General features: G+C 73.7%; 54 protein-coding genes (1 of these 54 only partly in view). 24 read left to right on the top strand and 30 right to left on the bottom strand.

What is annotated here, in order from left to right:
- From VGL20_21240 to VGL20_21230, 3 genes are all read right to left on the bottom strand, one after another.
- Positions 1 to 236: the beginning of a crotonase/enoyl-CoA hydratase family protein gene (locus VGL20_21240; GenBank protein HEY2706216.1), read on the bottom strand. It extends 547 nt beyond the left edge of the window; only the first 236 of its 783 coding nucleotides appear in the window; it begins with the start codon at positions 234 to 236; its stop codon lies off the left edge, out of view.
- A gap of 42 nt (positions 237 to 278) precedes the next feature.
- Positions 279 to 2,528 carry a hypothetical protein gene (locus tag VGL20_21235; GenBank protein HEY2706215.1) on the bottom strand — a complete coding sequence of 750 codons (2,250 nt, stop codon included), beginning with the start codon at positions 2,526 to 2,528 and terminating at the stop codon, positions 279 to 281.
- A 76-nt stretch (positions 2,529 to 2,604) separates the two neighbouring features.
- The gene (locus VGL20_21230; protein ID HEY2706214.1) at positions 2,605 to 4,089 is read right to left on the bottom strand and encodes an MFS transporter; all 1,485 of its coding nucleotides are present in this window, start codon (positions 4,087 to 4,089) and stop codon (positions 2,605 to 2,607) included.
- A 106-nt stretch (positions 4,090 to 4,195) separates the two neighbouring features.
- Here VGL20_21230 and VGL20_21225 point away from each other — a divergent pair, with 106 nt between their 5' ends.
- Positions 4,196 to 5,059 carry a helix-turn-helix transcriptional regulator gene (locus VGL20_21225; protein HEY2706213.1) on the top strand — a complete coding sequence of 288 codons (864 nt, stop codon included), beginning with the start codon at positions 4,196 to 4,198 and terminating at the stop codon, positions 5,057 to 5,059.
- A 15-nt stretch (positions 5,060 to 5,074) separates the two neighbouring features.
- Here VGL20_21225 and VGL20_21220 read toward each other — a convergent pair whose 3' ends face one another.
- Complete coding sequence (locus tag VGL20_21220; protein HEY2706212.1) at positions 5,075 to 5,554, bottom strand: 2,4'-dihydroxyacetophenone dioxygenase family protein; 480 nt, start codon at positions 5,552 to 5,554, stop codon at positions 5,075 to 5,077.
- Between the two features lie 198 nt (positions 5,555 to 5,752).
- Here VGL20_21220 and VGL20_21215 point away from each other — a divergent pair, with 198 nt between their 5' ends.
- The 3 genes from VGL20_21215 to VGL20_21205 all read left to right on the top strand — a co-directional run bounded on the left by VGL20_21215 (position 5,753) and on the right by VGL20_21205 (position 8,596).
- Positions 5,753 to 6,193, top strand: coding sequence for a hypothetical protein (locus VGL20_21215; GenBank protein HEY2706211.1), 441 nt, complete (start codon positions 5,753 to 5,755; stop codon positions 6,191 to 6,193).
- Positions 6,194 to 6,294: 101 nt separating this feature from the next.
- Complete coding sequence (locus VGL20_21210) at positions 6,295 to 7,167, top strand: hypothetical protein (GenBank protein HEY2706210.1); 873 nt, start codon at positions 6,295 to 6,297, stop codon at positions 7,165 to 7,167.
- A gap of 79 nt (positions 7,168 to 7,246) precedes the next feature.
- Positions 7,247 to 8,596, top strand: a complete 1,350-nt coding sequence (locus VGL20_21205; protein ID HEY2706209.1) for a cytochrome P450 — start codon at positions 7,247 to 7,249, stop codon at positions 8,594 to 8,596.
- Between the two features lie 6 nt (positions 8,597 to 8,602).
- Here the strand turns inward: VGL20_21205 and VGL20_21200 are convergent, their stop codons facing one another.
- Complete coding sequence (locus VGL20_21200; protein ID HEY2706208.1) at positions 8,603 to 9,061, bottom strand: YdeI/OmpD-associated family protein; 459 nt, start codon at positions 9,059 to 9,061, stop codon at positions 8,603 to 8,605.
- A 117-nt stretch (positions 9,062 to 9,178) separates the two neighbouring features.
- On the opposite strand from VGL20_21200, the gene VGL20_21195 reads away from it, so the two are divergent.
- From VGL20_21195 to VGL20_21185, 3 genes are read left to right on the top strand one after another with little or no spacing between them, the layout of a single operon-like run.
- Complete coding sequence (locus tag VGL20_21195) at positions 9,179 to 9,304, top strand: hypothetical protein (protein ID HEY2706207.1); 126 nt, start codon at positions 9,179 to 9,181, stop codon at positions 9,302 to 9,304.
- Positions 9,282 to 9,794 carry a winged helix-turn-helix domain-containing protein gene (locus tag VGL20_21190; protein HEY2706206.1) on the top strand — a complete coding sequence of 171 codons (513 nt, stop codon included), beginning with the start codon at positions 9,282 to 9,284 and terminating at the stop codon, positions 9,792 to 9,794. The genes VGL20_21195 and VGL20_21190 overlap by 23 nt, the downstream gene beginning before the upstream one ends.
- Before the next feature lie 41 nt (positions 9,795 to 9,835).
- A complete protein-coding gene (locus VGL20_21185) occupies positions 9,836 to 10,456 on the top strand; it encodes a TetR/AcrR family transcriptional regulator (protein HEY2706205.1) in 621 nt (206 codons plus the stop codon).
- On the opposite strand, the gene VGL20_21180 is transcribed toward VGL20_21185, so the two are convergent.
- The 5 genes from VGL20_21180 to VGL20_21160 all read right to left on the bottom strand — a co-directional run bounded on the left by VGL20_21180 (position 10,391) and on the right by VGL20_21160 (position 15,340).
- A complete protein-coding gene (locus tag VGL20_21180) occupies positions 10,391 to 11,746 on the bottom strand; it encodes an FAD-dependent oxidoreductase (GenBank protein HEY2706204.1) in 1,356 nt (451 codons plus the stop codon). The two genes, VGL20_21185 and VGL20_21180, sit on opposite strands and share 66 nt — an antisense overlap.
- 267 nt (positions 11,747 to 12,013) lie before the next feature.
- Entirely contained in the window at positions 12,014 to 13,027 is a 1,014-nt protein-coding gene (locus tag VGL20_21175; protein HEY2706203.1) for an aldo/keto reductase, read from the bottom strand.
- 2 nt (positions 13,028 to 13,029) lie between these two features.
- Positions 13,030 to 13,395 carry a MerR family transcriptional regulator gene (locus tag VGL20_21170; protein ID HEY2706202.1) on the bottom strand — a complete coding sequence of 122 codons (366 nt, stop codon included), beginning with the start codon at positions 13,393 to 13,395 and terminating at the stop codon, positions 13,030 to 13,032.
- A gap of 50 nt (positions 13,396 to 13,445) precedes the next feature.
- Positions 13,446 to 14,120, bottom strand: a complete 675-nt coding sequence (locus VGL20_21165) for an RNA polymerase sigma factor (GenBank protein ID HEY2706201.1) — start codon at positions 14,118 to 14,120, stop codon at positions 13,446 to 13,448.
- Between the two features lie 179 nt (positions 14,121 to 14,299).
- The gene (locus tag VGL20_21160) at positions 14,300 to 15,340 is read right to left on the bottom strand and encodes a hypothetical protein (protein HEY2706200.1); all 1,041 of its coding nucleotides are present in this window, start codon (positions 15,338 to 15,340) and stop codon (positions 14,300 to 14,302) included.
- A 229-nt stretch (positions 15,341 to 15,569) separates the two neighbouring features.
- On the opposite strand from VGL20_21160, the gene VGL20_21155 reads away from it, so the two are divergent.
- The gene (locus VGL20_21155; protein HEY2706199.1) at positions 15,570 to 16,358 is read left to right on the top strand and encodes a rhomboid family intramembrane serine protease; all 789 of its coding nucleotides are present in this window, start codon (positions 15,570 to 15,572) and stop codon (positions 16,356 to 16,358) included.
- 13 nt (positions 16,359 to 16,371) lie between these two features.
- Here the strand turns inward: VGL20_21155 and VGL20_21150 are convergent, their stop codons facing one another.
- Together VGL20_21150 and VGL20_21145 are read right to left on the bottom strand one after the other, a co-directional pair.
- Complete coding sequence (locus VGL20_21150) at positions 16,372 to 17,982, bottom strand: ABC-F family ATP-binding cassette domain-containing protein (protein HEY2706198.1); 1,611 nt, start codon at positions 17,980 to 17,982, stop codon at positions 16,372 to 16,374.
- A gap of 155 nt (positions 17,983 to 18,137) precedes the next feature.
- Complete coding sequence (locus VGL20_21145) at positions 18,138 to 18,551, bottom strand: peptide chain release factor-like protein (protein ID HEY2706197.1); 414 nt, start codon at positions 18,549 to 18,551, stop codon at positions 18,138 to 18,140.
- Between the two features lie 173 nt (positions 18,552 to 18,724).
- Here VGL20_21145 and fusA point away from each other — a divergent pair, with 173 nt between their 5' ends.
- Complete coding sequence (gene fusA, locus VGL20_21140) at positions 18,725 to 20,821, top strand: elongation factor G (GenBank protein ID HEY2706196.1); 2,097 nt, start codon at positions 18,725 to 18,727, stop codon at positions 20,819 to 20,821.
- A gap of 29 nt (positions 20,822 to 20,850) precedes the next feature.
- Here the strand turns inward: fusA and VGL20_21135 are convergent, their stop codons facing one another.
- Both VGL20_21135 and VGL20_21130 read right to left on the bottom strand, forming a co-directional pair.
- Positions 20,851 to 21,657 carry a hypothetical protein gene (locus VGL20_21135; protein HEY2706195.1) on the bottom strand — a complete coding sequence of 269 codons (807 nt, stop codon included), beginning with the start codon at positions 21,655 to 21,657 and terminating at the stop codon, positions 20,851 to 20,853.
- A gap of 46 nt (positions 21,658 to 21,703) precedes the next feature.
- A complete protein-coding gene (locus tag VGL20_21130; protein ID HEY2706194.1) occupies positions 21,704 to 22,924 on the bottom strand; it encodes a lipase family protein in 1,221 nt (406 codons plus the stop codon).
- An 85-nt stretch (positions 22,925 to 23,009) separates the two neighbouring features.
- Here VGL20_21130 and VGL20_21125 point away from each other — a divergent pair, with 85 nt between their 5' ends.
- Positions 23,010 to 23,672, top strand: coding sequence for a TetR/AcrR family transcriptional regulator (locus tag VGL20_21125; GenBank protein ID HEY2706193.1), 663 nt, complete (start codon positions 23,010 to 23,012; stop codon positions 23,670 to 23,672).
- A 63-nt stretch (positions 23,673 to 23,735) separates the two neighbouring features.
- Here the strand turns inward: VGL20_21125 and VGL20_21120 are convergent, their stop codons facing one another.
- The 7 genes from VGL20_21120 to VGL20_21090 all read right to left on the bottom strand — a co-directional run bounded on the left by VGL20_21120 (position 23,736) and on the right by VGL20_21090 (position 32,914).
- Positions 23,736 to 25,073, bottom strand: a complete 1,338-nt coding sequence (locus VGL20_21120) for a DUF4214 domain-containing protein (GenBank protein HEY2706192.1) — start codon at positions 25,071 to 25,073, stop codon at positions 23,736 to 23,738.
- A 235-nt stretch (positions 25,074 to 25,308) separates the two neighbouring features.
- A complete protein-coding gene (locus VGL20_21115; protein ID HEY2706191.1) occupies positions 25,309 to 26,688 on the bottom strand; it encodes an FAD-linked oxidase C-terminal domain-containing protein in 1,380 nt (459 codons plus the stop codon).
- 20 nt (positions 26,689 to 26,708) lie between these two features.
- Entirely contained in the window at positions 26,709 to 28,094 is a 1,386-nt protein-coding gene (gene lpdA, locus VGL20_21110) for a dihydrolipoyl dehydrogenase (protein ID HEY2706190.1), read from the bottom strand.
- An 8-nt stretch (positions 28,095 to 28,102) separates the two neighbouring features.
- Positions 28,103 to 29,350, bottom strand: coding sequence for a dihydrolipoamide acetyltransferase family protein (locus VGL20_21105; GenBank protein ID HEY2706189.1), 1,248 nt, complete (start codon positions 29,348 to 29,350; stop codon positions 28,103 to 28,105).
- Positions 29,347 to 30,333 carry an alpha-ketoacid dehydrogenase subunit beta gene (locus VGL20_21100; protein ID HEY2706188.1) on the bottom strand — a complete coding sequence of 329 codons (987 nt, stop codon included), beginning with the start codon at positions 30,331 to 30,333 and terminating at the stop codon, positions 29,347 to 29,349. Before VGL20_21100 ends, VGL20_21105 begins: the two co-directional genes overlap by 4 nt.
- The gene (locus VGL20_21095; GenBank protein HEY2706187.1) at positions 30,333 to 31,373 is read right to left on the bottom strand and encodes a thiamine pyrophosphate-dependent enzyme; all 1,041 of its coding nucleotides are present in this window, start codon (positions 31,371 to 31,373) and stop codon (positions 30,333 to 30,335) included. The genes VGL20_21100 and VGL20_21095 overlap by 1 nt, the downstream gene beginning before the upstream one ends.
- Positions 31,374 to 31,387: 14 nt before the next feature.
- Positions 31,388 to 32,914 (bottom strand): monooxygenase, encoded by a 1,527-nt coding sequence (locus VGL20_21090; GenBank protein ID HEY2706186.1) that lies wholly within the window; start codon positions 32,912 to 32,914, stop codon positions 31,388 to 31,390.
- Positions 32,915 to 33,099: 185 nt separating this feature from the next.
- Here VGL20_21090 and VGL20_21085 point away from each other — a divergent pair, with 185 nt between their 5' ends.
- The 5 genes from VGL20_21085 (at position 33,100) to VGL20_21065 (ending at position 39,984) form a co-directional block, all read left to right on the top strand.
- Entirely contained in the window at positions 33,100 to 35,889 is a 2,790-nt protein-coding gene (locus VGL20_21085) for an AAA family ATPase (protein HEY2706185.1), read from the top strand.
- A gap of 113 nt (positions 35,890 to 36,002) precedes the next feature.
- The gene (locus tag VGL20_21080) at positions 36,003 to 36,215 is read left to right on the top strand and encodes a hypothetical protein (GenBank protein HEY2706184.1); all 213 of its coding nucleotides are present in this window, start codon (positions 36,003 to 36,005) and stop codon (positions 36,213 to 36,215) included.
- A 3-nt stretch (positions 36,216 to 36,218) separates the two neighbouring features.
- Entirely contained in the window at positions 36,219 to 37,427 is a 1,209-nt protein-coding gene (locus VGL20_21075) for a histidine kinase (GenBank protein HEY2706183.1), read from the top strand.
- A 6-nt stretch (positions 37,428 to 37,433) separates the two neighbouring features.
- The gene (locus VGL20_21070) at positions 37,434 to 38,339 is read left to right on the top strand and encodes an alpha/beta hydrolase (protein HEY2706182.1); all 906 of its coding nucleotides are present in this window, start codon (positions 37,434 to 37,436) and stop codon (positions 38,337 to 38,339) included.
- A gap of 37 nt (positions 38,340 to 38,376) precedes the next feature.
- Positions 38,377 to 39,984: a GMC family oxidoreductase N-terminal domain-containing protein gene (locus VGL20_21065; protein HEY2706181.1), complete on the top strand. Its 1,608-nt coding sequence runs from the start codon at positions 38,377 to 38,379 to the stop codon at positions 39,982 to 39,984.
- Positions 39,985 to 39,994: 10 nt separating this feature from the next.
- Here VGL20_21065 and VGL20_21060 read toward each other — a convergent pair whose 3' ends face one another.
- A complete protein-coding gene (locus VGL20_21060) occupies positions 39,995 to 41,326 on the bottom strand; it encodes an acyl-CoA desaturase (protein HEY2706180.1) in 1,332 nt (443 codons plus the stop codon).
- 76 nt (positions 41,327 to 41,402) lie between these two features.
- Positions 41,403 to 41,681 carry a hypothetical protein gene (locus VGL20_21055; protein ID HEY2706179.1) on the bottom strand — a complete coding sequence of 93 codons (279 nt, stop codon included), beginning with the start codon at positions 41,679 to 41,681 and terminating at the stop codon, positions 41,403 to 41,405.
- A 165-nt stretch (positions 41,682 to 41,846) separates the two neighbouring features.
- Here VGL20_21055 and VGL20_21050 point away from each other — a divergent pair, with 165 nt between their 5' ends.
- From VGL20_21050 to VGL20_21020, 7 genes are all read left to right on the top strand, one after another.
- On the top strand, positions 41,847 to 42,134 hold the full coding sequence (locus VGL20_21050; GenBank protein ID HEY2706178.1) for a stage V sporulation protein S: 288 nt from the start codon (positions 41,847 to 41,849) through the stop codon (positions 42,132 to 42,134).
- A gap of 1 nt (position 42,135) precedes the next feature.
- Complete coding sequence (locus VGL20_21045) at positions 42,136 to 42,387, top strand: hypothetical protein (protein HEY2706177.1); 252 nt, start codon at positions 42,136 to 42,138, stop codon at positions 42,385 to 42,387.
- Between the two features lie 323 nt (positions 42,388 to 42,710).
- Positions 42,711 to 43,088, top strand: a complete 378-nt coding sequence (locus tag VGL20_21040; GenBank protein HEY2706176.1) for a zinc-ribbon domain containing protein — start codon at positions 42,711 to 42,713, stop codon at positions 43,086 to 43,088.
- 91 nt (positions 43,089 to 43,179) lie between these two features.
- Positions 43,180 to 44,295, top strand: coding sequence for an RNA polymerase sigma factor RpoD (gene rpoD / locus VGL20_21035; protein HEY2706175.1), 1,116 nt, complete (start codon positions 43,180 to 43,182; stop codon positions 44,293 to 44,295).
- Positions 44,296 to 44,338: 43 nt separating this feature from the next.
- Entirely contained in the window at positions 44,339 to 44,629 is a 291-nt protein-coding gene (locus VGL20_21030) for a hypothetical protein (GenBank protein HEY2706174.1), read from the top strand.
- A 105-nt stretch (positions 44,630 to 44,734) separates the two neighbouring features.
- Entirely contained in the window at positions 44,735 to 47,152 is a 2,418-nt protein-coding gene (locus VGL20_21025) for a glycosyltransferase (GenBank protein HEY2706173.1), read from the top strand.
- Entirely contained in the window at positions 47,146 to 48,201 is a 1,056-nt protein-coding gene (locus VGL20_21020) for a hypothetical protein (protein HEY2706172.1), read from the top strand. Before VGL20_21025 ends, VGL20_21020 begins: the two co-directional genes overlap by 7 nt.
- Here the strand turns inward: VGL20_21020 and VGL20_21015 are convergent.
- Together VGL20_21015 and VGL20_21010 are read right to left on the bottom strand one after the other, a co-directional pair.
- Complete coding sequence (locus VGL20_21015) at positions 48,167 to 48,406, bottom strand: hypothetical protein (GenBank protein HEY2706171.1); 240 nt, start codon at positions 48,404 to 48,406, stop codon at positions 48,167 to 48,169. The genes VGL20_21020 and VGL20_21015 overlap by 35 nt on opposite strands.
- A gap of 94 nt (positions 48,407 to 48,500) precedes the next feature.
- Positions 48,501 to 49,358, bottom strand: a complete 858-nt coding sequence (locus VGL20_21010; protein ID HEY2706170.1) for a 5'-3' exonuclease — start codon at positions 49,356 to 49,358, stop codon at positions 48,501 to 48,503.
- A 242-nt stretch (positions 49,359 to 49,600) separates the two neighbouring features.
- On the opposite strand from VGL20_21010, the gene VGL20_21005 reads away from it, so the two are divergent.
- A complete protein-coding gene (locus VGL20_21005; GenBank protein HEY2706169.1) occupies positions 49,601 to 49,981 on the top strand; it encodes a hypothetical protein in 381 nt (126 codons plus the stop codon).
- On the opposite strand, the gene VGL20_21000 is transcribed toward VGL20_21005, so the two are convergent.
- The 5 genes from VGL20_21000 to VGL20_20980 all read right to left on the bottom strand — a co-directional run bounded on the left by VGL20_21000 (position 49,978) and on the right by VGL20_20980 (position 54,359).
- Positions 49,978 to 51,969, bottom strand: a complete 1,992-nt coding sequence (locus VGL20_21000; protein ID HEY2706168.1) for a heavy metal translocating P-type ATPase — start codon at positions 51,967 to 51,969, stop codon at positions 49,978 to 49,980. The genes VGL20_21005 and VGL20_21000 overlap by 4 nt on opposite strands.
- 92 nt (positions 51,970 to 52,061) lie before the next feature.
- Positions 52,062 to 52,601 (bottom strand): hypothetical protein, encoded by a 540-nt coding sequence (locus tag VGL20_20995; GenBank protein HEY2706167.1) that lies wholly within the window; start codon positions 52,599 to 52,601, stop codon positions 52,062 to 52,064.
- Between the two features lie 4 nt (positions 52,602 to 52,605).
- Positions 52,606 to 52,911, bottom strand: a complete 306-nt coding sequence (locus VGL20_20990) for a hypothetical protein (protein HEY2706166.1) — start codon at positions 52,909 to 52,911, stop codon at positions 52,606 to 52,608.
- Between the two features lie 38 nt (positions 52,912 to 52,949).
- Entirely contained in the window at positions 52,950 to 53,144 is a 195-nt protein-coding gene (locus tag VGL20_20985; GenBank protein HEY2706165.1) for a hypothetical protein, read from the bottom strand.
- A 141-nt stretch (positions 53,145 to 53,285) separates the two neighbouring features.
- The gene (locus VGL20_20980) at positions 53,286 to 54,359 is read right to left on the bottom strand and encodes a hypothetical protein (protein HEY2706164.1); all 1,074 of its coding nucleotides are present in this window, start codon (positions 54,357 to 54,359) and stop codon (positions 53,286 to 53,288) included.
- 499 nt (positions 54,360 to 54,858) lie between these two features.
- On the opposite strand from VGL20_20980, the gene VGL20_20975 reads away from it, so the two are divergent.
- Positions 54,859 to 55,878: hypothetical protein (locus VGL20_20975; GenBank protein ID HEY2706163.1), on the top strand; the 1,020-nt coding region annotated here is incomplete at its 3' end.

Genomic DNA, 55,878 nt, shown 5'->3' with positions numbered 1-55,878 from the left:
TCGCCGCGGACGAAGGCCTTGAGGTCCATGCCCGCGCAGAAGTATCCGCCGGCGCCGGTGATGATCCCCGCATGGAGGGTGCTGTCGGCGTCGAGCTCGTCGAGCGCCGCGGCGACGCCGGCGGCGACCGCGGCGTCGACGGAGTTGCGCGCCCCGGGGCGGTTCAGGGTGATCACGAGCACGCCGTCACGCCGCTCGGCGATGACGGGCGCTGCGCTGGTGTCGGCGGTCGTCATGGTCTCCTCCGTTCCGTGCGCTGAACCCGCCCAGAACTATAGTCAGACCCCCGCCGGCGGCAGCCTCCGCGGCTGGGTCGCGTTGCCCCGGATGGCCACAGGGCGCTCGTCGGAGCGGCGCCGCGCCAGGATGTGGATGTCCACCTCGCTGAGCATCCACACCAGCTTGTGCACCGTCCCCTTCGACCAGTGCCCGTGCTCGTCCCGGCCGCGGCCGAGCAGGATCTCGGTGGCGAGGATCTGCTTCGCATAGCCGGCGAGCGCACGCGCCGCCTCGGAGTCGTGGAGGGTGACGAACTCGCCGCCGAGCTCGGCGGTGAGCGCGGCGTAGGCGTCGAGCTGCGCCTGCTCCGCCTCGGAGCGCTGCCGGGTGTGCACCGTCACCACGCGGAGCTCGCCGTCGAGGCTGCCCGCCAGGCTGGCGGCGCGGCGGATCAGCTTGTCCAGGTTGGGGCGGGGCGGGATGCAGACCATCACCCGGGCGCGCGCCTCCCAGGGCCGCTCGATGCTGCGCTCGCGCATGTACGCGACCAGCCGGCGGTCGGTGTGCTGGGCGATGAGCCGGAAGCTCATGGTCCGCAGCCTCATCAGCAGCTCGGGCCGGAACTCCCCGCGCTGCGCACCCTCGACCTCGGCCGCGGGGACGATGTCGCCGCGGCGCAGCCGGTCGTCGAGCACCGAGGGCACGACGTCGACGAGCTCCACCTCGTCGGCGAGGTCGAGCACCGAGTCGTCGACCAGCGGGCGCTCACCGTTGCCCGGCCCCCCCAGCGCCCGGACGGTGCTGCGCACGTCGCCGAGGTGCAGGGTGGCGAGCACGGTGATGCCCGCGTCGAGGAGCTGGGTGACCACCTCGGCACGGGTGTGGCCGTCGACGTCCGGGCCGGCGAGGTCGTCGATGCAGACGACGTCGGGGCTGCGCCGGAGCACCGACGGCACGTCGAGGCGGTCGGGCGGCGACGCCTCCCCGTCGGCGCCGAGCACCTCGAGCCCCGCCAGCGCGCCCTCGCACTCGCTGCGTCCCGAGGTGGTGGCGGCGGCGACGACGACGTCGGTGCCCCGCTCCCGGCGGCGGCGGCCCTCCTCGAGCATCGCGGAGGTGGTGCCGCAGCCCCGGGCGTACCCGAGGTAGACGCGCAGCCCCCCGCGCCGCGGCGCGAGGTCGCGGAGCAGCTGCTCGGGAAGGCGGCGCTGTGCGACCCGCGGGGCGGCGGCCGGCTGGCGCCGCCGGGCGCCCTCGAAGCGGGCGATGACGTGGACGTCGACGCCGGGGAGCTCGTCGACGACGCGGTCGAGCAGCGCGGGCCGCACCCGCCGCCACAGCGAGCGCTCGTTCGGCGACTCGCCGACCACCAGGTGGCGGCTGTCCAGCTCCTGCGCGACCCTGATCACCTCCCGGGGCACGTCGGCCGACTCGCGGACGATCAGCGAGACCTGGAGCAGGTCGGCGAGGGCCCGGGCCCGGCCCACCGCCTCGTGTGACGCCTCCGCCGAGCGCACCACCGTGACCACCGTGCAGAGGCCGCCGAAGCGGCGGGCGATGCGCACCCCGCGACGGATCAGCGCCTCCGAGCTGTCGCTGACCGAGATGGCGACGAGCACGTCCTGGGGAGGCGGGCGCACCTCGCCGCGGCCGTCCCCCGAGCGCTGCGCCACCAGCCGCAGCGCGATCTCGCGCAGCGCGGCGAGGTTGCCGGGGCGGAAGAAGTTGCCGAGCGCGGTCTCGACCTTCTCGGCCGCGTAGATGTTGCCGTGGCGCATCCGCTTGCGCAGCGCCTCGGGCGCGATGTCGATGTAGTGGATCTCGTCGGCTCCGTCGATGACCCGGTCGGGCACGGTCTCGCGCACGGCGATGCCGGTGATGTGCTCGACCAGGTCCTTCACGCTCTCGATGTGCTGCACGTTCAGCGTGGTCACGACGTCGATGCCCGCCTCGCGCAGCGTCTCCACGTCCTCCCAGCGCTTGGGATGGAGCAGCCCCGGCGCGTTGGTGTGGGCGAGCTCGTCGACGAGCACGGCCTGGGGGCGGCGTCGCAGCACCGCGTCGAGGTCCATCTCCGGGAGCACGGTCCCGCGGTACGGCACCTGGAGCAGCGGCACCGCCTCCAGCCGGCCGGTGGCCTGCACCGTCCGGGGGCGGCCGTAGGTCTCGACGAAGCCGATCACCACGTCCTCGCCGGCGGACACCCGCTCGCGGCCCTCGCGCAGCATGGCGAAGGTCTTCCCCGACCCCGGCGCGGCGCCGAGGTAGACGCGAAGCCGGCCGCGTCCGGCCGGAGCCCCGGTGCTCATGCCGTCAGAGTAAGCCGCCCGGCGGATCCGCCGCCGGTCGAGATCCGCGGCGATCGTGCCGCGGATCCCGCCCGGGTCAGACCAGCCGGCGGCAGACCACCGCGCCACCGAGGGCGAGCAGGGCCTCCAGGGCGTACACCGCCCCGCTGGCGGTCGAGAACTGCACGTCACCGGCGGCGCCCGCGGGTCCGAGCAGGCCGAGGAAGACGAGGCCGAGGACGCCGACGCCGACGGCGAGGCCGGCCTGGAAGGCGGTCATCAGCACGCCGCTGGCGGTTCCCGCCCGGGCGGCCGGCACCCCGGCGAGGACGATGCCGAAGAGCTGGGGCACGACCAGCCCCTGGCCGAGGCCGGCCACGGCCATCGGCAGGGCGAGGATCCAGAAGCTCTCGCCCGCGAAGTCACGCCAGGCGATGACCCCCAGCGCCAGGTACCCGCCGGCGACCAGCAGCGCCCCGCCGGCGATGACCCGGCGGACCTGGGCGCCGGCGATTCGGCTGCCGCCGACGGAGGCGAGGAGGAACGCGACCGCGAAGGGGACCATCACCATCCCCGCGGCGAGCGGGCCGAGGTGGCGGCCGCGCTGGAGGGAGAGCGCGGTGGTGAAGAAGAAGCCGCCGAAGGCGGGGCTGAACAGCGCCGCCGCGCAGAGCCCGGTGCGCAGGGCGCCGTGCCCGAGCAGGCTCGGGGGAAGCAGCGGCTCGCCGCCGGCGCGCTCCAGCCACCGCTCCCAGAGGAGGAAGGCGGCGACGAGCTCGGGCACCGACGAGAGCAGCAGCCACGACCACAGCGGCCAGCCCAGCTCCCGCCCGGTGGTGAGGGGGACGAGCAGGGCGACGACGGCGAGGGCGAGGAGCCCCGCGCCGGCGGTGTCGAGCCGCTGCGGGGTGGCGCTCCGGGTGTCGGGCAGCACCCGCCAGGCGGCGACCAGGCCGATCAGCCCGACCGGCACGTTGACGAGGAACGCGGGCCGCCAGGCGAGGCCGGCGAGGTTCGCGGCGACGATCACCCCGCCGAGCAGCTGCCCGGCCACGGTGGCGGCGCCGAGGGTGGCGCCGTAGACACCGAGCGCCCGCTGCCGGGCCGCGCCCGAGAAGCTCGCCTGGATGGTGGCGAGCACCTGCGGCACCATCGCCGCCGCCGCGACGCCCTGGAGCATGCGGGCGATCACGAGGGTGGCGATGCTCGGCGCCAGCCCGCATGCCGCCGAGGTCAGGGTGAAGCCGGCGATGCCGAGGAGGAAGAGACGGCGGCGGCCGAGGCTGTCACCCAGCCTGCCGCCGGTGACCAGCCCGGTGGCGTAGGCGACCCCGTAGCCCGCCACCACCAGCTCGAGACCGGCGGGGCCGGCGCCCAGGGTGGAGGCGATGCTGGGGAGGGCGACGTTGACGATGAAGAAGTCGCCGACGGCCATGAGGAGGCCGATGAGCACGACGGCGAGGGCCGCCCACGGAGGGGAGGCGGGAGCGGACGCCGGGGGCGTCGGCCGAGCGAGGAGCAGCTCGGTGACACCCACGGCGGTGACGGCGGGATGGGGTCGGGATTCCAGCTCGGTGACCATGCGGGCCACTCTGAGGCCGCCGCCAGAGTGGTACAAGAAGTCTGGTTATCCTAGTAGCAATTCTTCCTGGCACCGGTAGCTTACCTGGCGTATCATAGTGGCAGTCATGGGTGCCACCCCCCGGAGCCGCTGCGTCGCCATCGCCCGCCGAAAGGAGCTGGCCGCGTTCCTGCGGTCGAGACGGGCCCGCCTCGGCCCCGAGGACGTGGGCCTGCCCAACGGCCTGCGGCGGCGCACCCCGGGGTTGCGGCGGGAGGAGGTCGCCCAGCTCGCCGGGGTCGGGGTCACCTGGTACACCTGGCTCGAGCAGGGCCGCGAGATCAGCGTCAGCCGCCAGGTCCTCGAGTCGATCGCCCGCGCGCTCCGCCTCGACGCCGCCGAGCGGATCCACCTCAACACCCTGGCCGGGGTCGACGCCGAGCCGGTGGCGGCGGCCTTCGACACCGTGCCGCCGGCGGTGCAGGCGATGCTCGACGAGCTCGATCCGTGCCCCGCGTACGTGATCAACGCCCGCTACGACGTCGTCGCCTGGAACCGCGCCGAGGCCGCCCTGGTCTGCGATTTCGCCCGGCTGCCCTCCGCCGACCGGAACATCCTCTGGCTCATGTTCACCGACCCGGCCTGGCGCGGCCTGCTGCTCGACTGGCCGCGCGACGCCGCCTGGGTGGCTGCCCAGTTCCGCGCCGCCCTCGCCCGCCACGTCGGCGAGCCCCACTGGATGGAGCTGGTCGAGCGGTTGCGGACGGCGTCGGCCGACTTCCACGAGATGTGGGAGCGGCACGACGTCGCCAGCCCCGTCTCCAAGACCAAGCGCTACCTGCACCCCCGCGAGGGCCTGGTCACCCTGGATGCGGTCAGCCTGCGCCTCTCCGAGGCCCCCGACTGCCGGGTCATGGCCTGCATCCCGGCGGACGCCGCCTCCCGCGCCGCGATGGAGCGGCTGGTGTCGGAAACTCCGGTCGCTGTCTGAGTCAGGTCACCCGGATCAGACCGGCTGCAGCGAACCGCGCATCGCCGCCTCCAGGTCGAGCAGGCCCTTCCAGTCCAGGACGAAGACGGTGTTGTCCTCCTCGTCGATGAACTGGATGGGACCGTAGTTGGTGAAGTAGAACACCGTCTCCTTGGGGAACTCGGTGGAGTCGTGGATGATCCCGTTCGGCTCGTACCCGTAGTCGCCGGCGACCGCGGTGATGCCACCGGCCCGGGCGCCGCCGCGCACGTCCATCTCGCCGTAGACCATCAGGTACTCGCCGGCGCCGAGGTGGCGATGACGCGCGAAGGATGACTGGGGCGCACACTTGAAGAGGAGGGTCACCGTGCCCGTCTCCTGGCTGACACGGAGCAGCTTGAACTCGATCCCGGCGGTGTCGCCGAAGGGCAGCCACTGCTCGCCGTCGGTGTGGATGTAGGTGTCCTTCAGCTCTGCGTTCCGTGTCGCGTCGCGTGCCGCCGTCGCCTCGCTCATGCTCGGTACTCCCGGAAGTGGCTGGACCTGACCAGCCATTATCCGCTGACCCCGGCGGCAATCAAGGGCCGGTGTGGGCGCGGGGTGGGGAACGGGGGGAGGCTCAACCCCCCGCGGGGAGGATGGACTCCGCTGACGGTTCGGTCAGCATTGGGCCCAGGGTTGGAGGTGGAATCTCATGCTGGCGGGGATCCGGGCATGGCACTGACGTCCTCGGCGAGGACGGTGACGCCGCGCGTCCTCTGGGCCGAGGCGCGCCACCACGAGAGCAGCCTCCGGGTGTTCGCCGAGTCCGCCGACTGGGCCGCGGTCCGGCGCCCCGCGATCGTCCTCGACCCGGAGTGGCTCTACCACGAGTCGGCGCGGGACGCGTGCGCGACCGTGTCCGCGCAGCTCTTCTCCGACGCGCTGGGGCTCACCCACGCGGGGGCTCAGGACCGAGGGCTCGACCTCATCGGGTCGCCGGCGGTGACCCCGCGGGTGGTCAGTGTCGTCGCCTATCTCGAGGCCGTGTCCGGCAGCCGGTGCGAGGGCGAGCGCGAGCTGATCGGCCGCCCTGAGAGGAGGCGCGGCACCGTCCGCGGGATGCTCGCGGTGGTCCGCCGCGGCGGCCGCCTCCACGCCACCGGGGGCGACTGAGGGGAGCGGGGCGCGCAAGATCCGGGCGGAGCGGGGCGTTGAACCGGGGCACGCATCGGATCGACGGCGCGCGTTCCACATCACAGGAAGGCGGTGTTGACATGTCCCGACGCCATGCCCTGCTGATCGCCGTCCTCGGTGCCGCGGCGGTGTCCTGCGGCAGTTCCTCACCCGGCGGCAGCGCGAACGCCGGGTCCCGCGCCGACCAGGGCGGCGCCTCGATCACCGCCACCGGGTCCCCGGACGCGCCCGGGGCCGGCGGCGGTGGCGCCGCCATCCCCGGCTCCGGCGCGCAGAGCCCGGCGACAGCGCAGCCCGGCGCCGTCGGACAGCACGCCGCGACCACCCCGGCGGGCGGCCACGCTCCCGTCGCGGTGGCGTCCGCGCCCGCGGCGCCCGCCGCGGCCGGCGGGCCGGCGCCCGCGGGCTGGAGGCTGACCGTCTACTACACGGCGGTGGAGTCGTTCCACACCGGGACGCCGGTGGCGGTCACCGGCTGCGACCTCAACGCCGACGAGTGCAGCAACGGCACCACCCAGCTGGGCAACTACCCCGCCGACTTCGTCGCCAGGGTGAAGGACGAGGGCACCGGCCGGATCACCCAGAAGGGCAGCTACAGGGGCAGGTACCTCGCCTGGGACGCCCAGGGCGGCTTCTCGATCGACACCTCCGCCAGCGACGCCAACGGCAACCCGCTGCGGCCGTTCGTCTCCGCGGCCGCCGACGAGGGCGTGCCCCTCGGCACCCACCTCAGGGTGCTCGACTGCGGCCTCGACAGCACCACCGGGCGGCCCCCCGCCGCGGCCGACTGCGGCCGGCTGTCGGGGCCGGACTGGGTGGTCGACGACCGCAGCGGGAAGGCCGCCGGCAGCCGTGAGATCGATCTCTACGCCGGCGAGGAGGACCGGCCGAACTTCGAGAACACGGTCTCGTACGTGATCGCCACCGTCAACGCCCGGACGTCGCTTCCGTAGACGGTGGCGTCCCTGTTGGTCGCTCGATCGTCTCGCGCGGGCGGGTCGCGTCCGCGGCGGTGCTAGGATCCGGCGCCCCATGCCGCTGCCGCCCGGACCCCGGCTGCCCGCCGCCGCCCAGGCGTACCTGCTCGCCTTTCACAACATCGCCTTCCTCGACGCCTGCCGGCGCCGTCACGGTGAGAGCTTCACCCTCCACCTCGCCGGAGGCCACACCCTGGTCTGCTTCAGCAGCCCGGAGGCGGCGCGGGACATCTTCGCCGCGGCTCCCGACCAGGCCACCGCCGGCGACGTCAACGCCCACGACCTCGGGCCGGTGCTCGGCGCCAACTCGCTGCTGCTGCTCGATGGCGACCGCCACCTCGAGGAGCGGCGGCTGATGCTGCCGCCGTTCCACGGCGAGCGGCTCCGTGAGCACGCCGAGCTGATCGCCGAGGTGACCCGGACAGCGGTCCAGTCCTGGCCGGTCGGCGTCCCTCTGTCGATGTGGGACCGGCTGCGGGAGATCACCCTCGAGGTCATCCTCCGCGCCGTCGTCGGGGTCGAGGGCGGACGGCTGGCGGAGCTGCGCGCGGCGGTCTCCAGCCTGCTGGGCTACGCCGCCCGCCGGCTGCTGATCCTGCCCGCGTTCCGCCGCGACCTCGGCCGGCTCACCCCCTGGGCGGGGTTCGTCGCCGCCCGGGCGCGGGTCGGCGAGGCGGTGCTCGCCACCATCCGCGAGCGCCGCGCCGCCGCCGGGGCCGAGCGGCGTGGGGACGTCCTCTCCCTGCTCCTGCAGGCGCGCCGGCCCGACGGCTCGGGGCTCGGCGACGTCGAGGTCCACGACGAGCTGGTCACCGTGCTCGTCGCCGGGCACGAGACCACCGCGGCGGCGCTGGCGTGGACCGTCGACCTCCTCCTCCACCACCCCGCGGTGCTGGAGCGGCTCACCGCCGAGCTCGCCGGCGGCGACGAGACGCTGCTCGATGCGGTGATCCGCGAGGCGCTGCGGCTGCGCCCGGTGGTGCCGGAGATCGGCCGTCACCTCCGCGCGCCGGCGACCGTCGACGGCGTCGAGCTTCCCGGCGGAGTCGTCGCCGTGCTCAGCATCCACCTGCTCCAGCGCCGCCCGGAGCTCCACCCGGAGCCGCTCGCCTTCCGGCCCGAGCGCTTCCTGGAACGCCGGCCCGACACCTACGCCTGGCTGCCCTTCGGCGGCGGCACCCGGCGCTGCCTGGGGGCGGCTTTCGCCACCATGCAGATGCGGGTGGTGCTGCGCACCGTGCTCACCTCGGTGCGGCTGCGCGCCGCCAGCCCCACTCTCGAGCCGGCGCGGCGGCAGGTGGTCACCCTGGTCCCGCCGCGCCACGGCGTCCGGGTGCGGCTCGATCGAGCACCGGCGAGCGCGGCGGCGGCGCCGCCACTCCGAGGCGATCGCGCCGCCGGCTGATCCCGGCTACTCCAGTCCCGCGCGCAGCTGCTCGACGATCCTCGCCACCCGGCGGTCGCGGGTCTCGTCCCGCCTGGCCTCGGCCACCGAGCCCGCCAGCTCGCGCCGCCGGCTCGGCGCCAGCCGGTCGTAGGCGGCCTGGAGCGCCGGCTCCGCCGCCAGCGCGCGGGCGAGCGGGGGCGGCACCTCGACCTCCCGCGGCGCCTCGTCGACCTCGATCTCCACCATCACGGTGTCGCCGAGGCCGGCGCCGGCGGCCTCGCGGGTGGCCCTGTGGACCCCGAGGCACGCGGCGCCCCCACCCACCGGCATCGTCGAGCTGCGGAAGGCGACGCCGTTGAGGGTGCCGCGCACCCGCAGCCGGGTGCCGCCGCCCAGCCCGGCGAGCGCCGCCGGGGGGAGGTTCACGAACGCGCCCCCGCCAGGCCCCGGCTGGAGCGTCCCCTCGAACCGCGATGCCGTCATCGTCGTGCCTCCATTCCGGCTGAACCGGCGGCCCATCCCACACCTTGTACGTCGGGTATAGTGGTACATGCTGTAGCAGATTTCATGTGAACTGCGTTCTCATGTGAGGAGCATCCGATGCTCGAGCCGCTTGCCCTGGTCGGAAAGATCGTCGGCCTCATCTTCGGAGCCGGGGTGGTCGTCGCCCTGCTCATCGTGATCCTGGTGATGATGGCGGTGCGTGGCGCCCAGAGCCGTCGCTGAGGCGCGCGGCCCGGGCGCTCTCGCCACCGCCACCGAGGTCGCCCGGATGACCCGGGCGCTGCTCGGCGACCTGGAGCTGCTGCGCGCCGAGAACGAGGCCCTCACCCGCCAGCGTGACGAGGCGCAGGCGATGCTCGCCGCGGCCTCCGCCACCCTGGGCAGGCGTCCCGGGTCGCCACCGCTCGACTTCCGGCTCGAGCGTGACACCCGGCGGGCGATCGTGGGCGGCGAGCCGGTGCCGCTCTCGCGCCGCGAGTGTGACCTCCTCGCCCATCTCCTCGACCAGGCCGGGCGGACCCTCAGCGCCGCCGACCTGCTCGCCGCGGTGTGGCCCGAGCCCGGCAGCGCCGACGGCCGCGCGGTGCGGGTGCACGTGAGCCTGCTCCGGTCGAAGCTGGAGCGGCGCGGCCGCCTGCCCTTCCGCATCACCACGCTCTACGGCGAGGGGTACCGTCTCGAGCGCAACGGGGCGGGCCCGTCCGCGGTCTGATCCGGCGGGATTCCCTACTGGCGCGCAAGTACAATCTCCCCATGCCGGACACCGTCACGCCCCCGCAGGGCCGCGCCGAGGAGATCCTGCAGGCGGCCGCGCGCGTCTTTCGCGAACGCGGCTATCACGGCGGCACCCTCGAGGAGGTCGGCGCCCGGCTCGGCATCACCCGCGCCGCTCTCTACTACTACTTCCGCAACAAGCAGGCGGTGCTGGCCGAGCTGCTCACCCGCGCGATGCACGTCGGCGTCGCCGACCTCGAGGCGGCGATCGCCTCCAGCGACGACCCCGAGGAGCAGCTCACCACCGCGATCGCGTCGCTGATCGACCTCATCGCCCGCGAGCGCGACATCTTCACCATCTACTTCCAGGAGAACGAGGCGGTGATGAGCGCCGCGGGCGAGGAGTCGAGGCGCCTCGAGGAGCAGTACGCCCAGCGCTTCACCGGCCTGGTCCGCGAGGTGCTCGACGCCCGCGGGGTGGAGGGCGCCGATGCCGGGGTGATCGCGCGCGGGCTGCTCGGCATGTGCAACTGGACCTATCGCTGGCTGCGGCCCGGCGGCCCGCTGAGCCCCCGCGACGTCGCCACCCAGTGGTCAGCGGTGTTCAGCCTGCACCAGCGACGGTCGCTGCCCGCGCGCCGGAGCAGCGCCCGGCGCTGACAGGGCGTCGACCACCAGCCGCGCGCCCTCGGCGCACGCCTGGATGCCACCGCTGGCGTACTCGCGCACCCCGTCACCCACGTTCCAGAGGTTGGCGAGGGTGGTCTCACGAGGGAGGTCGAGTCCGGCGACGCTCCGCTGCGCCGGCCAGGTGCCGCGCATCACCCGCACCGAGAGGATCCGCGCGCTGCGCTCGAAGCCCCGAACCTGGTCGCGCAGGTCATCGAGGGTGAGCGCCACCTCGCGCTCCTCGTCGAAGTCTCCGACCGCGGGCACCGGCACGCCGTAGGCGACGTACAGGTTCCACCCCGGGGGCGCGAGCTCGGGGCAGGTCGCGGTGAGGTTGGCCATGTTGCAGAGCCGCCGGGTGATCCCGAAGGTGACGATCCCGGGCGCCGTGATCAACGGCTCGCGGCTGGCGAGGTTGACGACGATGTTCGCCGTGGAGCGCAGGTCGCGGTCCATGCGCGCGAGGTAGCCGGCGTCGAAGTGCTCGCGGCCGCAGAGGGCGACCGTCGCCTCCGGCCCGGCGTTGCTGATCACCACCTCGGCCTCCACCTCGACCGCGGCGCCGCCGCGCATCACGGTGGCGCCGCGCACCCGGCCGTTCTCGACGTGGAGCGCGCGCACCTCGCTGTCCAGCCACACCTCGCCGCCGTGACGCTCGACCGCGTCCGCGAGGCCGCGCATCAGCCCGAGCGTGCCCGCCGGCGAGAAGCCGAAGTTGCGGAACGCGCCCTTCTGGACGAAGTAGGTGAGGAACGCGCGGGCCGGCATCTCCTCGCTGTTGACCGCGAAGATCGCGGCGCACAGGTTGCGGAAGATCGCGTGCAGGGTGCGGCTGGAGGTGTAGCCGTCGAGCCATGCCCGCACCGACAGCCCCGGGTCCGGCATGTCGCCGCCGCGGGCGCGGCCGAGGTCACCGAGCAGCCCCGCGCCCTTCCGGGTGAGGCCGTTGACCAGCCTCCCCCACCCGCCGCTGGCGATGTCGACGTCGCGTCCCCGCAACCGGAACAGGGTGGCGGGATCGGGGACGCGGATGTCGAAGGGCGCGCCGACGGTGCGGAAGACCTCCTCCAGGGCGCCGCCGTACTCGATGGCGATGGCGCCGGTGTTCACCGTGAAGCCGTCCTCGTCGACGCTCGAGGCCCGGCCGCCGACCCGGTCGCGGCCCTCCACGAGCAGGGTGCGGTGGCCCCGATGGGCGAGCAGCGCGGCGGCGGCGAGCCCCCCGGCGCCGGCGCCGATGACGAGCGTGTCCCAGCCCGCCGGTGCCGTGCTCATGCGCATCTCCGTGGATTCTACCTGCGCGCCAGTAAGGTACCAGCGCGCCCCGGCCGCGTCAACACGCCTGCGCCAGGCCGGGCTCCGGGGCCTGGCCGGGTCGCCGCCCGAGCCCCGGCGCGGTGATCGCCGTGGGAACGCCGAAACCCCGCCGCGCCCTCTCGGTGGCGACGGCGGGGCTCCGCGGAGGTCCAGGGGTAGATGGACCTCCCTATGACGAACCGCGCTGCCGGGTTCCTGCGCGAGTTGACGTCAACCCGGCGCAACCGGCGGTCAGACCGCCGCCCGTTCCGGTGTGATGCCGCCGACGAAGCGCATGTCCTCGTAGCGGTCGCCGGCGAAGGCGCTGCCCGGGGCCACGTCTTCGATGCGGGCGAGGTCGGCGGCGGTGAGGGTGACCTCGAGGGCGCCGGCGTTCTCCTCGAGCCGGCCTGGGCTCTTCGTGCCGGGGATGGGGACCACGTCCTCACCCCGCGAGAGCACCCAGGCGAGGGCGAGCTGGGCGGCGGTGCACCCCCTCTCGGCGGCGAGCTCGCGAACCCGGGCGACCACGTCGAGGTTGCGGCGGAGGTTGTCGCCGGTGAAGCGCGGCATGGTGCGGCGGAAGTCGCCGGCGGCGAGCTCGTCGGGCGAGGAGATCGCACCGGTGAGGAACCCGCGACCGAGCGGGCTGTAGGGGACGATGCCGATGCCGAGCTCGCGCGCCGTGGGGAGCACCTCGTCCTCGAGGTCACGGCTCCACAGCGACCACTCGCTCTGCAGCGCGGTGATGGGATGCACCGCGGCGGCCCGGCGAAGGGTGGGGGCGGCCGCCTCGCTCAGCCCGAGGTGGCGGACCTTGCCCGCCGCGACCAGCTCCGCCATCGCCCCGACGGTCTCCTCGATGGGGACGGCGGGGTCGACGCGATGGAGGTAGTAGAGGTCGACGTGGTCGACGCCGAGCCGGCGCAGCGAGGCGTCGCACGCCCCGTGGACGTACGCCGGATCGCCGCGGAAGCCGCGCTCGCCGGTGGCCGGGTCGCGGGTGATGCCGAACTTGGTCGCCAGCTGCACCTCGTCGCGGCGGCCGCGGATGGCACGTCCCACCAGCTCCTCGTTGGTGTGCGGACCGTAGACGTCCGAGGTGTCGAGGAAGCTGACGCCGAGGTCGAGAGCACGGTGGATGGTGGCGATCGAGGTGGCGTCGTCGCGGCTCTCGCCGGTGCCGTAGAAGGCGCTCATGCCCATGCAGCCCAGCCCCTCGGCGCTGACGGTGAGCCCGGTGGTGCCGAGCTGTCGGGTGGCGATGCTCATGCGGTCTCCCTGCGGTAGAGCGAGATCTTGTGGTCGATGGCGCTGAGCGCGTCCTGCAGCTCCTCGAGCTGGAGCAGGACGTCGGCGCGGTGGTCCTCCAGCATCTCCAGCCGGCGGGCGGTGGTGGCGTCGCCCAGCCGCACCAGCTCGATGTACTCGCGGAGCAGCCGGATGGGCATCCCGGTGCGGCGCATCCGCTGGAGGAAGTGGACGCGGTCGAGGTCGGCCCCGGTGTAGCGGCGCCGTCCGCCGCCGTCGCGGGGCACCGCGTCCAGCAGCCCTGCGCGCTCGTAGTAGCGCAGCGTGTGGGGGGAGAGGCGGCGGTCGCGGGCCGCCTCGGCGATGGAGAGGGTGGCGATCATGGGAACCACCCTAGGACTTCGAGCGCGCTCGAAGTCAAGCGCGCCCCGAGTCAGGCGACCCGGGGCTCGAGGAGCGAGACCGGGCGGGCGCCGCCGATCGCGTCGAGGCGCAGGTACTCCCGCTTGAACCGCCGCCGGGCGCGGAACAGGAGCGACTCCACCGCTCCGCGGCTGATCCCCAGCCGCGCGGCGATGTCCCCGTAGGAGAGGCCCTCGATCTCGCGCAGGAGCAGCACGGCGCGCTGCTGGGCGGGCAGGTTGCCGGCCACCCGGACGATCCGGTCGCGGGCCTGGCCCATCTCGAAGGCCTGGTCGGGCTGGCGCTCCCGGTGCGGGTCGCGGGCGGCGAGGAGCCACTCCTCGTCGCCGGCCACGAGCTGCACCCGTCCCCGCCGCCGCAGCGCGGTGAGGCAGAGGTTGGCGGCCACCCGGTGCAGCCACGCCATCACCTTGAAGCCCTCGCCGACCTGGTCGGCGACGCGCAGCAGGCGGATGAAGGTCTCCTGGACGACGTCCTCCGCCTCGCCGGCATCGGCCAGGTAGCGCAGGCTCAGGGCGCGCAGGCGACCGTGATGACGCTCGAAGAGGATCTCGAAGGCGCGCACGTCGCCCTCCCGGTAGGCGGCGAGGAGGGCGACGTCGCCCGCCGGCCTGCCGAACGGAAGTGGGACGACCGCTCCGGTCGCCCACACGGTCGCCGCGTCACGAGTGTCCTGGGTGCTCATTCGATCGTCCGCCCTCGATCCCATCCCGTGCACCCATTGTCGAACCCACCGGGAGGCCACCGGAAGACCCCTCAGCGGGACGGTGTGACCTCCGGGCGGGGGAGGCCGCCCTCCCCTGGCCGGGGAGGGCGAGAGGGCCGCCGCCGTCTCCGGCGGCGGCCCCGGGTCACGCGGAGGAGTCAGTTGTTGGAGGCGGGGAGGAAGGCCTCACCGTGGGGGCCGCGCATCCCCGTGATCAGCGGGGTGTTCGCCCCGGTGGTCGGGTTGACGAGCCCGACGTACCCGGAGACCCCGGAGTCCTGGGGAGCCGCCGAGTAGTAGAGGGTGGTGTCGAAGTGCTTGGAGCTGATCGAGTACACGGCGCCGCCGCCGGTGTCGGAGACGAGCAGGCGGCCTGACGCGCTGGTCGGGAGGATGGTGTCGTCCATCGCGTTGCCGATCCCCAGCCGGGTCACGGTCTGACCGGGGCCCGGGTTGTGGATGAAGATCAGCTCGCCGCCCGCCTGGTTGTCGAGCTGGAGGTCGCCCGACGGGGTGACGTAGAGCGAGTCCGGGTCGATCAGGTTGAGGGTGACGCTGGTGTGGGTCACCAGGTCGGTGGCGGTGGCGTTGCCCATCAGCACCGGGATCACCACCACGGTGGTGCCGGACAGGGTCGCGCTGACCAGGGCCGGGAAGGTGTTCGGGTCGGGCGGGTTGGAGGCGGTGAGGTAGACCTTGCCACCGAGGAACGCCAGGTCGTCGTACCCGCCGCCGTGCGGGGGGGTGGCGAAGGTGTAGCCGGTGGTGCTGCCCGTGCTCGGATCGATGATCGTCAGCCGCGGGTTGGCGTCCTCGTTCGAGAGCGCCCAGAGCAGCCCCGTGGAGGGATCCTGGCGCAGCCCGTCGACGTGGCCGGGCACCGAGAACGTGCGCCGCAGCCTGCCGCTGAGCGTGTACTCGACGACGGTGCTCGACCTGCCGTCGGTGCCGTCCTTGGCGGTCACGTTCTGGTACCCGACGTAGACCCTGCTCCCGGTGGCGACGAGCGAGTCGGGATTGCTGAACGCCGTGGTGGCGCGCGCGAAGACCGAGACCCTGTAGCCCTTGGGGGCGGTCGGCAGCGGCGCGTGGCTGCTGCTCTTCGCGCTCACCGAGATCGCGGGTGCGGCGACGGCGCCGGTCCCGACGATGCCGGCGAGTGCCGCCGCGACAGCGCAGCGGACGAGTCGTGTTCGCATGTCCGATTCCTTCCCTGAATCCCAGTTGCTGGTGCACGTATTCCTGGGGCACCGTGATGGGTGCCCTTGAGTTCGAACGGGTCTGCGGCCACGGTCTTGTGCTGTCGCAGGTTAGGAAACGATTAATCGTCGGGGTGGAATCGGCGGGGTATCGCACCGTTCGATTCAATCCGCAACCATCGCGCGGGTCTGCGGCCGCCGGCACCGCCCGCATATCCTTTCGCCCGACGTGCTGCCGATTCGCGACATCAACCCGACCAGCCGCTTCGCCTGGGTCACCCTCGCGCTCATCGTGGCCAACGTCGCCGTGTTCCTGCTCTGGCAGCCGACCCTGCACGGCACCCCGGGCCAGCAGCAGGCCTTCTTCTTCTGCCACGCCGAGATCCCCTACGAGGTGAGCCACCACACCGACCTCGCCGACGACCCCGGGGCCGTCCAGGCGATCGAGAGCCAGTTCGGCGCCACCTCGTCGGAGGCGGCCGACGTGCAGCAGGCGCTCCGCGATCTGTGCCCCCACAAGAGCTGGCTGCTCTCGCTGCTCACCTCGATGTTCCTCCACGGGGGATGGCTGCACCTCGGCGGCAACATGCTCTACCTGTGGATCTTCGGCAACAACGTCGAGGACCGGCTCGGCCGGCTCCGGTTCCTGGTCTTCTACCTGCTCGGCGGCCTCGCCGCGTCCGCGCTCGAGCTCGCCTTCGCGCCCGACTCGGTGGTGCCGACGCTCGGCGCCTCGGGGGCGATCGCCGCCGTCCTCGGCTCCTACCTCGTGATGTTCCCGCGGGCCCGGGTGATCACCCTGATCTTCTTCATCATCCCGGTCAGCCTCCCCGCCGTGATCGTGCTCGGAGGCTGGTTCGTCCTCCAGCTCTTCCACGGCGTCGGCGGGCTGGGCACCCAGGTGAACGGCGGCGTCGCCTACTGGGCCCACATCGGCGGCTTCGTCTTCGGGATGCTCGCGACCCGGCTGTTCGTCCGGCCCGGGGCCGCCGGAAGGGACGTGTCCGCGCTGCGCTGACCGGGGGATGCGCTCAGGCGCGCTGCGGGATCATCTCCAGGATGCGCTCGTCGAAGTGGGTGATCCGGCTCTCCGGCAGCAGCAGAACCCGCTCCGGCGCGAGCTGGGACACGAACTCGGCGTCATGGCTCACCAGGATGAGGGTGCCCTCGTAGTGCTGCAGCGCGGCCAGCAGCGCCTCGACCGACTGGGGATCGAGGTTGTTGGTCGGCTCGTCGAGGAGGAGCAGGTTCGCCCGCGCCACCATCAGACGGGCGAGCGCCAGCTTGGTCTTCTCGCCGCCGGAGAGCGTCCCCGCGTCCTGCCCGGCGACGTCGCCGACGAGCCCGAAGTGCCCGAGCACGGAGCGCAGCTCGGACTCGGACGCGGTCTGCACGCCGGTGCGGAGGTTCTCCAGCACCGACCGGCCGGGGACGATGTCCTCGTGCTCCTGGGCGTAGAAGCCGATCTCGACGTTGGCGCCGGGGCGCACCTGGCCGGAGTCGGGGGTCTCGCGCCCGGCGAGGCAGCGCAGCAGGGTGGTCTTGCCGGCGCCGTTGACACCGACCAGGAGCAGCACGTCGCCGCGCTGCACCAGGAACTCGACGCCGTCGAACACCCGGTGATCGCCGAAGCTCTTGCTGAGCCCGGTCACCTCGAGCACCTGGTCGCCGGCCCGCGGCGGCTCCGGGAAGCGCACCCTCAGCTGCCGGCGCCGCACCGGCGGCGCGTGCTCCCTGAGCCGCTGGTTGAGCGAGTCGATGCGGCGCTGCAGCGCCCGCCGCTTGGTGGCGTGGGTGGCGTTGCCCTTGGAGAAGATCTTCTTGGTCTCCTCGAGGCGGGAGGCCTCGCGGCCCAGCGACCGCGCCGCGTGGGCACGATTCGCCTCGGCCTCGGCGCGCTGCCGGAGGAAGTCCGAGTAGGTGCCCCGGTAGGCATCGATCTGCGCGTTCTCCAGCGCCAGCACCCGGTCGAACGCGGTGTCCATCAGCTGCAGATCGTGGCTCACCACCAGCACGGTGGCGTCGGTCTCGCGGAGGAAGTTCATCACCCACCGCTTCGCGGTCATGTCGAGGTGGTTGGTGGGCTCGTCGAGGATCAGCAGGTCGCCGCCGACGAGCAGCAGCCGGGCCAGGTCGAGGCGCCGGCGCTGGCCGCCGGAGAGCGACTTCAGCGGGGTCAGCAGCGCCTCCTCGTCGAGCCCGACCCCCGCGGCGATGCGCTCGGCGGTGGACTCCAGCTCGTACCCGCCCTCGCGGACGAACCGCTCCTGGAGGTCGCTGAAGTGGGTGATGGCGTCGTCGAGCTCGGCGCCCTCGGTCTCGCCCATCCGCGCCGTCAGGGCGTCCATCTCGCGGCTCACCGCGGTGAGCGGGCTGGCCTCGACCAGGTACTCCACCGCCAGCTGCTCGTGGTCGCCCTCCAGCCGGGAGGTCTCCTGGCGCAGGTACGCGCTCTGATGGGGGATCCTCACGCTGCCGGAGGTGAGCACGCCGTCGCCCGCGATGGCACGCAGCAGCGTGGTCTTGCCCATGCCGTTGGCGCCGACGAGGGCCACCTTCTCGCCCTGACCGATGACGAGGGTGGCGTCCTCGAGCAGGACGCGGTCTCCCAGCTCGATGCGAGCCTCCGAAAGAGCGAGCACGTGCGTGAACTTCCCATGAGAGCCGGCCGGGACCGGCGGTTGTGAGGTGAGCGATCTGGCGTCGCGGGGTCCGTCGCGGCGCCACCGACCGCTCGTCGACGGTTGCCGGACACGTGCCGGCCACCGTGGACCTCCCCGAGGATAGCAGTCACCGGCTACTCGACATCCTCGCCGGTGCCACGTCGATCGGACTTGCGTTGCGACTGTTGCCTCTTCGAGTCCAGGCGCGCCCTCACCGACGCCCGGGTGGGCCGGGTCGGGGTGCGCGGCCGCTCCGGCACGGCGGCGGCGTCGAGGCGTTCGACGAGGCGGCGCACCGCCTCCTCGCGATTGCGCAGCTGCGAGCGTTCGGTGGTCACCACGATGCGCAGGCGATCGCCGAGCACGCCGCGAACCCGGTCGATCACACCGGGACCGGCCTCCAGCCCGGTGACGTCGACCCACATCTCGACCCGGCTGTCGGTGGTGTTCACCCCCTGGCCCCCGGGCCCGGTGCCGTGGGAGAAGCGCCAGGTCAGCGCCGAGGCCGGGATCGAGATCCCGCCGGGGGTGACGACATCGCTGTCCATGGTCCGGATTGAAGCACCCCGTCACTGGGAACGATGGGGTCACGGGTCACCGCAGGCGGGTCACGGACGACCGCAGGTTCGCCGGAACCTGTAGCGTTCCCCCTGGTGCCGGCGACTCGGGCGCGTCCCTGCCGGGCTGCCTTCTCTCACCCACCGACCCCTGGAGCACGCACATGTCCACCGGCCCGTCCGACCTTCGCCTGGCCCGCAACATCGGGATCATGGCGCACATCGACGCCGGCAAGACCACTGTGACCGAGCGCGTCCTCTTCTACACCGGCCGCATCCACAGGATCGGCGAGGTGCACGACGGCGCCGCGACCATGGACCACATGGTGCAGGAGCAGGAGAGGGGGATCACCATCACCAGCGCCGCGACCGCCGCGGAGTGGAATGGTCACCGGGTCAACATCATCGACACGCCCGGCCACGTCGACTTCACCATCGAGGTGGAGCGCAGCCTCCGCGTGCTCGACGGTGCCGTCGCGGTCTTCGACGCCGTCGCCGGCGTGCAGCCCCAGTCCGAGACGGTGTGGCGCCAGGCCGACCGCTACTCGGTGCCGCGGATCTGCTTCATCAACAAGATGGACCGGATGGGCGCCGACTTCACCGCGTCGGTCGACTCCATCCGCGATCGCCTCGGGGCCCGTGCGGTTCCGGTGCAGTACCCGATCGGCGCCGAGGACGGGTTCCGCGGCATCGTCGACCTGCTCACCGGCGAGGCGCTGGTGTACGCCGACGACCTCGGCACCACCGTCGAGTCCTGCCCCGTGCCCGACGAGATCGCCGCCGAGGTCGCGCGCTGGCGCGAGCACCTGCTCGAGGCCGCCTACGACTACGACGAGACCCTGCTGGAGAAGGCGCTCAACGAGGAGCCGATCAGCGCCGACGAGATCCGCGCCGCGCTGCGAATCGGCACCCTGCGCGCCGAGATCTTCCCGGTCATCTGCGGCTCCGCGCTGAAGAACAAGGGCGTCCAGCCGATGCTCGACGCCGTCCTCGCCTACCTGCCGAGCCCGCTCGACCGGCCCGAGATCCGCGGCACCCTGCCCGACAGCGACGAGGTCGTGGTGCGCAGCGTCGACCCCGGCGCGCCGCTCTCCGCGCTCGCGTTCAAGGTGGTCACCGACCCCTTCGTCGGCAGGCTCACGTTCGTGCGCATCTACAGCGGCACCATGCGCAAGGGCAACCATGTCCTCAACAGCAGCAAGGGCCAGCGTGAGCGCATCGGCCGCATCGTCAAGCTCCACGCCAACACCCGTGAGGACGTCGAGGAGCTGAGCGCGGGCGACATCGGCGCGGTCATCGGCCTGCAGCGCACCATCACCGGCGACACCCTCTGCGAGAACGACGCGCCGGTGGTGCTGCAGTCGATCAGCGTCAGCGAGCCGGTCATCAGCCAGGCCGTCGAGCCCGTCGACAAGGCCAACCAGGACCGGCTCGGGATCGCGCTCGGCAAGCTCATGGAGGAGGATCCCACCTTCCGTGCGCGCACCGACGACGAGACCGGCCAGGTCGTGATCAGCGGCATGGGCGAGCTCCACCTCGAGATCATCGTCGACCGTCTCCGCCGCGAGTTCAAGGCCGAGGTCAGCGTCGGCGCGCCCCAGGTCGCCTACCGCGAGACCATCACCCAGCAGGCGCACGGCACCGGCCGGTTCGTCCGCCAGACCGGCGGCCGCGGCCAGTACGGTCACGTCGAGCTCGAGGTCGAGCCCAACCCGGGCAAGGGCTTCGAGTTCGTCAGCAGGATCGTCGGCGGCACCATCCCCAAGGAGTACGTGCCCGCGGTCGGCAAGGGCATCGCCAACACCCTGGTCACCGGCGTGCTCGCCGCCTACCCGGTGGTGGACGTCAAGGTCACCCTGGTCGACGGCTCGTACCACGACGTCGACTCCAACGAGATGGCCTTCAGCATCGCCGGCTCGATGGGCTTCAAGGACGGGATGCGCAGGGCGAAGCCGTGCATCCTCGAGCCGATCATGAAGGTCGAGGTGGTGACCCCCGACGACTACTTCGGCTCGGTGGTCGGCGACCTCGCCAGCCGCCGCGGCCTGGTCCAGGGCAGCGAGCTGCGCGGCGCCACCCGGGTGGTCACCGCGCTGGTGCCGCTGAGCGAGCTCTTCGGCTACTCCACGCCGCTGCGCAGCATGTCCCAGGGACGCGCCCAGTACTCGATGGAGTTCGACCACTACCAGGCGGTGCCGCAGTCGGTCCAGAAGGACATCGTCGCCGAGCGCAGCGACAAGGTGCCCGCGCTCGTCGACTGATCCGTCGCGCGGAGGGCTGCCGCCGTCGCTCAGCGGCGGCGGCGGCCCCCGGTGCGGCTCGCGGGCACCAGCGAGAACACGTGGCGCAGGGTGCCCATCTCCGGGATCGAGAGGCTGAGCTCGGGGAGGGCGATCGGCTCGACCTCCCTCCGGCTCCAGCGCGCGTGGGTGCTGGTGATCGAGCTCACCCCCTCCGACGCCTCCTCCTCGAGGGTCTCGCCCACCTCCTCGACCGCCGCCTGGATCGCCTCGGCGGTCGGGGCGATCACCAGCTCGAGGAGCAGCTCGGCGTGGTCCTCGTCGCAGCGCACCTCGACGGTGGCCGCGGCGACCGCCTGAGAGCGGGGGCCGAGGATGCGCTCGAGGTCGACGATGGCGGCGACGTCGTCGTGGCCGAGCACCGCCCGGCGGGCCCCCTCGGGGGTCGGCGCCCACTCGTGGTCGTGCTCGAGGTCGAGCAGCGGGCGGATCGCCAGCTCGGTCTCCGCCGGGGAGATGGACGAGCGCAGCCTCCCGAAGCGCCGCCCGTCGCGGGAGTAGGCGGCCTCGCGGCCGGCGCTCACCACGTCGCACCGCTTCTGTTCGCTGCCGCCGCTGATCATGCGGATGCGCACCCGCCGATGGTCGGCGTCCCGCTGCTCGCCCTCGGTGCGGAAGGTCATGTCCCCGGTGACCGCCTCCAGGGTCTCGCGGAAGCCGGGGTCCAGCTTGGGATTGCGCAGCGCCACCTCCGCGCCGGGGACGTTGAACCGGGTGATGCTGGTGATCTCGACCCCGCAGGGACCGTCGAGCCAGCCGCGAAGGGCGCCGGAGGTGATCTCGTCGAGTGTGGCCATGGCGCGTTATCAGATCACGGCCGCCCCGGGGTCCGTCGACCGGGGGTCAGCAGGTGCGGGGAGCGGGCAGGCCCTGGAAGCGGGCGGCGAGGTAGGCGACCGCCTCGGGGGCACCGGTCGCCGCCAGGCTGACGTGGTCGCCGAGCAGGTCCTCGCGATACTCGACGGCGACGTGGGCCGCGCAGTAGCCGGCGACCAGGGCGCGCACCCCGGCGACCGGGATGAGCTCGTCCAGGGCGGCGTGGTACACGTGGAGGGGCGCCGCCGGGGTGCGCTGGCCGAGACGGTCCTCGGCGACCACCCGCTGCACCGCCGGCAGCGCGAGCGGATCGCCGACGGTGGTGTAGTCCTCCAGCCGCTGGAACGCGTACTCGCGGGCGAACTGGTCGATGCACTCGCCGCCGATCCGGGCGAAGGCGGCCCTCCCCTTCTCGTTGAGGAACGACGGCGCTCCGATCTCGGGATAGGCGCGGCTGAGACCCACGGCGGCGCCGAAGTAGAGTCCGGAGGCTGGCCCGCCGTCGATCGCGCGGGCGACCTGGGCGATGTCCGGGGGCACCCCGCCCTCGGCCGCCCCGGCGATGCGCAGCTCGGGCGCGTAGCCCGGCTGCAGCTCGGTGGCCCAGGCGGTGGCCTGGGCGCCCCCGGAGTAGCCCCAGAGCCCGACCGGCGTCCCGGCTCCGGCGAGGCCCGCCGGGGCGAAGCGCTCGGCGGCGCGGATGGCGTCGAGGACGGCGTGGCCGGCCTGGGTGCCGGCGGTCCACTGCGACCCCGGGCCCTCGTAGTCGGGGACCACCACCGCCCAGCCCTGGGCCAGTGCCTGGGCGATCAGCGGCTCCTCCGCCTCCCGGCCGAGCCGCATCTCGTAGGAGGGGGCGCAGGCGGTCGACAGGCTGTCCTCCGCGACCTGGTACGAGACCAGGGGACGGCCGCCGGCCGGTGCCGGCGTCCCCGGGAGCAGGACGGTGGCGACCGCCGCCTCGGCCGCGCCGCGGGTGTCGGTCGAGGTGTGGAGCAGCTGCCAGGCGGCGACCGGCACCGGCACCCCGAGAGCGGCGACGGTGACCTGCCGGGAGCCGAGGATGGTCCCCGGCGGCAGCCCGGCGATCGCGCCCGCGGGCCGGTAGAAGGGGTCCTGGTCGGGCGGCGGCGGGGTGCCCCCGGGTGCGGCGGGTGCGGCGGGGGCGGCGGCCACCGGCCCTCCCACCAGTGCGGCGGCGGCCGTCACCGCGGCTGCGAGCCCGGCTCGCCAGGACGTCCCGAGCATGGCTTCGACCCCCGTTCCGGTGGTGGTGGACACGAGCCCCGAGGATTGGGATAAGCTATCTTATCCATAGGCTGAGGGTCAACCAGTGAGCTCGATCTTCGGCCCCGCCGATTCGCTCCCCCACGGGCGCCACCGCCTCACCCGCGACGAGGTGGCCGCGTCCCAGCGCCGCCGCCTGCTCGGCGCGGTCACCACGGTGGTCGCCGAGCGAGGCTACGCGGGGCTGACGATCACCGAGGTGGCGCGCCGGGCGCGGGTCGCCCCGAACCGCTTCTACGAGCACTTCCGCGACCGCGAGGAGTGCTTCCTCGCCGCCTACGACGCCTTCGCCCGGGCGCTGCTCGCCCGGATGGCAGAGGTGACCCTCGCCGCCGGCGACTGGCCTCGGTTCATCGCCGACACCCTGGACGCCTACCTCGGGACCCTCGACGCCGAGCCCGCCTGCGCCCGCGCCTTCCTCGTCGAGATCGGCGGCGCCGGTCCGGAGGCGCGCCGCCGGAGGGCGGCGATGTACGCGACCTTCGCCACCCTGCTCCGGGAGCGCCACGAGTGGATGCGCGAGCAGGACCCGCGGCTCGGCGCGCTGCCCGAGAGCGCCTACCTCGGCTTCGTCCACGCGGTGCGCGAGCTGGCCTGCGACCGCCTGGAGCGGAGCCCCGATCGTCCCCTCGCCGAGCTCGCCCCCGACATCGTCCGCTGGCTCACCGCCGCGGTGCTCGGAGCCGGCCCGGCCGGGGCGGGCGGCTGACCGCGGGGGACACACGAAGGGGGCGGCACCACCGAGGTGCCGCCCCCTGCCCGACCCGGAGGGTCAGTGGGTGAGGTCGTTGTCCAGGTACTCCTGGGACCCGAGGATCAGGGTGATGATGTTCTCGTCGCTGGCGCCGCTGAGCAGCCGGCCCGTCCAGAACGACTGACCCTGCGCATCGGCCGCCCGGCGGAGGATGAGGTTGTAGTCGCCGTCGACCAGGTGGGCGCGTCCCTCCGGGCTGAAGAGGAACTGGGCGGCGATGGTGGTGGCGTTGAAGTTGGCCATCCAGTAGGCCTTGCCGGGATCGTTGGTGTCGGACCTTCCGAGCACGTCCGTGTACAGCGCGTCGATGGTCTTCGACGGATCGCTCTGGTGATGGGTGAAGTACTCGGGCGAGCCGACGAACCGGAGCCGGACCTGCTCGAAGGTCATGCCCGACGCCATCTGGCCGACCCAATAGTCGACGCCGCTGAGATCCGAGGGACGGCCCAGGTAGAACTGGTAGAAGCTGTCGGCGCCGGTGCCGCCGATGACCCGGGTCCGGTAGGCGGGAGAGGTGGCGAGGGCCGACGCCAGCGCGGTGCGCGGGGTGCCGCTGTTGATCGCGTCGACCCAGTAGGTCAGCCCGCCCGGGTCCACGTCGTGGCCGAGAAGGGTGAAGTAGGCGCTGTGGACGAACTTCTCCACGGTGGACTCGGTCTCCGTCAGGGTCACCAGCTGGCTGCTGATGGTCGGCGCGTTGTTCACGATGTCGTCGGCGGTGAGGCCGTCCACGCCCTGATGTGTCGGCGCGGTCAGCACGAAGGTGTAGGTGCCGTCTCCGTTGTCCGTCCCCGTGCCGATCGCGGCCTGCGCGGCGTCACCGCTCAGGCTGATGTTCTCGTTGGACACGCCGTTTCCCCCGGCGTCGCGGACGGTGACGGTGGCGACGCTGGTGGCCTGTCCATCCGCGGGGATGGAGCTTGGGCTGAGGGTGACCGCGATGGTGGTCGCCGGCCCGAACTGGGTCAGCACGACGGTGTTGGAGGTGATTCCCCCGCTGGTGGCCGTGATGTTCTCCGCCCCGGGGCTCGTGCCGGAGCTGAGGCCTCCGCTGTAGGCGCCGTTCCCGTCGTCGCTCACCGAGCCGAAGGTGACACCCAGCCCGCTCGCGACGCTGCTGTGCAGGACGATGGTGGCGGCAGCCACACCGGCGCCACCGGCATCGGTCGCGGTCACACTGTATCCGGCGATGTTGCTGCCGCTGAGCGGGTCCACCGACAGGTGCGTCGGATCGATCGAGAGCAAGATGTGCGCCACCGGACCGACCGCCGCGTGCACCCGCGTCGGCACCACGAGGCCGCCGACTCCGACCGCCAGCAGGGCGACACCCGCCATCGTCAATTTCCGTCTGATCATGGTTTCCTCTCGGTCCGGGCGCCAGCTCACCGCCACCTGTACGGGTGTGTGATCCGGCACTCCAGCACCGGTCCGCGCCTTCTGGCGACACCCTATGCCGGATATCGGCGTCGAAGGGACCTGGGGGCGTGTCCGCCCACCCCCGTCACCGTCCGGTGACACGGAGCTCACGTCCCTTGACACGTCCGTCGCTGTCGGGACCGACCCGCCGCGGGTCCGCGACACCGGGCCCCGGTCAGCCCTCGTCGGGGCCGACCACCTTCCCCGGATTCATCAGGTTCAGAGGGTCGAGGGCCTGCTTGATGGCGAGCATGACGTCGACGCCGGTGCCGTGCTCGGCGCGGAGGAACTCGCGCTTGCCGTGGCCGATGCCGTGCTCTCCGGTGCAGGTGCCGCCCGCCGCCAGGGCGCGCTCCACCATCCGGCGGTTGAGGTTGCGCGCCTCCTCGATCTCGGCGTCGCCGCCGGGGTCGACGACGAACACGGTGTGGAAGTTGCCGTCGCCGACGTGGCCGACGATCGACGCGAGCAGGGTCGAGGCCTCGAGGTCGGCCCGGGTCTCGGCGATGCAGGCGGCGAGGCCGGAGATGGGCACGCAGACGTCGGTGATCACCCCGCGCGACCCGGGGCGGAGCGCGAGCAGCGCGTACAGGGCCTCGTGGCGGGCCCGCCAGAGCCGGTTGCGGTCCTCCGCGCGAGTGGCGGTGCGGGTCTCGCCGGCGGCGTGCTCGGCACCGATCTCGGCCACCGCGGCGGCCTGCTCGCGCACCCCGGCGGGGCTGCCGTGGAACTCGAGGAAGAGGGTGGGTCCGACGGCGTGGTCGAGACCGCTGTGACGGTTGACGGCGTCGACGGCGACGGCGTCGAGCAGCTCGGCCCGGGCGACGGGGATGCCGATCTGGATGGTCCGGATCACCGTCTGCACCGCCGCCTCGACCGTGGGGAAGCTGCAGACCACCGCGGAGATCGCCTCCGGGGTGCCGTACATCCGCAGGGTGAGCTCGGTGATCACCCCCAGGGTCCCCTCCGAGCCGACGAAGAGGCGGGTGAGGTCGTAGCCCGCGGAGGACTTGCGGGCGCGCCGCGCGGTGCGCACCACCCGGCCGTCGGCGAGCACCACGGTGAGGCTGAGCACGTTCTCCCGCATCGTGCCGTAGCGCACCGTGGTGGTCCCCGAGGCGCCGGTCGAGGCCATCCCGCCGAGGGTCGCGTCCGCGCCCGGGTCGACGGGGAAGAAGAACCCCTGCGGCTGGAGCACGTCGTTGAGCTGGCGGCGGGTCACGCCCGCCTGCACGGTCACGTCGAGGTCGTCGGGACGCACCGTGACGATGCGGTTGAGGTGGGACAGGTCGATGCTGACCCCGCCGCGGAGCGCGGCGATGTTGCCCTCGAGGCTGGTGCCGATGCCGTACGGCACCATCGGGACGCCGTGGGCGTGGCAGGTGCGCACCACCGTCGCCACCTCCTCGGTGCTCTCCGGGTAGGCGACCGCCTCCGGAGCCACCGGCCGGTGGTACGACTCGTCGCGGCCGTGCGCCTGGAGCTCGGTGTCGGAGGTGGTGAGGCGGGTTCCGAGACGCTCCCTCAGCTCGGCCACCGCGGCGCTCGTCGCCATGTCCCTGCTCCTCATCGGGTTCACATCGCGGTGGGGTGGACGCCGGCGCGCGCCGCCTGGGCGATCGACTCCGACAGCGTGGGGTGGGGGTGGACGGTGAGCGCGAGGTCGTCGACGGTGGCGCCCATCTCGATCGCGAGCGCCGCCTCGGCGATCAGCTCCGCCGCCTCCGGGCCGACCAGGTGCACCCCGAGCAGCAGACCGCTGCCGCGCTCGGCGACCAGCTCGACCATCCCCGCGGTCTCGCCGCTCATCACCGCGCGCGCCGACGCGGTGAGGGGCAGGCGCCGGGTCTCGACGGCGGCCCCGGCCTGCTCGGCCTCGGCGGCGGTGAGCCCGGCCGAGGCGACCTGGGGGTCGGTGAACACCACCTGGGGGATGCACGCGGGGTCGAACTCGGCGCGCCGTCCGGCGGCGACGGCGCCGGCGACCTCGGCCTCGGCCGACGCCTTGTGCGCCAGCCCCGGCCCGGCGGTGACGTCGCCGATGGCGAGCACCGTCGCCGCCGCCCGGCGGGCCCGGTCGACGCCGACCAGCCCCGCCGGATCGCAGGTCACGCCCGCCCGCTCGAGGCCGAGGTCGTCGGTGTTGGGGCGGCGGCCGACGGCGACGATCACCGCGTCGGCCTCGATGCGCGACTCGCCGCGTGGCCCCTGCACCCGCAGCGCGGTGCCGTCGTCCTCGAGCGCCCGGGTGCCGAGCATCACCTCCAGCCCCTGCGCGGTGAGCCGCCGCTCCAGCGCCCGGCCGAGGCCGGAGTGCATGGTGGGGAGCAGGCGGTCGGCCACCTCGACCACGGTCACCGCGCTGCCCAGCCGCTGGAACGCGCAGCCCAGCTCCAGGCCGATGTAGCCGCCGCCGACCACCGCCAGCCGCGGCGGCATCTCGCGCAGCCCCAGCGCGTCGGTGGAGTCGAGCACCCGGTGGTGGTCGACGGGGAGCGACGCCAGCGCCACCGGCCGCGACCCGGTGGCGACGATGGCGTGGTCGAACTCGATGTGCTGGGTGGCGGTGGGGGTGGCGACCACCACCCGGTGGGGTGAGGTGAAGCGCGCCGTGCCCGAGAGCACGGTGACCCCGGCCCGGCGCATCTGCGCATCGACGTCCGCACGCAGCCCGCCGACCACCGACGCCATCCAGTCCTGCACCCGGTTCATGTCGACCCTGGCTGAAAGATCGACGCCCCAGCGGCTGGCGGTGCCGGCCAGGGCGCAGGCGTGGGCGACCTGGATGAGCGCCTTGGAGGGGATGCAGCCGGCGTTGAGGCAGACGCCGCCGAGCCGGTCGCGCTCGACGAGCACGACGCTGCGCCCCAGCGACGCCGCTCGCTGCGCCGCGCCGTATCCGCCCGGGCCGCCGCCGACGACCAGCACCTCGGTGAACGTGGAGACCTCGCCGACGACCACGATCGCGCCTACAGGAGGAGGCTGATGGGGTTGGTGAGGGTCGCGGCGAGGGCGGCGCTGAACGCGCACACCACGTCGCCGTCGAGGACGCGGTGGTCGACGGTCACCGAGAAGGGCAGCACCGGCCGCGCCACCACCTCGCCGTCGACCACCAGCGGCCGGGGGGCGATGCTGCCGAAGCCGAGGATGGCCACCTCCGGGGGCCGGATGATCGGGATCGAGAACCGCGCGCCGCCGAGGCTGCCGTAGTTGCTGATCGTGAAGGTGCCGCCGGTGAGCTCCTCGCGGCGCAGGGTGCGGCCACGCGCCGCGGCGGCGAGGCGCTCGACCTCGGTGGCGAGGTCGAGCAGGTCGCGGCGGTCGGCGTGATGGATGACGGGCACGACCAGGCCGTCGGCGGTCGCGACCGCCAGCCCGATGTGGACGTCGGCGTGCACCTCGACCTCGGTGGCGGCGGCGTCGAGGGTGGAGTTGACCAGCGGGAAGCGACGCAGGGTGCGCACCGCCGCCATCACCAGCAGGGGGACGATGCCGATCAGCTCGGCGCCGGCGCCGGCGCCGGCGGCGCGGCGCAGCCGGGTGCGCGCCTCCAGCAGCTCGGTGGCGTCGACCTCGTCCATGTTCGCGATGTGGGGGATCGTCGACCACGCGGCGGCCATCACCTCGGCGGTGCGCCGCCGCACCCCGGTGAGCCGGTGCCGGCCGGGGGCGGCCTGGCCGAGCCCGGTGGCGGCGGGCCGCGGTGGCGGCGGCGGGGAGGCGAGCGGAGCCGGCGGCGGGGCCGGCGGCCCGGCGCCCCGGGCGGCGGCGCGGCGGACGTCGTCGGCGAGGACGCGGCCCTCGGGCCCGCTGGCGGCCACCGACTCCAGGGCCACGCCCAGCTCGACCGCGAGGCGGCGCACCACCGGCGCGGCGCGGGGCCGGCCGGGGGCGGCGGTGGTCGTGGCGGTCGCGACGGCCGCGGCGGTCGCGGCGGGGCGCGCGGGCACGCCGTTGTCCGCCGCCGCCGGTGCGGCCACCGCCTCGATCACCGCGATCACCTCGCCGACGCGGATGAGCTCGCCCTCGACGCCCCGGCGGGCGCCGAGCCGGCCCGCGACCGGCGAGGGCAGCTCGACCACCGCCTTGTCGGTGGACACCGCGACCAGCGGCTGGTCGCGGGCGACGGTGGCGCCCTCCTCGACCAGCCAGCTCACGATCTCCGCACCCTCCAGCCCCTCCCCGAGGTCGGGGAGCCGGAACTCGACCGTGCTCACGCCCGGGCCTCGAGGGTGCGCCGCACCGCGGCGGCGACCCGGCGGCTGCCCGGCAGCCAGTGCTCCTCGAGCATCCCCGGCGGGTAGGGGGTGTCGAAGCCGCTGACCCGCGCCACCGGCGCCTCCAGCGAGTAGAAGGCGTTCTCCTGCACCACCGTCACCACCTCGGACGCGAAGCCCGCGGTCGGCGGCGCCTCCTGGGCGACCACCACCCTGCCCGCCCGCTGGGCGGCGGCGACGATGCTCTCGACGTCGAGGGGCACCAGGGTGCGGAGATCGAGCACCCCGATCGAGGCCCCGGTCGCCGCCTCCACCTCGGCGGCGGCACGGACGCAGGTCTGCACCATCGCGCTCCAGGCGATGATCACGCAGTCGTCACCGGGCCGCACCTCGCGCGCCTGCCCGAAGGGCACGGTGTGCTCGCCCTCCGGCACCTCGTCCTTGATGGCGCGGTAGCCGCGGAGCGGCTCGAGGTAGAGCACCGGGTCGGGGTCGCGGATCGCGGTGGCGAGCAGCCCCCTGGCGTCGGCCGCCGAGGCCGGGGCGACGATCTTCAACCCCGGGCACTGGGCGAACTGCGCCTCCAGCGAGTCGGAGTGGAGCTCGGGGGCGCGCACCCCGCCGCCGAAGGGGGCGCGGATGGTCGCCTGGCAGCCGCGCATCCCGCCGGTGCGGGCGCGGATCCGGGCCAGCTGCCCGGCCACCTGGTGGAAGGCCTGCTGGGTGAAGCCGAGGAACTGGATCTCCGCCACCGGCACCATCCCCGACCAGGCCAGGCCCAGGCTGGCGCCGACGATCACCGCCTCGGCGAGCGGCATGTCCACGACCCGGCCGGCGCCGAAGCGGTCGCGCAGCCCCTCGGTGGCGCGGAAGACGCCGCCCAGGGCGGCGACGTCCTGGCCCAGCACCATCATCCGAGGGTCGCGCGCCATCTCCTCGTGGAGGGTGTGCCGGATCGCCTCCAGCATCGTCATCACCGGCATCAGCGGCCCTCCCCGGTGGCGGCGTCCTGGATGGTGCGCCGCTGGCGCTCCAGCTCGGGGGTCGGCCATGCATAGGCGGAGTCGATGAAGCAGTCGGTGCGGAGCGGGGTCGCCTCGGCGGCGGCGAGGGCGGCGTCGAAGCGGCGGTCGGCCTCCTCCTCGGCGGCCCGCTGCCGGTCGGCGTCCCAGGCCCCGGCCTCCTCGAGATGGCGGCGGAAACCGGCGATCGGGTCGCGGGCGCGCCAGCTCTCGAGCTCCTCGGCGGGCACGTAGCGGGTGGGGTCGTCGGCGGTGGTGTGCGGCCCCATCCGGTAGGTGACCGCCTCGATGAGGGTTGGGCCCTCGCCCGCGGCCGCCCGCCTCCGCGCCGCCGCCGTCGCCGCCCGCACGGCGAGCACGTCGTTGCCATCGACCCGCTCGCCGGCGATGCCCACCGCGACGGCCTTCGCCGCCACCGAGCCGGCGGCGGTCTGCTCGCGCACCGGCGTGGAGATCGCCCAGCCGTTGTTGACGCAGAGCAGGATCACCGGCGCCCGCACCACCCCGGCGAGGTTGGCGGCCTCGTAGAAGTCGCCCTCGGAGGTGGCGCCGTCGCCGAAGTAGCAGAGCACCACGCCGGGCTCCTCGCGCAGCCGCATCCCCCAGGCCAGCCCGACCGCGTGGGGGATCTGGGCGGCGATCGAGATCTGGGTGGGGAACACCCGCACGTCGGCCGGGTAGCCGCCCGCGTCGGGGTGGCCGGAGTGGTACAGGAGGGTGTGGAGGAGCACCGCGTCGCCGAAGCGGCCGAGGCCGACCGGCTCGCGGTACTGGGGCACCGCCCAGTCGGTGGCCGGGTCCATCGCCGCCGCCGACCCCACCACGGCCGCCTCCTCGCCGTCGATCGGCGCGGTGGTGCCGATCCTGCCCTGACGCTGCAGGTTGAAGAGGCGCGTCGACCAGTGGCGCGCCCGGATCATCTCCACCAGCAGGCCGCGCCAGTCCTCCCGGTCGGCCGGGTTCGCCGCCTCCGGCTCGACCGCCGGCCTCGCGTCCGCCATCCGCCAATCCTCGCCTAGATGAGATAGATGGAGTCGGGGTTCTGCAGCGGGTCGCGGATCTCGTAGTCGAGCGCCCGGATGTCGTCGAGCGTCCACATCATCCTCGGGTCGTCGGAGAGGTGCGGCTGGGGGATGAGGGTCTTCCCGTCGGCCCGCAGCATCCCCTGCTTCACGATGTACTCGTCGAGCCCGGTGCCGTCCCAGATCTCCCAGAAGCTCCGGTAGCCGAGATAGCGCAGCGGCTCCTGGTCGAAGAACCGCTCGCACGGCGCCGAGCAGAAGGCGTGGCGCCGCCCGGCGTGCTCCCTGATGCGGAGGTCGTTGATGTCGAGGCGGGGCAGGATGCACGGCAGCTGGCAGACCCGGCAGACCGGCGGCATCTCCGGGAAGAGCAGGAAGGGGTTGCCCGATCCGGGCTCCTGCATCTCGCGCATGCCCTCGTAGAACCACCCGTAGTTGTCGTACCAGCCCGGGTACTTCTCCTCGAACCACTCCATGTCGGCGTCGGTGAGCGGCGACTGCCGCCAGTACATCAGCGGCCAGCCGCCCACCGCGACCATGAACATGCTGTGGGACATCCAGGGCACCCGCTGCTCGGCGAGGGCGAAATCGCTCGGCGCCCGCAGCCCGAAGGGCTCGAGCTTGGCGATGAACGAGCCCGCCCAGTCCTCGCCGACCCACTCCCGCCAGCGCTCGTGGTAGCTGGCGCCGCGCTGCACCTGCGAGTAGTCGTAGACGGCGCCGAGGAAGGTGTCGAGGAAGTTGTGCTGCCGCCAGAAACCGCGGTCGAAGTCGTCCTGGAGGTACTCGTGGTTGGCGGCGTCGGAGATGACCGCGGCCAGGGTGCTGTAGCCGTTGGCCATGTGCCGGGCCTCGTCCGACTGGATGCTGAGGAAGACGCCGGGGGTGACCTGGTCGCCCTGGGCCGCGGCCATCTCGGTCATGGCCACGAAGAGCGGGTTGGTGTACGCGGTCTCGGTGACCACCTGGAGGTTCATCACCCCCTCGATCGGGTCGCCCATGAAGAACGTCTCGAAGGCGCTGCGCGAGGCCCGGCCGAAGATGTTCTGGCCCTTGAAGCGCTGCCCCTGGGCGAAGCCCTCGGGGTCGGGGGCGCGCTTGGCGAAGTAGCGGCTCAGGTACATCTCCTGATGGGTGTGCCGGACCTCGTCGATCATCTGGGCCTGGTAGCCCTGGCGCAGCTCCTGGTTGGACACGGTGTCGACCAGCTGGGCGCAGCTCTTCATCGCCGCGTACTCGGCGAAGTTGACCATCGGCAGCACCGCCTTGAGGATCTCCAGCCAGCGGCGCTCGGTGTGCTGCGGGGCGTCGGTGCGGGCGAGGACGTCCTCGAGCGAGCCGTACTGGCGGTCGTCCTTCTCCTGCTCCATCGAGCAGTAGTCGCGGATCAGGGTGCGGAACGGGTCCTTGGTCCTGGGGGGGATCCGGTACTTGGTGGGGTAGCGATCGCGGGGGACCGTGTACGACGGCGACCACTCCAGGTCCTTGACTCGCTGGTGGGCCTCGACCGTGTTGATCATCACACCGACTCCCCGTGGCATCCGGACGCGGCGATCCTACGAAGGGATGCGCCCGATGGCGACACCGGCGTCCGTAGTCACCGCCGGGACGGGCGGCGGCCCGGCTCACGGAAACCCGTGGGCCGCCCCGGCTCTCCCCCCGAGGCCGATCTCGGCGTCGCTGCGGCCGATGCTACCGTTGGCCGGTGAGCACCGGGACCACCGGGACGCGGGAGGGGCGCTGGCTGCGGGCGGAGGCCTTCGTCGGGCGGCTGGATGAGCTCGGCCTGCTGCGCGTGGCGCTGGAGGAGGCGGACGGGGGCAGCCCCTGCTTCGTGCTCGTCGAGGGGGCTCCGGGGATGGGCAAGACCACCCTGCTGCAGCGCTTCCTCGCCGGCGCCACCGGGGTGCGCGTGCTCCGCGCCGGCGGCGAGCACGAGGAGCACCTGCTGCCCTACGGAGTCGCCGAGCAGCTGGCCCGCTCCGCCCGGGTGCCGCTGCCGGACGAGCTCGCCTCGCTCGGCCAGACGTCCTCCCAGAGCCCGGAGGCGTTCACGATCGGCGCCGCGCTGGTCGACCTGCTCGGCCGTCTCCAGGCGGACGGCCCGGTGGCGGTGGTCGTGGACGACGCCCAGTGGGCCGACCTGCCCTCGCTGCTCGCCCTGCTCTTCGCGCTGCGGCGGCTCCAGGCCGACCGCGTCCTCGCCGTCGTCGCCATCCGCGACGAGGATGCCCGCCTCCCCGAGGGGCTGCGCCGGCTCTTCACCGGCGAGCGCGGCGTCCACCTGCGGCTGCGCGGCCTCGACGCCACCGAGCTCCAGGAGCTGGCCAGCGGCGTCATCGCCGGCAACCTGCCGGTGGAGCTCGCCGAGCAGCTCCGCGACCACTCCGGCGGCAACCCGCTCCACGTCCGCGCGCTGCTCGAGGAGCTGCCCCTGGAGCGGCTGCTCCGCGCCTCCGACGCGCCCCTCCCCTCGCCGCGCTCGTTCAGCGTGCAGGTGCTCAGCCGGCTGGCCGGCTGCTCCCCGGACGTGTGCCGGCTGGTGGTCGCCGCCTCGGTGCTCGGCCTGCAGTGCCCGCTCGCCCTCGCCCAGCGCCTCGGCGGGGTCGACGAGCCGCTGACCGCGCTCGAGGGCGCGATGGCGGCCCGGCTGCTGGAGCCGCGCAACCTCGAGAGCGAGCACGCCGTCGCCTTCCCCCATGCGCTGACCCGGGCGGCCGTCTACCACGACATCGGGCCGGCGCGGCGGGCGGCGCTGCACCTCCGCGCCGCCGAGCTGATCGGCGAGGAGTCGGCGTCGCTGTTCCACCGGAGCGCGGCCGCGTTCGAGGAGGACGAGGTGCTCGCCGGCGACCTCGCCGACTACGCGCGGCGGGAGGCGGGCCGGGGTGCCACCCCCCGGGCGGCGGCGGCGATGCTGCGGGCGAGCCGGCTCAGCCCGCCCGGCGAGGGACGCGAGCGGCGCCTGCTCGAGAGCGTCGACCTCCTGCTCGTCGGCGGCGAGGTGGCCCGCGCCGCGGCCTTCGCGGGAGAGGTCCGCGGCTGTGCGGACGGCCCCTACCCGCGCTACCTGCTGGGACGCCTCGCCTTCCACTCCGGCCGCCCGGTCGAGGGCGAGAAGCTGCTCCTCGCCGCCTGGGAGGCGCGCGACTCCGGCGGCGACCGGCAGCTCGCCAGCAAGATCGCCTCCGACGTCGCCCTGGTGCTGGTGCGGCGCTCGCGGGGCCCGCAGCTGGTCACCTGGGCGCGCCGCGCCCTGGCCGCGGCGGCGGGCACGAGCCAGCAGCTCGCGCCCTGGTACACCCTCGCCTACGGGCTCGCCTACGCCGGCCGGTCCGAGGAGGGGCTGAGCGAGATCGCCTTCCTCCCCCGGTCACCGCGCGACCTCGGCGCCGACGACGTCCAGCCGATGTACGCGCGCGGCCTGATGCGCTTCATGACCGACGACCTCGCCGGCGCCTGCGAGGACTTCACCGCGCTGGCGCCGGCGGCGGCACGCTGGGGCCCCTTCATGATGCAGTTCGCGAGCATCTGCTTCCTCGGGGCGGTCGAGTACCGGCTCGGGGCGTGGGACGACGCCATCGCCCATGCCACCCTGGCCACCTCGCTGTGCGAGGACGCCGACCACGTCTGGACGCTGAGCTGGACCCACGCCACCGCCGCCGCGCCCCTCGCCGGCCGCGGCGACTCCGCCGCCGCCCACGCCCACGCCGACGCCGCGGCGCGGTACGCGCGGATGATCGATGACGACAACAGCGTCGCCGACGTCGGCATCGCCCGTGCCCAGATCGCCGCCGCCGGCGCCGACCACGCGGCGGTGGTCGAGGCCCTGCTGCCGATCCGGGACATGCCCGACCGCGAGGGCATCGACGAGCCCGGCGGCCGGTGGCCTTGGCAGGAGCTGCTCGCCGAGGCGCTGATCGGGCTGCGCCGCCTCGACGAGGCCGAGGCGGTGCTGGTGCCCTTCGAGGAACGGGCGGCGGCCCGCGGGCGGCGCTCGGCGCTGGTCAACGCCGCCCGGGTGCGGGGCAACCTCGAGGCGGCGCGCCGGCGCGGCGATGCCGCGACCGCCGCCTTCCACGCCGGCCACGGCCACGCCGAGGCGGTGTCCATCCCCTTCGACCGGGCCCGGCTGGAGGCCGCCCACGGCCGCTTCCTCCGCCGCGCCGGCAAGCGGGCGGCGGCGGTGGCACACCTGAGGGCGGCCCGGGAGCGCTTCCTCCAGCTCGGCGCCCGGCCCTACCTCGAGGCCGTCGACCGCGAGCTCGCCGTGGCCGGGGTGGTCAGCGCCTCGGGCGGCGCCGGGGTGCGGGCGAGCCTCACCCCCCAGGAGCTCGCGGTCGCCCGCCGGGTGGCGCAGGGGCTGAGCAACCGGGAGGTCGCCGCCCAGCTGGTGGTCAGCGTCAACACCGTCGAGTACCACCTGAAGAACATCTACTCGAAGCTCGGGGTGGGCTCGAGGAGCCAGCTGGCGGCGCGGCTCATCCAGAGCTGACGCCCACCGGTTTCCGTGGGTCGGGCGCGACCGTGGCGCCGCAGTGAACTACGGACCCCCGTGTCGTCACCCGGCCGCCGCCCGCCTACGATCGCGGCGTCGGACGAACCCGGATGACGAGGTCGGCGGTGCGCTACGTCATCGATCTGCGGCGGACCGCGGACAACCGCGTCGAGGGCCTGCTCCGGCGGGGGGGCGCGGTCCACGCGATGCCGTTCAGCGGCTGGATGGAGCTGCTGAGCCTGCTCGAGCCACCGCCGCTCGACCCCGCCGCCGAGCCGCTCCCGGACGACCGGGAGGAGTGGCCCCTCCCCGGTCTGCTGTAGCTGGTGGGCCGCCGCAGCGCCGTCGAGGACCGCGCCGGGCTGGCGATCGACGACATGGTGCGGCTGTCGCGGGCCTCTCGGCGCATCGTCGGACTGCTCGACGCCGCGGTGATCGCCACCCGGACCGCGCGTGCGCTGGGGGCGATCACCGCCACCGACGCCACCGCGATGGCGATCCGCGAGGAGCCGGAGCTGCTGGTGATGCGCGGCGCCTGGCGGGTGCGCACCGCGGAGGTGCGCGGCCTCCGGGTGCGCGCCGGCGACGGCGCCGGCGGCCGGGTGCTGCGCTCGGGCAGGCCGGTGGCGGTCGCCGACCTCGGCACCGAGCCCGAGGTCTCCGAGGATCTGATCGACCGGGTGGTGCGGGGCGAGGGCGTCCACGCCATCGTCTGCGTGCCGCTGCGCTTCCGCGAGCAGGTGATCGGCGTCCTCTACTCCGTGAACCGCTCCGCCGGCCACCTCGGCGACCGGGTCGCCGCGGTGACCCGCGAGCTCGCCGCCACCGCCGGCCCGGCCCTCGGCGCCGCCCTCCACGCCGAGCGCGCCCAGCGGCTCGGCGTCGAGGCCGAGCGGCAGCGGATCTCCCGAGACCTCCACGACCACGTCGCCCCGCTGCTCTTCGGCATCGGGGCCGCCGCCCACCGGGCGCGGGCCGGGCTGGATCCCGCCGCCGAGGACCTCGCCGCGCAGCTCGAGCTGGTCGAGGCCCAGGCCTCGCGCGCCGCCTCGTCGCTGCGCGAGGCGCTGCACGCCCTCGCCCCGGCGCGCGCCGGGGACGGGCTGGCGGCCGCGATCGGGGTCGACGTGGGCTGTTTCTCCGACTGCACCGGGCTGCCCGCCGACCTCGCCGTGATCGGGCCGCCGGTGGCGCTGAGCGCGCAGCAGGAGGCGGCGCTGCTGGCGGTGGTGCGCGAGGGGCTGCACAACGCCGCCCGGCACGCCGGCGCCACCAGCGTGCTGGTCACCCTGCACCACGGCCCGGAGGGCACCGACGTGCTCGTCCAGGACGACGGCTGCGGGCTGCCCGACGACATCGTGCCCTGCGACCTGCCCCGCGACGGCCGCCACTACGGCATCGCATCGCTCCGGCGGCGGCTGGAGCGGGTCGGCGGCGAGCTCGACCTGGTGCGCAACCAGGACGGCGGCACCACCCTGCGGGGCACCATCCCGCGCCACGACGACGACATCGACAGCAGATCACTCAGGGGGTGAGCAGACATGGAGCCGACGGGACGCGTCCACGCCAACGGGATCGACTTCGCCTACATCGACGCGGGGCCGAAGGGAGGTCCGCTCGCGCTCTGCCTGCACGGCTTCCCCGACCACGCGCCCACCTTCCGGCACATGCTCCCCGCCCTCGCCGCCGCCGGCTGGCACGCGGTGGCGCCGTGGATGCGCGGCTACCACCCCACCGGCCTCGCCCCCGACAACCAGTACCAGTGCGCCACCCTGGCGCTGGACGCCCTGGCGCTGCTCGACGCCCTCGGCGGCGATCAGCGCTCGGTGATCATCGGTCACGATTGGGGATCGGTCGCCTCCTGCGGCGCCGGCATCCTCGCTCCCGAGCGGATGGCGAAGGTGGTCTGCATGGCGGTCCCGCAGAACGCGCTCGCGTTCCAGAAGCTGATCACCGACTGGGAGCAGATGAAGCGCTCCTGGTACATGTGGTACCTCCAGCTGCCCGGCATCTACGAGATGTCGTTCAGCGGGGACGACTGCGCCGCCATCGAGAACATCTGGCGCGACTGGTCACCGGGGCTGGCGATCGACCCCGACGACATGGCCCGGATCCGCGCCATGCTGTCGCGCCCCGAGGTGTTCGAGGCGGCGGTCGGCTACTACCGATGCACCGTCGACGGCACCCGCCAGTCGGACGACCTCATCGAGGCCCAGATGGCGACCACCGGCGAGAACCTCGGCGCCCCGGCGCTGTTCATGGCCGGTGCCGACGACGGCCTCTTCATCCCCGAGCACTTCCACGAGGGCGCCGCCTACTGCACCGCCGAGTGCCGGGTCGAGGTGCTCGAGGACTGCGGGCACTTCATGCAGCTGGAGAGGCCCGACGAGGTGAACCGTCTGGTCCTCGACTTCATCGGCTCGCCCGTGCCCGCGCACGCCGGCTGATCACGATCCCGGCACCAGGAGAGGAGAGGAGATGACCGTGTACGACTACATCATCGTGGGGGCGGGGTCGGCCGGCTGCGTGCTGGCGTCGCGGCTGAGCGAGGACCCGGACGTCAGCGTCCTGGTGGTCGAGGCCGGTGGACCCGACACCCTCGACAGCATCCACGTCCCCGTGGCCTTCGGCGGCCTGTTCAAGACTGCGCTCGACTGGGACTACTCGAGCGCCCCCGAGCCGCTCTGCAACGGCCGCCGCATCTACCTCCCCCGGGGCCGGACCCTGGGCGGCTGCTCGTCGTGCAACGCGATGATCTACATGCGCGGAAACCGGGTCGACTACGACGAGTGGGAGGAGCTCGGCAACGCCGGCTGGGGGTACGACGGCATCCTCCCCTACTTCCGGAGGGCGGAGGACAACGAGCGCGGCGCCTCCGAGTACCACGGCGTGGGCGGGCCGCTGGCGGTGTCCGACGGCCGCTCCCGGAACGTGATGATGCCGGCCTTCCTCGAGGCCGCCCAGGGGGCCGGGCTGGCCCTGAACGACGACTTCAACGGCGCCGAGCAGGACGGCGTCGGCCTCCACCAGGTGACCCAGCGGGACGGCCGCCGCTGCAGCGCCGCGATCGGCTACCTGCACCCGGCGATGGGACGGCCGAACCTCACCGTCGAGACCTGGGTCCAGGTCCACCGCGTGCTCGTCGAGGGCGGCCGCGCCACCGGCGTCACCGGCCGCCGGCTCGGCGAGACCCTCGAGTTCCGGGCCAGCCGCGAGGTGATCCTCGCGGGCGGCGCCTACAACTCGCCGCAGCTGCTGATGCTGTCCGGCATCGGGCCCGCCGAGGCGCTGGGCCGCCTGCAGATCCCGGTGGTCGCCGACCTCCCCGGGGTCGGCCGGAACCTCCAGGACCACCCCCTCTGCGGGGCGGTGTGGACCACCTCCGAGCCGGTCTCGCTGCTCACCGCCGCCACCGCCGAGAACCTGCAGGCCTTCGTCGAGAGCGGCACCGGGCCGCTGACCTCGAACATCGCCGAGGCGGGTGGTTTCCACCGCACCCAGGCGGGCATGCCGGCGCCCGACATCCAGCTGCTCGCCGCCCCGGTGATGTACCTCGACGAGGGGCTGACGGCGCCACCCGACCACGGGTTCACGATCGTCACCTGCATCCTGAAGCCCGACAGCCGCGGCGAGGTGGTGCTCGCCTCGGCGGATCCCACCGCCAAGCCGGTGATCCGGCACAACTACTTCACCGAGCCGAACGACATGCGCAGCATGAGCGACGGCATCCGCCTGCTGATGGAGATCGGCGGGCGGCCGGAGCTCGACCGCTACTGCGAGAGCCCGTACCAGGTGCCGGACTCGCTGTCCGACCGGGATGTGCGCGCCTTCCTGGCCCGGTGCACCCTCACCAACTACCACCCCGCCGGGACCTGCAGGATGGGATCCGACCCCGGCGCCGTCGTCAGCTCGGAGCTGCGGGTGCACGGGGTGGACGGGCTCCGGGTGGTGGACGCCTCGATCATGCCGACGATCGTGCGGGGCAACACCAACGCCCCCACCATCGCCATCGCGGAGAAGGCGGCCGACCTCATCCGCGGCGCCGGCACCGCCGCCGCGCCGGTGGCGACACCGGCGGGGAGCAGCGCCTAGAGACCGACGGCTACTCGGCCCGTGCCTCGAGCTTGGCCGCCGCCTGCTCGCGGCCCTGCACCCTGGTCCGCTCCGCGGCGGCCTGGCCGTAGGTCTCGAAGAGCTTGCCGACGACCTTCCGGCCGTCGTGGAGCGCCCAGCGCGTCTCTCCGCCGACCTTGACGAGCTTGAGTCCGTAGTCCACAGTGCTTTCCTCGTATCCGGGGGGAGGAGACATGTCCACGGTGACAGATCCGGCCGCCATCTGACCGGGCTTCACCACATCGTCGCCTGGCATGGGGGCGTTCCGAGACGCCCGCGCCTCCCTGCCGCGCAGCGGTGACGCGATCAGCCGGAGGTGGCGATAGATGTCGGCGTAGGCCCTGAGGGCACCGGTCTCGTGGTAGGCGATGCCCCGCGCCTCGCAGAACCCGCGCACCACCGGCGCGGCCCGCCGGAGCTGGGAGCGCGGCATCGTCGGGAAGAGGTGGTGCTCGATCTGGCAGCTGAGCACCCCGGTGAGGTAGTCGGTGATCGGGTTGGCGGTGAGGTTGCGGGAGGTGAGCACCTGGCGGCGGAGGAAGTCCATCTCCTCGTCCTTCTCCAGCAGGGTCATGCCGGTGTGGTTGGGGAGGAAGGCGAGGCCGAGGTAGAGGCCGAGCAGCAGCTGGTGGACGAGGGCGAAGAGCAGGCCCCGGCCCACCCCGAGGACGAGGATCAGGGCCGCGGCGTAGGCGGCGGCGTGGGTCAGCAGCAGGACCGCCTCGACGGTCGCGTTGCGCCCCGAGCGCCGCAGCATGTAGCCGGCGGTCTGGAGCCGGATCAGCACCGCCTCCACGGTGAGCAGCCCCCAGATCGCCGACGCCTGGTGGCGGGTGATCACCCGGCTCACGCCGGTGATCTGGGGGAGCTGGCAGGGGCTGACCGCGATCGGGCCGCCGTCGATGTCCGGGTCGACGCCCAGCCGGTTGGGCTGGGCGTGGTGGAGGTTGTGCTTCTCGGCCCACCAGCCGGCGCTGCCGCCGAGGCAGAGGTCGAAGAGGAAGAGGCCGAGGACGTGGTTCTGGCGGGAGGTCCTGAGGATCTGGTTATGGGTCGCCTCGTGGGCGAGGAAGCCCAGCTGGCCGAACAGGAAGGCGGCGGGGGCGGCGAGGACCAGCACCCACCAGCTGGACCGGAGCAGGCCGATCCCGGCGACCAGGGCGGCGAGCACCGCGATCATCGCCACCGCCTGCGGCAGGTAGCGGAGCGGGCGCCGCTCCAGCAGCCCCCGAGCGGCGATGAGCCGTTTGAGCTGGGCGTAGTCGGCGGTCCCGGCGCTGGTGCGCGAGGGGCGGACGGAGACGTCGACCGCGATTGTCATATGCACACCCTTCGATCTCTCGGATGCCCCTGGAGGGGCGAGGCGGACGGCGCGACGCGGGCGCCGCGGGGGGGCGTCAGACTCCGCGCCGATGGCCGAGCGGGCTGACGGTCCGCACCTCGAAGCCGAGCCGCCGCAGCGCGGCCCGGGCCTGGGTGGTGTTGAAGTCGAGCACGTCGATCCCCGTCGCCCGGGCGAAGACCTCCTTCACCGGGTAGAGCCGCCGGTCGATCTCCACGGCGTGCTGCCGGACCACACCGAACCCGCCGTTACCCACCGCGCGCATCACGTCCGCCTTGCGCAGGCGCACCCTCTCTCCACGCACGATCAGTTCGACGGCCTCCGCCCGAGGCATCCGGGGTCCTCCGAGAGCAGCGATCAACACTCACCATAACAACAACCACAACCCTACCATCCCGCCGGGACGGGGGTCCGCACGAGGCGGCCTTCCGCCCGCCGCCGGCCGCCGGGGCCGCCGGGGCCGCCGCTCCGGCGGGGGATCTGTCACCCTGGGGTCACAGTGGAGATCCTCAAGGTCTCGGCGACCTCCAGGCCCGTCTCGGTGGCGGGTGCGGTCGCGGGCGTGATTCGCAGCGCGGGCAGGGTCGAGGTGCAGGCGATCGGCGCCGGCGCGGTCAACCAGGCGGTCAAGGCGATCGCCATCTCGCGCGGCTACGTCGCCCCCGGCGGCATCGAGCTGTGCTGCACCCCGTCCTTCGTCGAGATCCAGATCGACGGCGAGGTGCGGACCGGGATCCGGCTGGTGGTCGAGATCCGGCCGGCGCGCGATGGGCGCGGAGTGCCCTGACGTGGCCGCGGACCCCCGGCCGCCGATGGCGGAATCCGACGTCCTCCGCCGGGCCGCCGAGCTCCTCGCCGAGGGACGGTCCGCGGTCTGGACCCGGGACTTCCCCGAGCTTCACCACGACGGCGATCCCGAGGTGTGCCTCCGGGTGTTCGCCAACCTCGCCCTCGAGGGGTGGGTCGTGCTCGACTCCTCCGGAGCCCACATCCTCCGGGTGCTCGCCGGCGGTCACCGCCGGCTCGCCGAGGGCACCTGAGCCATCGCCGGGACGCCCCGTCCGAGCCGATATGATCCCACCGCGTGCCGGGAGCTCGGAGGGCCCACCGCTGGTGATGGCAACGTGGTAGTGTGGCCGGTGGACACCTCAGAAGAGGTGATCCCGCCCGCGGTCGTTGTTGCCTTCTCGCACGGACACGCGTGTCCATGACGTTGGGAGGCAGGAGACACCAGGTGCGGGCAGACACTACCGACAGAGTGGTGTCCGATCGCGGCTTCCGCGTCATCGCTGCCAACGGTGCCATCGCGCCTACCGCAGCTTCAGTTCAGCGGCGCTGCCGGCGCCATCGGGAGAACTAGTCCATGTCGGCCGATCAGGTGTTGCATTGCCGCGACTGCGGCGTCGACTTCACGTGGACCTCGGGAGAGCAGGAGTTCTATGCCTCTCGCGGTCTCACCAACGCGCCCAGCCGGTGCCCTGACTGCCGCAGCGCCCGGAAGGCGGCCGGCGGGGGCGGTGGCGGCGGCCGGCCCGGCGGCGGCGGCAACGGTGGCTACGGCGGCGGCGGTGGCGGCGGCGGCTACGGCGGTGGCGGCGGCGGCGGCGGCTACGGCGGTGGCCAGCGTGAGATGCACGAGGTCAAGTGCGCCTCGTGCGGTGGCGTGGCCAGGGTTCCCTTCGTGCCGCGCGGCGATCGCCCGGTCTACTGCCGCGACTGCTTCAGTAGCGGAGTTCGTTGACACGGCGCAACCGTAGAGGCGTCGCACAGGGTCCGCCGGAATCGCTGCGGCGGGCACGCGTGCTCGCCGCAGTGATCGGCGGGAGGTGTCCATGACGAAGCCGGGCGGGCGGCCCGCGCCCGTCGTCCCCACTCCGAGCGATCACCTGGTCGGCACGGCCGAGCAGCTCATCGTCAAGGGGAAGGAGCAGGGCCACCTCACACCCGACGACATCCTCGCCGGCTTTCCCGACCTCGAGGCCGACCCCGACCACCTCGAGCGCATCTTCGCGGTCTTCCGCGAGATGGGCATCGACGTGTCCGACGGCGACCGCGACTTCGAGAGCGTCGACGACGCCGACGCCGACGCGGTCGAGGAGGCCGAGGCCTTCGCCTCCGCCGCGCTCGACGACCCGGTGCGGATGTACCTCAAGGAGATCGGTCGCGTCCCCCTGCTGCGCAAGGAGCAGGAGGTCGAGTACGCCACCGCGATCGAGCTCGGCGACGAGGACGCCCGCCGCCGGCTCACCGAGGCGAACCTCCGGCTGGTCGTCTCCATCGCCAAGAAGTACATGGGGCGGGGGATGTCCTTCCTCGACCTCATCCAGGAGGGCAACCTCGGGCTGATCCGCGCGGTGCAGAAGTTCGACCATCGCCGCGGCTTCAAGTTCTCGACCTACGCGACCTGGTGGATCCGCCAGGCGGTGTCCCGCGCCCTCGCCGACCAGGCGCGGACCATCCGCGTGCCCGTCCACATGGTGGAGAGCATCAACAAGCAGATCCGCGTCTCCCGCCGCCTCGTGCAGGAGCTGGGACGTGAGCCCACCGACGAGGAGATCGGTGAGGAGATGGGGATCACCCCCGACCGGGTGCGGGAGATCGTCGCGATCGCGCGCGACCCGGTCTCGCTCGAGACCCCGGTGGGCACCGAGGACGACGCCCACCTCGGCGACTTCATCGAGGACAAGATGGCGCCGGCGCCGCTCGAGATCGCCTCGCTGGCGATGCTGCGCGCCGAGGTCGAGCAGGTCCTCGACACCCTGACACCGCGCGAGCGCCGTGTCCTCCAGCTCCGCTTCGGCCTGGTGGACGGACAGCAGCGCACCCTCGAGGAGGTCGGGCGCCGCTTCGGCGTCACCCGCGAGCGCATCCGTCAGATCGAGGCCAAGGCGCTGCGCAAGCTGCGTCATCCGGCGCGGCGGGGACGGCTGACCGACTTCCTCGAATGACCGGTACGCGGCCGTCATCCGCGGTCGCTCGGGAGGTGCTACCGTGAATACGGTGAACACGCTCGACGACAGGAAGCAGGAGCTGATGCGCCGCGCGTCCGAGGCCGCGCGCGGCCGCGACATGACCGGCTTCCTCAACGCCTGTCACCGTGCGGAGATCAGCGCCTACGCATACCTCGCCGAGCTGCAGCGCGCCGACGGGCTGCAGCCGCAGGACCGGGCGAATCTCGCCACCATCGCCCGCGAGATGGACTGCTACCGCGGGAAGCACGGACGCCTCCCCCACGAGCAGGCGCCCGACCGCCCCGGACGCTCCTGGTTCCGCCGCCGCTGAACCGCGGGGCCACGTGCGGCCCTGAAATGTCAGGCCCGGGGACGGGTTTTCCCGCTCCTGCCGGATCTTTTCGGTTTTCGACGCCTGCACACGGGAAGGCGTATGGTGGCTGACATCCGGATCGCATTCATCTCCTCCGCCATCCCTCGCCGCTGCGGCATCGCGACGTTCACCGCCGATCTCGTGAGTGCGGTGCGCGGCGCGGATCCGTCGGTGACCTGCCGTCTCGCCGCCATCGACGAGCCCGCGGTGCTGCGACCGTACGGGTCGGAGGTGCGGTGGCGGATCCGGCAGGGTGATGTCGAGAGCTACCGCGCCGCGGCGCGCTCCATCAACTCCTCCAACGCCGACCTGGTCAACGTGCAGCACGAGTTCGGCCTGTACGGCACCTGGACGGAGCCGACGTTCACCGCCGGCCGCTGGACCGAGAGCGGGTACGAGGACCATCTGCGTCCCCTGCTCGAGGAGCTGCGCAAGCCGGTGGTGACGACGATGCACACCGTGCTCCCCCGGCCGTCGCCGTCGATGCGCACCGCGGTGCGCGCGATCGCCGAGCTCAGCACCGAGGTGATCGTGATGGCGTCGACCGCGGTCGACATCCTCGCCACCGACTACGACATCACCACGCCGCTGCGGGTCATCCCCCACGGGATGCCCGCGATCGAGCCGCGCGGACGTCACCGGCTCAAGCGAAAGCTGGGGGTCCAGGGCCGCACCATCGTCTCGACGTTCGGCCTGGTCGACCCGCGCAAGGGGCTCCAGTACATGATCGAGGCGATGCCCGAGGTGGTGGCGCGGTATCCGGACGCGCTCTACCTGGTCGCCGGCCAGACCCATCCCGACCTGGTGCGCGCGCAGGGCGAGCAGTACCGGCAGGGCCTGGTGGCGCGGGTGCATCAGCTGGCGATGGACGACCACGTCGCCTTCATCGACCAGTACATGAGCCAGCGCGACATCATCGAGCTCCTCCTCGCCACCGACGTGTACGTGACCCCGTACCTCGATCCGAACCAGATCACCAGCGGCACCCTCTCCTACGCGCTCGGCGCCGGCAAGGCGGTGGTGTCGACCCGGTACCTGCACGCCACCGAGGCGCTCGCCGGGGGCCGCGGGGTGCTCGTCGACTCCCGCGACCCCGGCCAGCTCGGCCGTGCGGTCGTGGCCATCCTCGACGACCCGGTGGCCAAGCGGGCGCTGGAGCAGGCCGCCTTCGCGTACGCGCGGGATGCCACCTGGCCGCGGTCGGCCCAGGCGTTCCTCGGCATCGTGGGTGCGATGGCGGCCCGGAGGAAGGCCACGGCGGAGACCCGCCGGGCGGCGCTGGCGACGCCGGTTCGGGACCTGGGGCACCGGCTGCCGGAGAACCCCATCCTGACCGCTGCGGACGTCAGCCCCTCCCTCCCCGGGCTCGAGGTGGTGTCGGTCTTCAACGCCGCGGCCGCCCAGGTCGGCGACGAGGTGGTGCTGCTGCTGCGCGTCGGCGAGCGCCCCCGCCTCGGCGCGGCGCCCCCGCCCGGCGCCCTCACCCTCGACCTGACCGGGCAGGAGCCCACGCTCCAGCCGCTGGCCGCCGGCTTCCGGGGCGACGACCTGGTCAGCGTCGCCTTCTTCGACTCCGAGAGCCGCCCGGCGCGGGTGGTCGAGGTCTACCTGCCCCGCAACCTCCCCGGCCTCGACCTCAGCGACCCGCGCTCGATCCGCTACCAGACCGCCACCGGCGGCTTCAGCGCGGCGGCCGACGACTTCAACGACCTGCTCACCCAGATGTCGCACCTGCGGGTCGCGCGCAGCCGCGACGGCGTCCACTTCGTGGTCGAGGAGGCGCCGTCGATCTCGCCGGCGAACCGCTTCGAGGAGTACGGCTGCGAGGATCCCCGGGCGACGCTGATCGACGGCGTCTGGCACATCACCTACGTCTCGGTGAGCCGCATCGGCATCACCACCAGCCGGATCACCACCACCGACTTCCGCAGCTTCGAGCGCCAGGGGGTGATGTTCCTGCCCGACCACAAGGACGTGGTGATCTTCCCCGGCCGTCCCGGGGGCCGGTACGCGGCACTCACCCGGCCGATGCCGCAGTCGTTCGGGCGGGTGCTCGGCATCTGGATCGCCTTCTCGGAGGACCTGGTCCACTGGGGCGACCACCGTCCGCTCGCGCTGCCCCGGCCGGGGATGTGGGACGGGCTGCGCACCGGCGCGAGCGCCGTCCCCTTCCGCGTCGAGGAGGGATGGCTGGAGATCTACCACGGAGTCGACCGCGACACCCGCTACGCAATGGGGGGCCTGCTCCTCGACGCCGACGACCCCAGCCGGGTGATCGCGCGCTCGCCGGAGCCGATCCTGGTGCCCACCGAGCCGTACGAGCGCTCCGGGCTCTTCAACGACACCGTGTTCTCCTGCGGCCACGTCGCCCTCGACCCCGAGGGCGAGACCATCCGCCTGTACTACGGCGCCGCCGACAGCTGCATGGCCGCGGCCGATCTCAGCGTCCGCGAGATCCTCGAGCAGATGCGCCCGTGCTGAGGCAGATCGCGCGGCTCGGCCGCCCGGTCACCGGGTTGGGGACGGGGGCGCTCGCCCTCGCGGTGTACTCCGATGCCACGAACACCGCGGTGGCGGCGCGCGAGGCCGGCTTCGAGGGCGTCGCCTGCGTCGATGACGCCGCCCGTGGGCTCGAGCTGTACTGCGACCTCTGGGAGGCCACCCGCCTGCCCTGGGCGCTGCGCTGGTGCGAGGGCCTGCTCGAGTTCGTGCTCGCGATGCAGGACGAGGACGGGCGCTGGGTCAACTTCATCGTCGACTGGGACGGCACCGCCAATCGCGACGCGCGCACCTCGGTGGCCGGGGGCGTGTTCTGGCAGGCTCGGGCGCTGCTGGCGCTGGCGCGGGCGTCGCGCGTGCTCGACGACGCCCGCATCGAGTCCGCGCTGCACCGTGGCCTGCCCCACATCGCCGACGCCGAGGCCCCGCCCGACGTGCGCGTGCTCCACATCATGACCGCGCTCGCCCTGCCCGACCGCGCCGACGACGGCGGCATCGGCCGGCTGCTCGCCACCTGGTGCGACGAGGTGGCGGGCTGCCGCCGGGGCGGCATGCTGATGAACGCGCCGCTCGAGCGCGGCCATCCCCACCTCTGGGGACACCTCCAGGAGGCGGCGCTCGCCGACGCCGGCGCCCGGCTGGGCCGCGACGACCTCGTCGACACCGCCCGGCGCAGCGCCGAGCTGGTCTTCGCCGGGATCGTCGAGGCCGGCTTCGACATGCCCCGCACCCAGCCGTACGACGTCGCCTCGGCCGTGCACGTGCTCGGTCGGGTCGCCGAGGTCACCGGGGACTCGCGGTACGCCGCGCTCGCCGCCGCCGCCCGGGGCTGGTTCGACGGACGGAACCCCGCGGGCCGGCCGGTCTACGACCGGGTGGCGGGCCGGGTCGGCGACGGCGTCGACGGCCACCGGGTCAGCGGCAACTCCGGCGCCGAGTCGAACGTCGTCGGCGCCCAGGCGCTCCTCGACGACGTGGTCGCCCTGGCGCGCCGGCTCAGCCCAGCGGAGGCACTGCCCGCCGGAGCGTGAGCTCCGCGGTGGGGTGCGCGCGCAGCCAGCGGTCCTCGGCTCCGGCGGCCCGCCACGCGGTGGCGCACCAGGCCAGGGTGAAGCGCCCGTGACCGTTGACGCCGTCGCCCGCCGGCCGGTCGCAGAAGGGGCACATCCCGCCCTTCGCCACCATCGCCGCCAGGAAGACCTCGCCCGGCTCCTCCCGATCACGCCCGTCGATCATGCCTCTGCCCTCCGAGCGCCATGCCCACGGGCGGCCGGCCGTCCGGGTCTGTGGGATTGTGGTTGTTGTGATGGTGAGTATACGCCCCGCCCGGTCAGCGCATCCTCGACAGTGCCGCAACGAGACGGGCGCAGGTGCTCTCCATCCCGGTCCGCGCGGCCTGCTCCGCCAGCGCCTCCGGGTCGGCGGGATAGCCGTCGCGACGGCCTTCGGGGAGGCGGACGGGCAGGTCCAGCACCGGCCGGACCACGCGCATCGCGCGGTCCAGGTAGTCGCGGTCGGCATCGCTCACCCGCGCGTCACGGAGCATCTCCTCCACCCCGCCGTGGCGGCGGATCAGCTGCGCGGCGGTGCCGGCGCCCACCCCGCGCAGACCGGGGAGACCGTCGGAGGGATCGCCGCGGAGCACGGCGAAGTCGGCGTAGCGCCGCCCGGGGATGCCGTACCGCCGGGTCACCTCGGCCTCGTCGATCAGCGCCAGCCCCGACCGCTCCGGGTAGAGCACCCGCACCCGCGGGTCCTCGACGAGAGCGAACAGGTCGCGGTCACCGCTGACCACCTCGATCGAGCCCGGGGCCAGCGCCGTCCAGGTGGCGATGACATCCTCGGCCTCGTACTCGGCGACGCCGGCGACGTCGACCCCGATGGCGTCGAGGAGGGAGCGGATCACCGGCAGCTGGGGGATCAGGCCCGGTGGAACCGGCTCGTCGGCGCGGTGGGCCTTGTAGGCGGGGATCAGGGCCACCCGCCACTCCGGCCGCCAGGCCTCGTCGCTGGCCACGGCGAGGTGGCGCGGCTGCCGCTGCACCACCAGGCGGGCGAGGCTCTCGAGGAAGCCTCGGACGGCGTTCACCGCGGCGCCGTCGGGGGCCCGCACGCTCGCCGCGGGGACGCCGTAGAAGGCGCGGAAGATCAGGCTCGAGCCGTCGATGAGGAGCCAGTCACAGGCCACGCCCGGGATGATGCCAGCCCCGCGGCGCGGCCCCGGCCGCGGGCCCTCGTCGACGACACGCTGCGTTACATGCTTAATGATATTGTCCTTGCACCAAAACCTTAACCTGCGGCGGAGGCTCCGATCGTGGCACGGGCTGAGGCAGGTCAAGATGCTCAGCAGGCCGGGCGTCGCCCAGTCGCCCGGCGCCGCCACCGGCCGGCGCCGCCGCTCGTCCCCTTCCTGAACAGAGGAGGTCCACCGTGCAGATCGTCGTGCCCGTGCCCACGTTCTCCCGGAGCATCACCGTGCCGCTCCCGTCGCTCAGCCGCAAACAGCTGATGTTCATGGGAGGCGCCGCCGCCCTGGGGGTGGTCGACGTCCTCAGCGCCCCCGTCGCCGCCGTGGTCGCCGCCGCGCCGCTGCTCCAGAAGGCGATCGGCGGCATCCCCGGCACCGCCGAGTCCCGCGGTGGCGCGACCGGCCGGCGGCAGGCGCAACCTCGGCGCACCTCCACCACCCGTGGCCGGTCGACGGCACGCTCGGGTGCCGACACCACGGCTCACACGACCCGCCGTCCGGCGGCGCGCTCATCGCGGAGGTCCACCTCCGGACGGACGGCCACGCCGGCGGCGAGCGCCTAGCCCGGGGGCCGGCCGGTCCGGCGGGAGCGGAGCGGCCGGAGGCCGTTGGCGGCGGCGACCACGGTGGAGCCGTTGTTCACCGCGGTCGCCAGCAGCGGCGGCATCATCCCCAGCGTCGCCAGTCCCAGCGCGGCGGCGTTGGGGGCGGCGACCAGGGCCACGTTCTGGCGCACCAGCCGCATCGTGGTGCGGGAGAGCTCGACGGCGCGGGCGAGAACGACGAGGTCGTCGCCGGCGAGGACGACGTCCGCCGCCTCGCGGGCGAGGTCGGCGCCGCGCGACAGGGCGACGCCGGCGTGGGCCTCGGCCATCGCGGCGGCGTCGTTGATGCCGTCGCCCACCACCGCCACCCGGCGTCCCGCGTCGCGGAGGTCGCGGACGAGGCGCACCTTGTCCTCGGGCATGAGCCGCGCCCGCACGTCGTCCGCCCCGAGTTGGCGGCCGACGGCACGGACGGCCCCGGGCCGGTCGCCGCTGGCGATGACGATGTGGCGGATGCCGAGCCCGCGCAGCCGCTCGACCACCGCGGGCGCCTCCGGACGCAGCCGGTCGCGGAGCCGGATCCAGGCGGCGAAGCGGCCGTCGACGGCCACCGCGGCGAGCGACGATCCCGCCGCACCGACCGCGGGGCAGGCCACCCCCTCATCCAGGAGCAGGCGCCGGTCGCCCACCACCACGGTGCGGCCCTCGACCTCGGCGACGACCCCTCCCCCGCAGCGGTGCCGCACCCATCGCGGCTCCGGCGGCCGCAGGTCGCGGCGCCGCGCCGCCCGCCGGATGGCGCGGGCGAAGGGATGGGGAAGGTGCCCCTCCGAGGCCGCGGCGAGGCGCAGCACCTCGTCACCGCTCCAGCCCGGCGCGGCCTCGACGGCGATCACGGCCGGCTGCCCGGTGGTCAGCGTTCCGGTCTTGTCGAAGACCACGGTGTCGACGCCGGCGAGTTCCTCCAGCGCGCGGCCGCTGCGGAAGAGGATGTCCTCGCGGGCGCCGGCGACCATCGCGGCCAGGATCGCGGTGGGGATGGAGATGCGCACCCCGGTGCCGAAGTCGACGATGAGCATCGCCGCCAGCCGCGAGAGGTCGCCGGTGGCGAGGAGCACCCCTCCGCCGGCCAGCACCACCGGGAGGACGAAGCGGTCGGCCATGCGCCGGGCCATGTCGGAGACCCGGGTGGTGGCGGACAGGGTCTCCTCGAGGGCGGCGGCGAGCCGCGCCCCCCGGGTGTCGCCGCCGGCCGCGCGCACCGCGATCACCAGCCGCCCGTCGTGGACGCTGGCGCCGGCGAGCAGCTCCACGCCCGCGGTGACCCGGCGGGGGATCGGCTCGCCGGTCCAGGTCCGGGTGTCGATCAGGCCCTCCCCGGCGACCACCTCCCCGTCGACGGGAATGGTCTCGCCGGCGTAGACGACCACCCGGTCGCCGGGGCGCACCTGGCCGGCCGGGACACGGGGCTCGGTGCCCTCGCCGAGCAGGCGCACCCCGCGCGCATCCGCCCGCAGCCAGCCGCGCAGCGCTCCCCGCGCCTGGCCGGCGGCGCGGCTGCGAATGCGCTCGCCGACCTCGACCAGCCCGACGCCGGCGCCGGCGGCGAGGACGTCGCCGGTGGCCAGGAGGATGCCGGCCGCGGCGAGGTCGAGGACGTCGACGGAGAGGTGGCGCCGGCCCAGGCTCCGCGCCGCGCGGCGCGCGATCGGGGCCGCGCACCCGGCGATCACCACGGTCGACAGCGGCGCCGCGCCGGCGAGGCCCGCCGCCATCGCCGCCGCGGGCAGCAGCATCTGGCGCCAGAGCGGAGCTGCCGGTGCCGCCGGTGGCGTCGCCGGCGCGGGGTGGGGCAGCGACGTCACCAGGTCCTCGACGCTGCGCCCGCGACGGTGCTCGACGACCAGGCTCCGGCTCGCCGCCGACCAGCGGGCCGCCTCGACCTCCGGATGGGCGGCGAGGCGGGAGGCGAGCCCGGCGGCGGCCTCGGCGTCGCACCGCGCCACCCGAAGGCGGATCCGGGTCGCGGTGCGGTGGGCCACCGTGCAGGTGAGCCGGGTCGCGACCGCCTCGGTCGGCGTCCGCGGGAGGGTGGCGATCAGGCCGCCGCCTCCGGCAGCGACGGCTCGCCGTCGCCGTGCAGCTTCACGAAGCTGTCGAAGGCGTAGTAGGCGAGCGCGTACCAGGGCATCGACCCGACCGCCGGCCCGGTGCGCAGCAGCTGGCGCAGGCTGAGCGCCGCGAACCCCGCCGGCACCAGGAAGCGCAGGTCGACCTTTCCGCCGGTTGCGTCATGAACTCGCCGGTTCGCGGTGGAGACCCGATCCAGCAGCCGCGACGCGGCCTCGCTGAGCGGCCGCTCGACGGCGCCGACGAGTTGAGGCGGAGCGATGTCGCGGAGCGCCTGGTGCGCCTTGCGGCACAGCTCGATGGCTGCCGGCAGGTCGAGCTGCTCGGGGTCCCAGGTGAGCAGGGCCGAGCCGGTGCGGAGGTCGGTGCGCACGGACCTGACGCCGGGGTGCGCCGCCGCCGTGCTCGCAACCCGCTCGAGCAGGCCCGCGACCTCGTCGGGGTCACCCTCGAGACGCAGTCGCAGCCGCGACGAGGTGGCGTGCGGCACGGTCGCCGACACCTGCATCGATCTACCCGCCGCCGGGGATGGAGAGCGTCCGGGTGCCGTCGCTGCTGCCGTCGGCCTGCGCGCTCCGAGGCGCGGCGACTCCGTGGCGGCGCTCCTCGACGGCCTCGTGATAGAGGTCCTGGGCCTGCTCCCACGCCTCCGCCCCGGTCGAGGCGACCCGGTCCGAGACGGCCAGTCCCGCACGGATCGCGGACCTCAGGAGCGGCCGCAGGCCCCCGCCGAGCCTGCCGGTCGCGCCCAGCGTCAGGCCCATGCCGACGCCCCATCCGAGGCCGGCCCCGACCGCCTTCGCGAACTGCTTCGCCACGGCGGTGAGTATATGGGCGGTGTCCCTTAATGATCTACTTACTCGTTCACCGTACCCTCGCGGGGACCCCGCCGGGCCCGGTAGCGGTGCACCGCCTCGTTCTCGGCCACGTCGGCGCCGCGTTGCTCGACGCCGCCGGCCCGGCTCAGCGCTGCGAGGGCGAGCTGCTGGTCGCAGGAGCGATCCGCCCCGTGCCACTGGCCGCAGCGGGGACAGGTACGGAACGTGGACATCGTGGTTTTCGGCCTCCTCATGACATGTAAATTGATAGCCATTATCACAGTAATTCCATCATAGACGATCACCAATTCGCGCAGAAGCAGCGCCCCGGCGGAGCCAGCCCGCCCCCCGGCGGAGCCAGCCCGCCCCCCGGCTCAGCGGATGACGCCGGCAACCTCACCGGTGATGCCGAGCTCGACGACCCGGCCGGTGGGGTCGAGCGCCACCGAGGTGAGCCCGCCGGTGCCGATCCCGACCACGGTGGCGGCGTCGAGCCAGGCCACCGGCGCGCCGGCGGCGGCCGCCAGCACCTCGGTGCGGCCGTCGACGCCCTCGACCGCGCCGCGTCCCACCCCCGACGTGGATGCGACCCGCTCCCCGCCGGGAGCCAGCAGCGGAGCGGCGCCGACCCCCGCGAAGCGGTGGAGCAGCTGCCCCTCGCTGTAGACGGCGGCGACCGACCCGCCGGCGCCGTCGGTGCCGACGCAGAGCAGGCCGTCATCCGGCTGCACCCGTGACAGGGCGCAGGCGGCGTCGCCCAGCCGCGGGCCCACGGCGCCGCGGAGGTCGGCGTGGGCGGGGTGCCCGCGCCAGAGGCCGCCGCCGTCCGTGCCCGGCGGTGGCGTGATCGGGGCGTCGGGCACCACCACCGGCCCGGCCACGTCCCACCCGGCCACGCGCAGCGCGGTGGTCGCCCCGGCGGGGACCGGAAGCCGCCGCAGCAGCGCCGCGGCGCCGCCGGCGACGCTCAGCAGCAGGTCCACCCGGCCCGCCCGGCCGCGGGCGGCAGCCGGGGTGAGCACCGAGGCCATCACCCGGCCGCCGTCGGGGCTCACCGCGAAGTCCACGGCGCCCGCGCCGGGCTGGGGCAGGGTCGCGACCGCCTGGGCGGGTCCCCCCGCGGGCGAGAGCCGGCGCACCATCCCGGCGGCGTCGAGGAAGTGCACCGCACCGGCCGCCACCTGCGGCTCCGGCCGCGAGGGCGGCGGCGGCGGCCGGAACGTCGCCTCCGCCTCCAGCCGGCCGCCGCGCCCGGTGATGGCGATGCGATCGCCACCGGCCGGGTCCGCGTGCCGCTGCAGCACGACGAGGTGCACGGGCGAGGGCGGAGCCGCGCTCGGCGCCGGCCGCGCGGTCACCGCGGGCGGCTGATCGGAGGGGATGTCGTTCACGCATCCCGCCACGCTCACGCTGAGCAGGACGAGAATCGGCAGTCGCCACCTGCGCATTGCTGGCGCAGTGTATCGTGAACGTTCCGTCGGGGGAGGGCGCACTCCGAGCCACCGCCGTGTGCAGACGGCGGTGACACCGTCCACTGCAACCTGGAGCCTCTGGACATACCCGGAGCATGCGGTGCCGGGGGCTGACGGCGGCGCGAGGGCGGGCTGTGCCGGGTGCCCCATCGGGGCCCCTCGCGATTTGTGCGTGGGCTCAGATGCATACCGAAAACCCCATCCTGGGCTAGGATTTTTGGACAAGCAGACCATGCGTTTGCAGGTATGGACGGTGCCGCGAGCGGCTGCCTAGCATGCGCTGCCATCGGACCACCTGCCAACTGGGGCCATGAGCGGTGACGGTGTCCTGTCCGAGGACGTCGACGTGACTGGAGACGCGCGTCCGTCGATTCCCGCGTGAACCAGGGGAGAAGGAGGTTCTGCACCAGGAGAGACGACAGCGAACGTCCGCAGATGCGTCGTGAGAACCACTTCCAACAGGGATGACATGCACATGCGATCTCGACTGAAGGGCCGCTGGGCGCTTGCGGCGCTCACCGCCGCTGCCACGCTGGTTCCCGCGGGGAGCGCGGCGGTGTCCGCGGAGAACCAGTCCGACCCCACCACGGCGATGCGCACCAAGCTCCTGGGCCCGGGCTGGAACTCGCCCGACCAGGTCCGGATCAAGTGGGTCAGCGTGACGACGTGGCTCGCGTCGTTCGGCGGCCACGTGGTCCTGCTCGACTCCACGGTGATGGACTCGCTCAGCGAGGGTGCGAACAAGGCCACGGCCGCGTCGCTCGACGACATCATCGCGGCGAAGCCGGAGTACATCTACCAGAACCACGTCCACCTGGACCAGATGCGGCACGCCAGCCGGATCACCGCGGCGACCGGGGCGAAGCTGGTGGGCGGGCAGCCCGTCTGCGATTTCGCCACCCATGACGCCGCGATGAAGGGCCTGGCGGCGCCGACCTGCGTGATGGTGCGCGACTCCGCCGGGAAGCCGTTCACCGGCATCGACAGCTACGGCTCGCCGGTGCAGCCGCCGATCTACACGCCCTGGGGCGCGGCCGGCAAGCCCGACGAGGGGCCGCCCGGCCTCGACGTCACCGTGCTCAACATCAAGCACACCCAGGTGCGTCCCTACCCGGGCAGCCTCGAGGGTGACAAGGGCTACACCGGCCCCGACCTCAGCCCCGACACGGAGAACCCGCCGACGCCGCAGTCGGCGGTGGACTTCGCCTCCACCCAGTACTACGAGGGTGGGAACCTGCTCTACATGTTCAGGTGGAAGGGCTTCACCCTCATCCATCACGGCTCCGCGGGCTCGCTCGATCCGCTCGAGCCGGGGATGGCCGAGGTCAAGGCGGCACTCCGTCACCTCGGTGACTCCAAGCAGCCGGACGTCGAGATCGGCGGCATCGCCGAGCTGCAGAACTACGTCAACGGGATGATCGACGAGCGCCGCTACGCCGAGGAGATCGGCGCCAAGGTGTTCTTCCCGCAGCACCACGGCAACTGGAACCCGCCG

The organism is Candidatus Dormiibacterota bacterium (assembly GCA_036495095.1).
Taxonomy (GTDB): Bacteria; Chloroflexota; Dormibacteria; order Aeolococcales; family Aeolococcaceae; genus CF-96.
The sequence above is the reverse complement of the archived record's forward strand: the minus strand, read 5'-3'. Positions and strand labels throughout refer to the sequence as shown.

Coding starts and splice junctions, on each gene's coding strand:
- VGL20_21070 (HEY2706182.1), top strand. CDS start 37,434: ATGGAGCCGACGGGACGCGTCCACGCCAACGGGATCGACTTCGCCTAC.
- VGL20_21160 (HEY2706200.1), bottom strand. CDS start 15,340: ATGCGAACACGACTCGTCCGCTGCGCTGTCGCGGCGGCACTCGCCGGC.
- VGL20_21015 (HEY2706171.1), bottom strand. CDS start 48,406: ATGATCGACGGGCGTGATCGGGAGGAGCCGGGCGAGGTCTTCCTGGCG.
- VGL20_21095 (HEY2706187.1), bottom strand. CDS start 31,373: ATGGCGGACGCGAGGCCGGCGGTCGAGCCGGAGGCGGCGAACCCGGCC.
- VGL20_21115 (HEY2706191.1), bottom strand. CDS start 26,688: ATGGCGACGAGCGCCGCGGTGGCCGAGCTGAGGGAGCGTCTCGGAACC.
- VGL20_21170 (HEY2706202.1), bottom strand. CDS start 13,395: ATGATCGCCACCCTCTCCATCGCCGAGGCGGCCCGCGACCGCCGCCTC.
- VGL20_21200 (HEY2706208.1), bottom strand. CDS start 9,061: ATGACGGCATCGCGGTTCGAGGGGACGCTCCAGCCGGGGCCTGGCGGG.
- VGL20_21210 (HEY2706210.1), top strand. CDS start 6,295: ATGTCCCGACGCCATGCCCTGCTGATCGCCGTCCTCGGTGCCGCGGCG.
- VGL20_21180 (HEY2706204.1), bottom strand. CDS start 11,746: ATGCGCATGAGCACGGCACCGGCGGGCTGGGACACGCTCGTCATCGGC.
- VGL20_21060 (HEY2706180.1), bottom strand. CDS start 41,326: ATGACAATCGCGGTCGACGTCTCCGTCCGCCCCTCGCGCACCAGCGCC.
- VGL20_21040 (HEY2706176.1), top strand. CDS start 42,711: ATGTCGGCCGATCAGGTGTTGCATTGCCGCGACTGCGGCGTCGACTTC.
- VGL20_20985 (HEY2706165.1), bottom strand. CDS start 53,144: ATGTCCACGTTCCGTACCTGTCCCCGCTGCGGCCAGTGGCACGGGGCG.
- VGL20_21220 (HEY2706212.1), bottom strand. CDS start 5,554: ATGAGCGAGGCGACGGCGGCACGCGACGCGACACGGAACGCAGAGCTG.
- VGL20_21080 (HEY2706184.1), top strand. CDS start 36,003: ATGACGAGGTCGGCGGTGCGCTACGTCATCGATCTGCGGCGGACCGCG.
- VGL20_20995 (HEY2706167.1), bottom strand. CDS start 52,601: ATGCAGGTGTCGGCGACCGTGCCGCACGCCACCTCGTCGCGGCTGCGA.
- VGL20_21185 (HEY2706205.1), top strand. CDS start 9,836: ATGCCGGACACCGTCACGCCCCCGCAGGGCCGCGCCGAGGAGATCCTG.
- rpoD (HEY2706175.1), top strand. CDS start 43,180: ATGACGAAGCCGGGCGGGCGGCCCGCGCCCGTCGTCCCCACTCCGAGC.
- VGL20_20980 (HEY2706164.1), bottom strand. CDS start 54,359: ATGCGCAGGTGGCGACTGCCGATTCTCGTCCTGCTCAGCGTGAGCGTG.
- VGL20_21215 (HEY2706211.1), top strand. CDS start 5,753: ATGGCACTGACGTCCTCGGCGAGGACGGTGACGCCGCGCGTCCTCTGG.
- VGL20_21195 (HEY2706207.1), top strand. CDS start 9,179: ATGCTCGAGCCGCTTGCCCTGGTCGGAAAGATCGTCGGCCTCATCTTC.
- VGL20_21055 (HEY2706179.1), bottom strand. CDS start 41,681: ATGCCTCGGGCGGAGGCCGTCGAACTGATCGTGCGTGGAGAGAGGGTG.
- VGL20_21205 (HEY2706209.1), top strand. CDS start 7,247: ATGCCGCTGCCGCCCGGACCCCGGCTGCCCGCCGCCGCCCAGGCGTAC.
- VGL20_21165 (HEY2706201.1), bottom strand. CDS start 14,120: ATGAGCACCCAGGACACTCGTGACGCGGCGACCGTGTGGGCGACCGGA.
- VGL20_21230 (HEY2706214.1), bottom strand. CDS start 4,089: ATGGTCACCGAGCTGGAATCCCGACCCCATCCCGCCGTCACCGCCGTG.
- VGL20_21120 (HEY2706192.1), bottom strand. CDS start 25,073: ATGATCAGACGGAAATTGACGATGGCGGGTGTCGCCCTGCTGGCGGTC.
- VGL20_21130 (HEY2706194.1), bottom strand. CDS start 22,924: ATGCTCGGGACGTCCTGGCGAGCCGGGCTCGCAGCCGCGGTGACGGCC.
- VGL20_21090 (HEY2706186.1), bottom strand. CDS start 32,914: ATGATCAACACGGTCGAGGCCCACCAGCGAGTCAAGGACCTGGAGTGG.
- VGL20_21235 (HEY2706215.1), bottom strand. CDS start 2,528: ATGAGCACCGGGGCTCCGGCCGGACGCGGCCGGCTTCGCGTCTACCTC.
- fusA (HEY2706196.1), top strand. CDS start 18,725: ATGTCCACCGGCCCGTCCGACCTTCGCCTGGCCCGCAACATCGGGATC.
- VGL20_21225 (HEY2706213.1), top strand. CDS start 4,196: ATGGGTGCCACCCCCCGGAGCCGCTGCGTCGCCATCGCCCGCCGAAAG.
- VGL20_21100 (HEY2706188.1), bottom strand. CDS start 30,333: ATGCCGGTGATGACGATGCTGGAGGCGATCCGGCACACCCTCCACGAG.
- VGL20_21145 (HEY2706197.1), bottom strand. CDS start 18,551: ATGGACAGCGATGTCGTCACCCCCGGCGGGATCTCGATCCCGGCCTCG.
- VGL20_21135 (HEY2706195.1), bottom strand. CDS start 21,657: ATGGCCACACTCGACGAGATCACCTCCGGCGCCCTTCGCGGCTGGCTC.